We start from the raw sequence: 56,061 nt of genomic DNA on the forward strand, positions 1-56,061 counted from the left end.
GCGCTGTGCGCTGGCGGCGATGACCGTCGCAGAACATTTCCGCGACCAAGGCAAGCATGTGCTGTTTCTGGCCGATAGCATCACCCGATTTGCCGAAGCCCATCGCGAGGTTGCCCTTGCCGGTGGCGAGGCCGCGACCCTACGCGGCTTTCCGCCCTCGACATCCCAACAGATCATGGGGCTGGCCGAGCGCTCCGGCCCGGGGCCGGAGGGGGCGGGCGATATTACCGCCGTCTTCTCGGTGCTGGTCCCCGGCTCTGATATGGAAGAACCGGTGGCGGATATCCTGCGCGGGACGCTGGACGGGCACGTTGTCATGGACCGCAAGATTGCCGAACGCGGCCGGTTCCCCGCCATCGATCTTCTCCGCTCGGTCTCGCGCTCCCTGCCGGATGCCGCGACAGCGCAGGAAAATGAACTGATCAAACAGGCACGACGGTTGCTTGGTGCCTATGACAAAGCCGAGATGATGATTCAGGCAGGGCTTTATGCCGCAGGCTCCGATCCTGTCGTGGATAAGGCCATCAAGGTCTGGCCGGCATTGGATGGTTTTATCGCCGAAGCCGAAACCAAAAACACTCAAGCCAGCTTCGAGCGGCTCAAGGCAGCACTGGCCAAGGCCTGACACCGTGCAGCATTAAGGAATAAAGGGGCCAAACGGCCCCTTATTCTTCTTCCTCATCCTCGTCATCATCTTCGTCGTCACGGGCATGGCGCAGCTCTGCCTCCTGCAACTCCGCCAGCTTGAACTCGGCGGTCAGACGATAGCGGCCATTTTCCTGCGAGGATTGCAAATCCCCGTTGAGCTGCTGCACGAAGGCCTGTGCAAGCTGCGATCCCAGCCCCGAGCTGGTATCCGGCGAGGCCGGCGGCGCATTTTCGTCCACGGAATTTTCCAGCGCCAGACAGGCATAGCCCTTCCGTGTCTTCCGCAGGGAAATCTGCAGATCGGGGCGCGACCCGTCCACCGTGCCCGCATATTTCATCGCATTGGTCATGGCTTCTGTCAGCAAGAGCGACAACGGCACGGCCTGATCGGGGGTCAGCCGGATCTCATCCACATGACAACCGATATCGATCCTGCGTTCCGGCCCTGTTGCCAGCGCGGAAATCTGGCGCACGATATCGGGAAGAAGCTCGTTGGCCGTGATATCGGTCAAGCCCGATGTCTGATACAACCCGCGGTGGATGGTTGCCAGACTGATCACGCGCTCCTGCAGCCCTTTCATCAGGTCTTTCGCCTCGGGCGAGCGGGCCTTGCGGATCTGCATCGAAATGATGGAGGCGATCAGCTGGAGGTTATTCTTCACACGGTGGTGGACCTCGCGCAGTAGCACCTCCTGATGGTGGATCATATCCTCCAGCTCGGCCTCGTCATGCAGGATGGTTTCTGTCATCTTTTCGTAAGACAGGGCCAGATCCTGAATTTCCTTCGGCGCACCGGCATAGTTCAGGTTCCCAACACGACGCGACCCCGAGGCAAAACCACGCAACGCACGCGACAGCCGCTTGATATGGCCGATCACCAGCTTTTGCATCGCGAAATACGCCACAAGCAGGCTGGCAAGCCACATCAGACCCGGCACCAGAATCGGAGACACATCGGCGATCGGGTTCATCGAGATCGAGGCTTTTGCAGGCCAGCTTCCCATTGCATAAAGCTGCCCCGGAAGAAGCTCCAGAACCGAATAGACCCGTTCCTGCCCCGAATTCGCCCGCGCGGTAAAGGTGACAGCATTGGTTCCCGCCAGCGCCTTCAGCGCGCGATGGGCGGGCAGATAGTCTTTGGTCAGGGCGAGATCGCCCGACGAGGTGAGCACCGCGCCACTGGTATCGAATGTCAGGATCATCAACGAATTATCGACATCATATCCCAATGTGTCGTTCTCGTGATCACGGTGCAGCAATGAAGAATGCGGCAGGCTCAAGCTGACGAAGCCAAGCTTGTGCCCATCCTTGTCATAGACCGGATGGGTCGCGCCGATCACCGCCGTGCCGGAGACCGGCCCATGCGGATTGAGAATGAAATTCGGCGTGTCCAGTGGTAGAAGCTTCTGGAAATACTTGTTGTTCGAAAAATCATAGGACACGCTGCGGGACGAGCATTCCATCTGCCCGTCCTTATCCACGAAAGCAGCCAGAGAAAGCGCAGGATCGGCTTCCACGACTTTGCGCATCTGCGCGCTACAAGCATCCATATCCCCCAGCAAGGGCGGTAGGGTATAGGCCAGAAAACGCGCTTCGGCCTGCGCCTGCTGCAAAAGCCGCGTCTCGCCCGTGACCGCCTGCAGGGTTTCGCCCATAAGCGCGGCTTCCGACCGCGCCCGTGCCTCTTGCAGCAGCGAATTCGACTGGATGGCCGAGATCAGCAGCAGTGGGAACAGGGCCACTGCCAGAAAGATCGCCAGACGCACACCGAGACGGTCGATGAACGACCCCGTCGATCCTTCTTTCCTTATCATGCAGCGGCAGTCCCCGATTTACTCATTACAGCCAGCGAAGTCGCATCCATACCGGAGAGGATATCCTCGCCCTCCTCCAGCTTCAGCATCTCCGCCAGTCGTGCACGCGCACGATTGGCACGGCTCTTCACCGTTCCGACCGCGACCCCCATGGTCTCGGCTGCCTCTTCATAAGAGAAACCGGATGCCCCAACAAGAATAAGAACTTCGCGATGTTCGGGGGTCAGCTTGTCAAAAGCCACCATGAAGTCATTCATCGCCAGACGCCCGTCATGGGCGGGCCGTTCACACAGAGCTGCGGCGTGAACGCCATCAGGGTCGGCCACCTCGCGCTTGCGTTTGCGGCGATCCGAATAGAACGTGTTCCGCAGGATCGTAAACAGCCAGGCGCGCATATTCGTGCCAACCTGAAATTTCTCGATATTCGACCACGCCTTGACGATCGTATCCTGCACCAGATCATCCGCGGTCGCGGAATTGCGCGTCAAAGACATCGCAAAGGCACGCAGGGCCGGGAGATGTTCGGGCAGTTCGTCGCGAGGATCTTCGACCTTGTTCGTGTCAGAGGAGGGCGATGTCATTTGTCGCCCTCCTTTGCACGTAGTTGTGCCAGCAAATCTTTGAAGCGATCGGGAACATCTTCATTCAGGGCCTGCTCGTAAGCCTTCTTGAGGTTCCTGTTGATCTGTTCCTTTATGCTGGCTCGCGACTTGTCGTCAGCCATTTCGTTGGTCATACCTATGGTTCCGATCACAGCTATTTTGCATGGAACCAAACGCAGGACAATGGAGTTGGTTCCTTGGAAAACGAAAATTTGGGAGTTTTTACATGCCCACCGATATCGCCGGCGCCATCGCTGCGAACCTGCCCTACCTGCGCCGCTATGCCCGTGCGCTGACCGGGAGCCAAGACACGGGTGATCGCTATGCGGCGGCGACCCTTGAGGCGATCCTGGCCGAAGAAGCGATCTTCAAGAATGAAACGGATCCGAAGGTGGCTTTGTTCCATGCCTTCCATCTTGTCTGGGCCTCTGCCGGCGCGCCGCTGGGCGAAGCCGAGGGCAGCCTCGAGATGCGCGCGCAGGACCATATGGCAAGCCTGACGCCCAACACCCGCGAAGCCCTGCTTTTGCACACCATCGAGGGGTTCCGTTTTGAGGAGGTCGCCTCGATCATGCAGATCGAGACCGCCGAGGCCGAAGAGCTGGTGGAAATCGCCATGCGCGAGATGGAAAACTCGGTGGCCGGCAAAGTGATGATCATCGAGGATGAGGCGATCATCGCGATGGATATCCGCGCGATTGTCGAAGAACTCGGCCATCAGGTGACGGGCATCGCCCGCACCCGCACAGAGGCTGTCGAGCTTGCCGCCCGCGAGAAACCCGACCTGATCCTCGCCGACATCCAGCTGGCCGACAATTCCTCGGGGATTGATGCCGTTAATGACATTCTGGCCCAGTTCGACCAGTTGCCGGTCGTCTTCATCACCGCCTTCCCCGAGCGTCTGCTGACAGGCGAGCGCCCCGAACCGGCCTTCCTGATCACCAAACCCTATACCGAGACGCAGGTCCAATCGGCGGTCAGCCAGGCCATGTTCTTCAGCTCGACCGAAACCCTTCTGGCCTAACCGATACCAGACCGGCGCAAGTCCGGCGCGGAAAGACCCACCGAAAACCCCGAGCCCGTGCTCGGGGTTTTTTATTTTATTCCATAGGCATAAAACCGCCAAACCCGCCGGTTTCCCGCGCGGCCTCACAGCCGTTCAAGGAACCGTTCGCGTCAACATGCGTTCACTTTCCATAACAGCGGCGCTTATCGCAGCCCGCGCAGATGGAGAAACAAGATGAAACGCATCCTTGCTCTGACCAGTGTCATGGCCCTGTCGGCAGGCGCTGCTCTGGCCGCGTCCGGTCCGGTCACCAGCGTGACCGTGAATAACGAAATTCATGATCAGAACGGCCCCGCCGCGCAGGCGTTCTACACGAAAATGGCGGCAGATCTGCAGACACAGATCATCGCCGATCTCGGCCCCGCCTTCGACCCTGACAAAGCAGGTTCCAGCATCAAGGTGGATCTGGACGAGGCCGAAGTCGCAAGCACATGGGACACTCTTGCCAATATCGCGGATTCGAAGCTCGGCGCCCAGATCAACGTCTATTCCGCCACCGATAATGGCAAATTCGACCATTACGATCTTGATGTCGGCTTCCCCAATATCGCGGTTTCCCTGCCCGAGGGAACGGACGCCACCGCCCTCACGGTTGACGACCCGCTTTATTACAACGCCCTGATCGACCTCTTCTCGCAAGAAGTCGTCAAGCGCCTGAAATAAGAAAAAGCCCCGGCCAGACCGGGGCTTTTTTTCTGTGCGGCACCATCATTGCCGCCTGTCCGTGACCTTTCCCCGCATCAATGCGCATTACTCGGCCAAAACGGCGCGTTTCGCCCCCGTCTCATCCCTCAAGCCCTGAAGCCAAACCCCGAAAACGGCATCACGCCCCAGTCTCTGACCGGATCTTCATGCATAAAAAAGCCGGGCAAACGCCCGGCTTTTTTGCAGAGTAGACCTCTTACTTGGCCAGATGCGAACGCAGCATCCATGCCATTTTCTCATGCTGACCCGCAACGCCACCCAGCAGGTCATCGGTGGCGTGGTCATTATGCTCGCCTGCCAGTTCGATGACGTCCTGAATACGGGCGGCGATCGCCTCGTGATCCTTCACCAGATCGGCGATCATCTCTTCGGCGGTGGGCTTTGTATCAAGCTCTTCGATCTGCGAGAAGGCATTGAGCTGTTTGAGGTTCATCGGTGCCAGCTCGCCAAGCGCACGCACGCGCTCCGCAACCTCGTCTGCGGTTTCGAACATGATGCCATATTGCTCTTCGGTCAGCAGATGCAGCGGGCGGAACAGCGGGCCTTCCACGTTCCAATGGTAGAACTGCGTCTTGATCGCCAGCTTATACACATCCGCTGCGACCTGATTGACCGCCTTGGCGACAGCTTTCTTCCCCTCGACACCGGTGTTGACGGTTTCGGCTTTCGGTTTGACTTGAAGCACATTGTCCATGAGATCGGTCTCCTCTGATTGCGGACCGGGCACCTTAAATGCAGCGCCGCACGGTCCTTTCCATGTTTCACTCAGACAACGAAAAAGGCGCCGCACCGTTCCGTGCGACGCCTGTTTTTTTCGTCTGATCCACCAAAGGGTCCGGTCCTAGCGCATCAAAAGCACCGGAACCTTGCAGGCGCGGATCAGGGCCGTGGTGGTCGAGCCGATAATGAAGGACCGGATCCGCGAATGGCCGTAAGCCCCCATCACGATCAGGTCGATACCATCCGCATCGATATGCGAGCCCAGTGCTTTTTCCGGCTCGCCCGACAGTCCGACCGCACGCGGCTGCAACCCCGATTGTGCCAGAAGCTGGCAGCCCTCTTCGGCACGGGACCGAGCATTGTCTCCGACAGACACCACCTGCAGATCCAGATCGGTGAAAATCGGTGACTGGGCCAGCACCGCCATCGCACGCTTGGCCGAAACCCCGCCATCATACGCAATCGCCACACGCTCCACCGGTGCGAAAGCCCGATTGGCCACCAGCACCGGCACCTTGGTCGAGCGGATCGCACGCTCCAGATTGGAGCCAAGATGGTCATGGGCAATATCGGCCTCATCCCCGCGCTTGCCGATGATGATCAGCCGTGCATCCGCCTCGCGCTCGGTGACGGCCTCCAGAATATCCCCATTGCGCAACTGCGTCGCCACGTCCTGCGCACAGCCATCCCGCAGGCAGACTTCTTGCGTGCGGGCCTTGGCGTCTTCCAGAATTGCACGCCCGCGCTGCGACACCAGCTTCGCGCGTTGTTCGTCGATACTGGCAAGCTGCGCCATCAGCGCCGAGCGCGCCCCCAGCGCGATCGTTCCGGACAGATCCTCGCTTTGCTCGGGCGCGCGGCCCAGCACATGGATCAGCTCGGCAGGCACCCCCAGACGGGCCATCGCCCAAGCGGTATAGTCGCAGACGCTGGCCGAATAATGCGACCCGTCGACGAAAGAGATAATCTTCTTGTCCATGCGCTCCTCCTTAATGCCCGCCTGCCGCGACTTCGGCATCCGGCTTATCGGCCTGCCCCAAACGCCCGACCATCTGCCGCGACATCTCGTCCATACCGATCAACGTGACCTCCGCCCCGTCACGGCGGAATTTCAGCACCGCCATGTCCAGTGCAGAGACGGCAGAAAGATCCCAGATCTTGGCGTCTGTCACATCAATCACCACATGATCAAGCGCTTCGTGGAAATCGAAAGCTGCCATGAAATCTTCCGTAGCACCATAGAAGAGCTGCCCATGCACATAATAGGTGCGCGCGCGGCCATCGGGCGACAGCTTGGAGGTCAGATGGAACTGGCGCGCGATCTTGGCCGCAAAAAAACAGCCCGACAGCAGCACCCCCACCAGCACACCGATAGCAAGGTTATGGGTGGCCACCACCACGGCCACCACCGCCAGCATCACCGCACTCGAGGTTTTGGGATGCACCGTCAAGTCACGGATCGAGGACCAGCTGAACGTGCCGACGGACACCATGATCATGATCGCCACCAGCGCCCCCATCGGGATCTGGCTGACCCACGGCCCCAGCACCACACAGAAGATCAAGAGCATCACGCCCGCCACCAGCGTCGACAGACGCCCGCGCCCACCGGATTTGATGTTGATCATCGACTGGCCGATCATCGCACAGCCCGCCATACCGCCGATAAACCCGGTCAGACCATTGGCGATCCCCTGCCCCACACATTCCTGATTGCGCGAGGATTTGGTATCGGTGAGATCATTGATCAGGTTCTGCGTCATCAGGCTTTCCAAAAGCCCCACCACAGCCACGCCCAGCGAATAGGGGAAGATGATCTTCAGCGTCTCCAGAGTGAAGGGCACATCGGGGATCAGGAAGCTTGGCAGCGCATCGGGCAGCTTGCCCATATCCCCCACCGTGCGCACCTCCCAACCGAAACCGATGGAGCAGGCCGTCAGGATCACGATGGCCACCAAGGGCGAGGGCACCGCCTTGGTAAAGCGTGGCAGGATATAGATAATGGCCAGCGCCAGCGCGATCACGACAAAGGTGAACATCGGCACCCTCGCAGGGTCCATTTCGGGAAGCTGCGCCATGAAAATCAGGATCGCCAAGGCGTTCACAAAGCCGGTCATCACCGATTTCGAGACAAAGCGCATGACGAAGCTCACGCGGCTTACCCCGATCACGATCTGGATCACCCCCGCCAGCACGGTCGCGGCCAGCAGGTAGTCCAGAGAATGCTCGCGCACGAGACTGCCCATCAGAACGGCCGTCGCGGCCGTCGCGGCCGAAATCATGCCGGGACGTCCGCCCACGATGGCGGTGATCACCGCGATGGAAAAGCTGGCATATAGCCCCACTTTCGGGTCCACACCGGCAATGATGGAAAAGGCGATGGCTTCGGGAATGAGCGCAAGCGCCACAACAAGGCCCGACAGCACGTCTGCGCGCAAGCTGCCGACCCATGATTTGCGATAAGCATCAAGGTTCATGTCATATCCTGACCGTTTCGGCCCGCAATTTCAGGCAGGCGTCTCGGATTTGGGGTTTGTATTTAACGGGTTTCTCCGGCGGATCGGCGGCCGGAAGAGCCACCCGGGCATCTCACCCGGGTCCTGACGATTGCCCTTTGCATACGAAACCGTGACCAAAAGGGCAATCCGTCCGACACATTTTCCGCGCCCCATTGCTCCAAACCGTCCAACACGCTTAGGTATTTGGCAAAAGGAGATCACGTGTCGGTCACACCTGCTCATATCCTGCGTGTTTCGCTGAACTTTTCCCTTCAGCTTCTAGGGCGGCTTGCGGCCACGAATATCGGGCTGATCTCCGCCGGAGTGGCCTTCTATGCGATGCTGGCCATCTTCCCCGGCGTTTCGGCCACCATCGCGATCTGGACCGCCTTTGCCGACGCCAATACGATCCGGACCTATCTGGCCGTGGCCGATAATTTCATCCCGCCACAGGCGTGGAACCTGTTGTATTCGCAGATCCAGAGCTGGCTGATCTCGACCGATTCCACCATCGGCTGGGGCACGATCGCCTCGCTGGGCGTGACGCTTTTCTCCGCACGGGCAGGAGTCGGGGCACTGGTGCTGGGGCTGAATGTCATCCACGGCACCAAACCCCGCAACACGATCTGGAGCATCTTCTTTGCCTATTTCATGACCTTGGCGCTGGTGGCGGTCATGATCGGCGCATTGGCAACGATTGTCGCCGTGCCGGTCTTTCTCAACATCCTGCCCTTCCACAACACTCCCGCCCTGATCGCATTGACCAACCTCATGCTGTCATGGCTGCCTTGGGGGGCGATGTTTCTGCTGATGTTGACGGTGCTGGGGATCCTCTATCGTTACGGACCGCGCAAAATGGGCCGCCCGCGCGAGAAGATCTTCACCTTCGGGGCCGTGATCGCAACCCTCGTCTGGGGAGCAGCAAGCTTCGGACTAACTTTCTACCTGTCGCATTTTGCAAGCTACTCCAAGCTTTACGGCTCTATCGGCGCCGTGATCGCCCTTCTTCTATGGCTCTACCTGTCGGCCTTCGCCATTCTGTTCGGGGCCGCCTTCAATGCCGAATGGCGCAAGGAACGCACCGGCAGCACCAAGCCGCTGGATTGAAGAAGGGGCCCGAAGGCCCCTTGCTCAGTAGTCTTTCTCCAGGAACACCCCAAGCCCGCTATCTCCGTCCGACCCGACCGTGCCTTTTGCGGTGATCGTCTTGGTCAGATCCAGATTGAGATTGATCTCGGTCTGGCCGGACGATCCAAGCTCGACATCGGTATAGATCTTGTCCGAGATATATTTGCCCGCCGTCACGGTGGCATTCCCGTCACTATCGGTGCCGACATCCAGATCATCCAGCCCCGTGCTATTGCGCAGCTTGGACATGATGCCGTTGTCATTGCGGCCCGCAAGCGTCGCCACCGCAGATGCCAGCTCTGCCGCTTGCAAAGCCGAGATATTGCTCAGCCCCTGCCCGAAGAGAAGCTGGGCCAGCACCTCTTCCTGCGGCAATTCCGGCGAGGAGGTCACGCTGAGATCCGGCGCGGTCGCCTGCCCCGAGATACCAAGCGTGATGGCGTAATCGTTCTTGGTCGTCGTGGCCGAGAAATCGATATAGGGCGTAAACTCCCCCTGAAGCTGGATCGACCCCTGATCCAGCGTAAAGCGCTGGTTCAGCACATCCAGCCGCCCGCGCACCAGCTCGAAACTGCCGATTGGCACAACATCGGCCGTGGTGCCGGTGATCCGCAGCTGGCCGCCCAGCTCGGCATCAAGCCCGCGCCCGCGCACGAAAAGCTGGTTGGGCGCGGAAATGGTGATATCCAGCGGGAAGGCCACCGATGACCCGCCCGAGGTGCTCTCGCTCTCCGATTGCAGCACCCCTGCCCGCGCACGGGTCTGCCGCGAGGCCGCGCTTTCGGCGACATGGGTGATATCGGGGATGGACTCCACCCCGCCCAGTCCGGTCGAAGGCACGCGGATCTCGGTGTCCGACAGGCGCAACTTACCGGCGATCTTCGCCCCGCCCGTCAGCGCCCCGTTGATCCCCAGATCGCCCGAGATACGGGTATCATACAGATTGGGGTCCCGCAGCCGCGCACGGTCCAGCGCAATCGCCAGATCCGAGCTGTAAGGCGCGCTCAGCCCGATCGGACCAGTCACCTTGACCGTGCCGCCATCGCTGAAATTGGCGCTGGTCGTCAGATTGACCCGACCGCCGCCAAGCTGGGCGTTCACATTGATCGCCTCCAGCGCCAGCGAAAGGGTCGGCGCGCTAAAGCGCAGCCCCTGCCCCGTCACTTTGCCCGACACCGCGTTCAGTGCCAGCGGTCCGTTCAGCGCAAGGTCGAAATTCAGCGGCCCCTCGACAGAGCGCGGCGAGATGAACGCATTGGCCAGCGCCGATTGCGTCGCCCCTTTCACTGCCAGATTGGCCGTTTTGAAATCCGAAGCCAGCGTCCCCGACACTGTCGCATTGGTATTGCCCGGTCCGGTTGCGCTGATATTCACACCATAATGCTGACCGTTATCGGTGATATCGCCTTTCACCGTCAGCGGACCGGGGAAGCCCGGTGCCAGCAGAGCGGCATTGGCCAGACGTGCATTCAGGTCGATCTTGCGCGCCCCTGCGGTCACCGTGCCCTTGGCATCGGCACTCAGTTGCGGGTTCGACAGGGTGAATTTCTGTAGCTCGATATCATCGCCATTTTGCAAAACGGCCAGATCCAGCACAGAGTCCCCCGCCAGCAGCTTGTCGGCCTGCGACTGGCCCATCGCGACATTCTTGGCATTGGCCTTGAGCGTGATCAGGCGCCCTGCTGTCCCGTCGCTGACCGCCGCCTGCGCGGTGATCTTGCCACGATAGGGCGCGCCCAGACCCGACAGATCGCTCTCGAGAGAGACATTGATCTCGCCCTGACCGCCCTTCAGCGCCCCTGCCCCCGTGGCTTTCAGATTGGGGTTAGAGATGTTGAAGGTATCCAGCGAGATATCGCCGTCTTTCTCCAGCGCGTTCAGGTCGATAACCGTCTTGCCTTGCAGGAACTTGTTCACCTGCGGCTGGCCCACGGCCACGCCGTTTCCGGTGGCATTCAGTACCACACGACGCCCCTCTTCGCCCTCGGTGTAATGCGCGTTCAGATCGACCGCGCCGCCATAGCCCGCCCCGAGAACGTTCAGGTTGGCCTTGGCCGTCGCCGTCACATCCGCATTGCCGGTGGCCAGCGACCCCGATGCCTTGGCACTCAGGGCTTTCGCATCCGCCGAGAAATTGCGCAGCACAAGGCCGTTTTCATCCCGTTTGGCGGATAGGACGATCTTCGATTGCCCTGCCAGCGCGGCATCCGCCTGCGGCTGCCCGATCGCGATATCCTGACCCGTCACATCCACATCGGCATCAAAAGCACCGCTCAGCACGGTAAAGCTGCCTTTGACCGTGCCCAGAACCGACCCCGAAAGATCGCGCCCCGAAACCTGCGCCAGACGTGCAAGATTATCATGGCGCACCTGCGCATCCGTGGTGATGGTCAGGCCGCCGGTCGGATCCTCAAAGGCCACGTCGCCCTGCAATGCGTAATCACGGCCAGCCACCTGCAAACCGCTCAGCTTGATCGGGCTGCCTTTGACCCAGTTGAAATCGGTCTGTCCGGTCAGCGTCGGCCCCACGGCCTCGGCCAGAGCGGCCTCGCCCATCGCGATGCCCTGCGTGTCAAAACTGACATGCCCCGCCACAGCCGGCTGGTCGGGATCTTGCGTAATGGTGCCCGTCCCGTCCAGATTGACCTTCTCAAGCGACAGTGTGGGGCTTTTGAGCGCATCGACCAGACCGGTCAGCGTCCAGTTATCGCCCGCCGCCGCGTCATAACTGAGCTTCAGCGAGGCATCCTGCAATGTGGTATCGGCCCCCGTCACCGGTAGCACGACCGGTTCGCCGGTCTCCAGCCCCACATTCATATCCAGATCGAACCGTTCGGGCAGACCGCTTGCGGCCAGCGACATCGACCCTTTCACATCCACCGCCTGCGCATCCAGTGACAGCCGGTTGATATCGGTGCCGCCCTTCGCCTTGGACACCCCGTCCACTTCCAGCGCGATATTCTTGCCGAAAAAGTCGTGATAGGCGGGCTCCAGCATCGGGGTAATATCCCCCGCAAGCGTGGCCTTGAAGGTCTTGTCGGTGCCATCCTCGCCTTTGGTCTGGCCAAGGATCACCTTCCCCGTCAGGCGCTGCTGGCCATCGGTCGACAATGCCATATCGGCCGAGAAATCGCTCAGCGGCCCATCACCCGAGACAGCCAGCGTCACGGCAGGGGCCCCCGGAAGGCCCAGTTTCTTCGAGACCAGCCCGCCCTGACCTTCCTGCGTCAGCAGGTCCAGCGACAGGGTCTGGGTGTCATTGGCATAAGAGCCGTTCAGCGAGAACTGTCCCTGCACCTGATCCGTGCGGTCAATGGTCAGCTTGGCATCACCGCTGCCTCCGGCCAGTTTCAGCGACCCGTTCACCTTGAAAGTCAGCGGCTCCCCCAGAATGGACTCACCCAGCTTCACCTCGCCCACATCCAGCTTGTCGACATTAAGCGACAGGGGCAACTCGGGCAGCGAGAAGGGTTTGGCCTCGGCGTCGGGCACTTCCACCCCTTCCTGCGCGGCAGGAAGGCGGGTCAGTTCGATCGAGCTGGCCGAAAGCTCCTTGATGTCGATATTGCCGCGCAAAATTGCGGAGCGGTTCCAGGACAGGCCCGCATTGCGGATCACCAGCCACGGCCCCTGATCATCCGAAATCGTCAGGCTGTCAAAGGTCGCCCGCGAGGACAGCGCACCCTTGAACCCGTCAAGACGGATGGTGCGCCCCTCGCCGGACAGCTTGTCCTCGATCAGACCGGTCAGATAAGACCGGTCGCGCTTGGATTCGTCGCTGGCCGCCGTATCGGTACCGGTGGTCTGGACGGTGGTGCCATCCTCGGTCTGGGTCGTTGTGGTTTCCTGAGCGAAGCCCAGCATGGGCCATAGCGCCAAAAATGCGATTGCGAGTTTCGTCTTCATCAGAATGCCTGCCCCAATCCGACGTAAAGCTGCACGCCTTCGCCTGTATCGCCATCCACCGGTGCCGCGACATCCAGACGGATCGGGCCGATACCGGTTTTGTAACGCAGGCCGATCCCCGCGCCCGATTGCCAGTCGCCGGTGCCATCATCCCCGACCCAGCCCATGTCATAAAATGCCACCGCGCCGATACTCTCGGTGATGCCCGCGCGGAATTCCCCCGAGAAGCCCATGAATTCGGTGCCGCCGGTCTTGAGCGTGCCGTTTTCCAGCTTTTCGACGCCAAGCGACTGGTAAGGCTGACCGCGCACGGTGCCACCGCCGCCGGAATAGAAAAGATAATCCCGCGGTGTTTCCGCAAGAGACGCGCCAAGCACCGCCCCGTATTGCGCCCGCCCTGCCAGCACGAAACGGTCATCCGCACCAAAGCCGAAATACCCGCGCAGATCGCCCGTGGTCTGGATCCCCGTGCCGGTCGCACTGTTCAGCCCCACGAAAGGCCGCAGGCCGATCTTGGCATAATACCCTTTGGTCGCATCGGTCTCGCTGTTGCGTTTGTCCAGCGTCAGCGTGCCCGGAGCAGCGATCTCGCTGAAATAGGTATCGCCCACATCATCCGTCACCATCGACCAGCGATAGGCCAAGCCCAGTTCGCCGGTGATCTGCTCGTTGAAATAATGCGTCAGACCGCCGCCGATCTCGAAGGAATTCTCGTCGTAATCGTCGGTCGATTCCCGCGCCAGCGTGGTTTCGGCATAGGCAGAGGTATCCGCCGAGAAGGTGGCCGGACGGTCCATGCGCACGCCAAGACTGTAATCGGCCCCGCCATCCGAGCCGCCAATCCCCGACACTTCGGCATCCACGCGCAGCCTCTCCGCCCCGCCAAAAAGGTTACGGTGCAGCCAATAGCCCGAGAGCGTCAGACCATCGACCGTCTGGTATTCGACCCCTGCGCCCAGACGGCGGCGTTTTTCCTCGACCACGCCCAGCGTATAATCAAGGGAATCATCGGCATTCAGCTTGTCGGCCTCGGTCATGGTGATCGAGCTGAACACGCTGGCACGGCGCAGGCGGGTGCGCACCAGTTCCAGTTCGTCAGGGTCGAACACCTGCCCCTTGGGGAAGCCTGCAATGGCGCGAATCCGTTCTTCGCGCATACGCTTATAGCCCGAAATGGTGAGGTCCCCGAAGGTCACTTTCGGGCCGGGATCAAGCCGGATATCGGTGGCCAGCGTCTCGTTGCGATGATCGGCGGTGATCTTCTGGCTGGCCACATCGGCCTTGGCATGGCCCGCAGCCTCCCAGCCATCCACCGCCGTCTGCGCCGCCGAGCGGATGACACTGGTGCGCGCGGTCTGCCCCGCCCTGAAGCCATCGGGCAACTCGGTTTTTGGGGCCAAAGGTGCCACCTGCGCCTGCGAAAAGGTGAATTTCGGGCCAGGATCGACCGTGATCTGGATCGATGAAATCGTCGCGGGTGCGTCAAGCGGGGCGATACTTGCGGCTTCTTTGCCATTCACCAGAATGGAGATCGAAGGGGCATAATAGCCCTCGTCGTAAAGCGCGCCCAGAAGACGGGCGTAATCGGCACGGGCAGAGCCGAAAAGATCCTGCGCATCGGGCGCATCCTCTCCGGTCTTGGCCTCGGCACTGACCACCAAAGACGCGCTTTTCAGCGTTTCGGTCAGGTCCTTGTCCCCACCGGAAACCTGAAACTGTGCCATGTCCTGCGCAAATGCCGCACTTCCCCAAATGGAAAGCACTATCCCTGCCAGACCAATTTTCCTGCTGCGCACCTGATTGCCCCCAATCCGCATTATTTTCGGAAACAGTTGCAGCTATTGGCGGTTTTTTCCAGTGCAGCCGACACAATTTTGGGGGAAACTTGCCGAGATCGTCAAAAGTGATCCACTTGGCACACAGATCATCCCAAACTTTTGAAAATCCGGTCCTTATGCCCTGTCATATAGATCGAAAGCCAGCGCGAGAACCGTTCCGGATGGCGGGTCACCTCGGCGGCCAGATCATGCAGATCGACCCATTTCACCTGCACCACTTCCCCGGGATTGGGGGCAAGCGCCAGATCGCGCGGCGCATCGGCCAGAAACACGTCCACGACCTCGTGCTCGATCAGGCCATTGCCCACATCGGCACGGTATTCCAGACGGTCGGCATGGCTGGGATACAGCCCCGTAATGCCCAACTCCTCACGCATCCGGCGGATCGCGCAATCATGCTGCGCCTCGTCCCAATGCGGATGGGTGCAGCAGCTATTGGCCCAAAGCCCCGCCGAATGGTATTTCCCTTCGGCCCGCTTCTGGATCAGCACATCACGGCCCGCCATGACGAATACCGACACGGCCTTGTGACGCAGCCCCAGACGATGTGCATCGAGCTTATCGACTGGGGTCAGCTCTTCGCCAATCCAGGCCGGAATAAGATCGGTCATCGCACACACCTCCATAGCGAACGCCGCCGCAAGATTTGCTTGCAGCGGCGTCATTTGTCACGGGGGCAGATCGTCACAGGGGGGCGTTGTACCAGCACGCGCCCCCTGCCCGAACGCGACATTGGTCCGAACGCTTAGTTCGCCACCTCGCCCGAGGCCGCCTGCACTTCGGCGCGGCGCGCCAGCTCGGCACGGTAGAGCTGCACGAAATCGACCATTTCCAGATTGAAGGGCGGGAAGCCGCCATCGCGGGTGACATCCGACACGATCCGGCGCACAAAGGGGAACAGCTGGCGCGGGCATTCGATCAGCAGGAAGGGATGCAGCTGGTCGGCGGGCACGCCCTCGATGTGGAAAATCCCGCCATATTCAAGCTCCAGCAGATAGAGCGCGGTGTTGGTGGCCTTGTTGTTCGAGGTCACCTTGAACTTGCAGATCACCTCATACTGGTTATCCGCCTGACGCTTCTTGGCATCAAGGCTGACCTGCACCTGCATTTCGGGCTGCACATCCGCAGAGGTCAGACCTTTCTGCGCAACCATATTCTCGAAGGACATATCCCGCACGAATTGCGCAAGGATCTGCATCTTCAATGCCTGCTGGCCCTCATCAGCGCCCGGAGCGGTCGCGCCATTGGTTTCTTCGGTCATCTTGTTCTCCAAATCACTTTGACGAAATGTCTAGCACTGGCGTGCCGCTCTCTTCAATGCCGCGTCCAGCCGGAATTGCCCGGACGGGGCGGGTTTTCCGTATCAATTTCCTCAAATTCGCCGTCGATCACGCCCGGACCGTTTGCCGGACTGCGGCCCATACCCCGATTACGGCTGTCATAGCCCGCAGGGTCGTCAAAGCCCTGCGACGCCGCCCCGCCCATCTGGAAGCCCTGCACCCTGACACGCTTGGCAATCTGCCCCGTGACCCAATCGCGCACGGCGGGGATCAGCAGCAGAAGACCGCAGGTATCGGTGAAAAACCCCGGCGTCAGCAAAAGCGCCCCCGCCAGCAGGATCAGCGCCCCATGCGCCAGCGGGCGTGAAAGATCATTCAGCTCGGCCATCGACCGCCGCAGCTCGGCCATCGCCTGCGCCCCCTGCGAGCGCACCAGAGAGGTACCGATAATCGCCGTCAGCACCACAATCGCAAGCGTCGGCCACAGCCCGATCAGCCCGCCGACCTGAATGAACAGGCCGATTTCGATAATCGGAACCAGCAGAAAGGCCAGAAAGATCCACATGGGTTAGTCCTTGATCCAGTCTATAATATCGCACGCCAAATCCCTGATCTGCCGCTTTGATCACGGCATGGACTTGAACGACCTCGTGTCATACATATGTGCGCAGGAGCGAAATACCAAGTCGCCCACCAAAAGCCGTTCGCCCAAGGGACCCAGATGAACAACACAATCATCCAGCTTATCCTTCTTGCCGCCGTTGCGATCTTCTTGATCTTGCGGCTCAAAAGCGTCCTTGGAACCCGAGACGGCTTCGAACGTCCGCCACAGTCGCCCACCGCAGAGCCGGAGGCCGATCCCCAGAAATTCACGGTTATCGATGGCGGACCCGATCACGATATCATCGACCATGTGCCGGAAGGCTCCTCCTCGGCCAGCGCCTTGGCGGCGATGAAACGTCTCGAACCCAGCTTCGAGGTGGGCGGCTTCCTCAAGGGCGCACGTTCCGCCTACGAGATGATTCTCATGGCCTTCGAAAAGGGCGATCTGGACGAGGTCAGACCCTTCCTCTCGGCACAGGTCTATGACGCTTTCTCCGCCGCCATCGCGGATCGCAAAGCCCGTGGCCTGACCGTCGAGGCCGAATTCATGGGCCTGCGCGAGATGACCCTTGATGCCGCCACGATCGATGGCAGCAATGATGCCGAACTGACCGTGCGTTTCGTGGGCGAGCTGGTCTCGGTTTCGCGCGATGCACAGGGGAATGTGGTCGAGGGCGATCCGCGCATGCCGCGCAAACAGCGTGACATCTGGACCTTCGCCCGCAAAATGGGCGCCTCCGATCCGAACTGGCAGCTTGTGGCGACGGGCGGCTAAGGTGGCCCCCGCGACCATATATACGCGATGCGCCGCCGGAAGGGCGGCGTTTTGCATGGGGCTGCGGCCAGAAGCACGGGGCCGGTGATGGGGCGCAAACGCAAACTGACCGAGGAAGAGCGCGAGCTTTGGAACCGTGTGGCACGCACCACGCGGCTTTTTCACGGCCGCCCCTCCGAACCGGTTTCCATGCCACCCGATGACACGCCCCCTGCCAAACCGTCTTCTCCCGTTCAGCCCCCCCTGCCCGAACGCACCAAACCCGATCTGCCGAAAGCCGATCTGGGCAAGCTGCGGCTGGGGGGCGCGACCCCGCGTGCGGGATGGTCGCATGTGCCGCCCCATTCCATCCCCGAGACACTCAAGGCCCAGCCGCTGCGTATGGATCACAAGGCCCATAAGGCGATGACCCGTGGCAAGCTGGTACCCGATGCCAAGATCGACCTGCATGGCATGACACAGGCCGAAGCCCATCCCGAACTGATCCGCTTCATCCTGCGCGCCCAAGATCACGGGCACCGGCTGGTGCTGGTGATCACCGGCAAGGGCAAGGTGGTCGAGGATTGGGACCCCATTCCCACCCGTCGCGGCGTGCTTCGCCATCAGGTGCCGCAATGGCTGCGCCTGCCCCCGCTTGGTCCCGTGGTGATGCAGGTCTCGCAGGCGCATCAGCGCCACGGGGGCGAGGGGGCCTATTATGTCTATCTGCGCAGGCTGCGTGGCTAACCGCCGCGCCCCTTGGCCCCCCCTGTGAACGGCCCCATATCCGGCAGTCGCGCAGCAGCCCCCCATGCGTCCAGAGACAGCATCGTTTCGGGCGCCAGCATCACAAAAGAGGCAGGCCGGATTTCCCGCAGCAATTTTCGCGTCATTGCCTGCTGATAGTCCTGATAGCTTGCGGCAATCTCCAGAAAAGCGTTCGGGCCATGCAGCACCTGTGCTTCGAAATAGGGGATGGGCGAGGGCTGCTCGCCCTCGATCACCAGCGCATTCACCGTAATCCCCGACATATCGGTCGCGCCATAGGCGCTTCGGGGCGGAAAACCTGCGTTATTGATCCCATCGCCCGCGATGTCGATAATCTGCCGGACGCATGTCTCGGGCGCGCGCCTCAAGGTGATCACGGCCTGACCGAGCGCATAGACCAAAGCGGTGGGATAGTTGCTGACAGGTCTTTCCCCTGCCCCGATCCGCTCGGCAGCGCCCAGAATGGTCGTGCGCCCGTCCACAAAAACCCACGGCAGCGTTTCAAAAGTCTGGTCGGTGCCGCTCCATTCAAAGGCAGTCAGCCAGATACCGCCCCGTTCCTCGATGGCGGCCACCACCCGAGGATCGGCCAAAGCCCGTGCCATACCCTGTTTTTGCAACGCATATTCATGGCTGTCGATCGAGGCGGAAATATCAAGCGCCAGCACCAGAGCCAGATCACAGCGCGCCTGCGCCGAAAGGGGCACCATCCCCAGCGCCAAACCAATGGCAACCATCCATCGTTGGAGTCCCATGCGCTCTCCCCTCGATTTCCGGCCTCCCTTGCGGGGCCTGACCGAAAGGGTCGGCAAAAATAGTTAACGCACCAATAAGATTTGCCCCTGTCCCCGCGCCCCTCGCGCAAGCGGGGCATAAAAAGGGGCGCGAAACCCTGCTTCGCGCCCGCATTTTGTGCATATGTTACAGAACATACCGGCTGAGATCCGAGGATTTTGCCAAGGCCCCCACCTCTTTCTCGACAAAGGCCGCATCGATTTTCACCGTTTCGCCGCCACGATCGGGCGCGGTGAAGGACAGCTCCTCGAAGACCCGTTCCATCACGGTATACAAACGGCGCGCGCCGATATTCTCGACGGTGGCGTTTACCTCGGCGGCAATGCGGGCCAGTGCGGCAATTCCGTCTTCGGTAAACTCCACCACCACCTCTTCGGTGCCCATCAGCGCGGTATACTGGCGAGTCAGGGCGTTATCGGTTTCCGTCAGGATACGCATGAAATCGGCCTCGGTCAGCGCGCGCAGTTCCACGCGGATCGGCAGGCGGCCCTGAAGCTCGGGCAAAAGGTCCGACGGCTTGGCAATATGGAAAGCCCCCGAGGCGATGAACAGGATATGGTCGGTTTTCACCGGACCATGCTTGGTCGACACGGTCGTGCCCTCGATCAGCGGCAGCAGGTCGCGCTGCACCCCCTCGCGCGAGACATCGCCGCCACGGGTTTCCTGCCGCGCACAGACCTTGTCGATCTCGTCGATAAAGACGATCCCGCCATGCTGCACGGCCTCCAGAGCCGCCGCCTTGACCTTTTCATCATCCAGAAGTTTGTCGGCCTCTTCGGCGATCAGAAGGTCATAGCTTTCCTTCACGGTCACCTTGCGGCGCTGCTTGCGGCCCGAACCGAAGGCCTTGAACAGATCCTGCAGCCCCTGCATCTGTTGCTCCATGCCGGGCTGGCCACCCATCATGCCAATCGGCATACCGCCGGTGGGATCGGAGACCTCGATCTCGATCTCCTTGTCATCCAGCATCCCGTCGCGCAGCTTCTTGCGGAACATCTCGCGGGTCGACTCGCGGGCATCCGCTCCGGCAATCGCCTCGATCACGCGCTCTTCGGCAGCACTATGCGCGCGGGCCTTGACCTCTTCGCGCATATGCTCGCGGGTCTCGACCAAGGCCACATCGGTCAGGTCGCGGATGATCTGTTCCACATCGCGGCCCACATAGCCCACTTCGGTGAACTTGGTGGCCTCGACCTTCAGAAACGGCGCCTTCGCCAGCTTTGCCAGACGGCGCGAGATTTCCGTTTTACCGACGCCGGTCGGGCCGATCATCAGGATATTCTTGGGATAGACCTCGTCTTTCAGGTCATCGGACAGCTTCTGGCGACGCCAGCGGTTGCGCAGCGCCACGGCCACGGCCTTCTTGGCCTCGGACTGGCCGATGATAAAGCGGTCAAGCTCGGATACGATTTCACGCGGGGTGAGATTGGTCATGGATTACTCCGTTTTATAGGGCGGCAGATGCGCTTTTCCGGGGAAGTCGGGCAAGGCGCGCATCAGCGCGATGCGCAGGTCCGTCCAGAACGCGCCAAGCGCGGTCAGCACAATGCCGGTGAAGAAGAGAACCGTGGCAGAGACCTCGAACCAGCTACGGGTCGGGGTTTCGGCATCGGTCAGCCAGCTGACCAGAAAGATCAGATAGCCGATGCCCACGGTCAGGAAAGAACGACGGTCGATGACCAGCGCCAGCATGGCGATCAACCCCAAAGACAGGCCCAGAAGCGCGTAGCCCAGACCCGGCCCCATACCGATAAAGGTCATTGCCAAGGTATTGACCAGCGCAGGGGCGGCACATAGATGCAGCCAGAACCCGCTGGCCGAGGCCCGCCCCATACGGTAGGGGTCGCGCGTGTCAAACCACATCCCCCCTGCAAAGGCCACCAGCCCGAAGATCAGCGTGCCCAGAGCAAGGGTCGAATTGCGCAGATCCATCGTCTCGTTGAAGCTGGTGAAAGGCGCCGTGAACAGGTCATTGGTCGAGCCGAAGATCACAAAGCACCCCGCCAGCCCGCAAAGCGCGATCAGCACCATCGTGAAGGGCAGGCGGAAGCGGCGATACCACGCAGCCAGTGCCCCCGCCATCAGCACCGCCAGTGTCAGAACCACCGCTTTAGGGCTGGATTGCAGGTCATAGACATGGCCCAAAGCCCAGATCATCGGCGGCATCACCGAAGCCCCATAGGTCAGCACCAAGAGGATCGAGGGCAGCACCATCCGCCGTCTGCGGGTGAAATACTCCGCCAGACACCAGGCGATCACCGCCCAGACGGCATAGATGGCCACCACGCCCGTGGCGAAGACCGTCTGCGGGTCGGGCAATAGCACCCCTGCGGTCAGGGTCAGCCCGAAGGCCCCCGCAATCAGGATGCCCAAGCCCACCGTGACGAAAATCTCGGCAAAACCGCGAAACAGCTCGAAAGGCTCGTCTTCGGCGGCGCGGTGGCTGGCCCGTGCCGCCGCCAGCGCCTGCACCGAGGCCGCCTGTGCCTCGGTCAGATGGCCCGCAGCAACAGCCGCGCGCAGATCGGCCTGTGTCAGATCAGCCAATCGTTTCCACCGTCACGTTGCCATTGGTATAGACGCAGATATCGGCGGCAATCGCCATTGCACGACGCGCCACTGTTTCGGCATCCAGATCGGTCTCGATCAAGCCCCGGGCCGCCGCCAGCGCATAATTGCCCCCCGACCCGATGGCCGCGATATCATGTTCGGGCTCAAGCACATCACCCGCGCCCGTGATGACAAACAGATCGGTGCCGTCGGTCACGATCAACATGGCCTCGAGGTTTTTCAGATATTTATCCGTGCGCCAGTCCTTGGCGAGTTCGACACAGGCGCGCGCCAGCTGACCGGGGGCCGCCTCCAGCTTGATCTCCAGCCGCTCGAGCAGGGTGAACGCATCGGCGGTAGAGCCCGCAAAGCCCGCCACCACATCATGCCCGCCGGGGCTGAGCCTGCGCACCTTGCGCGCCGTGCCCTTGATCACTGTCTGACCAAGGCTGACCTGCCCGTCACCTGCCACCACAACCTTACCGCCTTTACGCACACCGATAATCGTGGTGCCGTGCCAGCCCGGGAATTTATCTTCCGACATATAGACCTCCGTTTGACCCTGATATGTAGGCGCAGGATTCCGCTTGCAACCCTGCCTTCGCTCTTGCCGAAACGGATAAGCGGTGGAAAGCTGCCGAAATGAGCCAGCCGCATCTTACACTTTACCTTGATCCCCCTGCCCTTGCCCGCCTGAAAGCGGGGCAGCACAATTTTTTCCAGCGTGTCACCGGCGCAATGGAATCAGTGGGGTGGACGGTCTCGGCGGAGGAAAGCACGCTGAATGCCCGCTTCGAAGCCCCCGAAAAGCCGGGCTATGCGCTTTATCATATGGAAGAGCCGCCCCATGACAGGGCGCTGACCTGCCGCCGCAGCTATACCGGCGCCTATTGGCATGTCGAGGCGCAGGCCGCGCGCTGGGAATGGCCGGTGGCCCATGCCAGATTTCCCCTGCGCCAGATTGACGGCCCCGAAGCCAAGCATTTCTATCGGGCGCTGCGCGAACGTGTTCTGGGCAATGCCCGCGTCACCGATGAAGGGTTCGCCCTGATGCCGCTGCAAGGACGGTTGAGCGAACATCGCAGTTTCCAGTCGATGAGCCCGCTGGAGATGATCGAGACGGTAATGGTGCGCGTCACACAGCCGGTGATCGCAACGCTGCATCCGAACGAGGACTACACCCCGCTGGAGCGGCAGACACTGGTGGCGCTGGCCAATCGCTACCCGCATTTCCGTGTGCAGGAGGGGGGCACGCCCGAACTCCTGCGCCGTTGCTCCTATGTGATCACACAGAATTCCTCTGTCGCCTTCGACGGCTATATCCTGCGTAAACCGGCATTGCTTTTTGCGCAGATCGACTTTCACCATATCGCGGGGTCGGTGCCGCATATGGGCTTGGATGCCGCGTTGGAAATGCTGCAAAAACGGCAGAATTTCGCCAAATATCTTACATGGTTCCTGCGCGATCAGGCGCTGAATGCCGGACGACCAGAGTTTGAAACCCGTCTGCTGACCCATCTACGGGAAAAGGGCTGGCCCGTACCCTCCATTGCCACGGCCTGACACGCGTCCTCTTGCCCCGAAAGCGCAAAACTGGAAACATCGCCCGATCACCGCCACAGCCGCGTGGCACAATGGCCGCAAAGGGGCTTCGCCGATGGTCTTCTCTCCCGTTCGCCAGATCGAGATCGACCCTTTCAGCCTGACCCTTATGCCGATGCAGCAAGAGCATCTCGGGGCGCTGCATGGCCTGTCCGTTGCGCTTGGATGGCCCCATCGACATGCGGATTGGGCGGCCAATCTGGATAGCGGCACCGGCATCGTGGCGGTGGACGAGGCAGGTCGGGTGCATGGCTCGGCCATGACCTTTTCCTATCACAGGGATCTCAGCGCCATCGGTATGGTGATCGCCCATCCCAAACTCGCTCGCACAGCGCTGTTCCGGACCCTTGCGACCGAGGCACTGGAGCAGAGCACGGGGGCCGCTTTCCTGAATGCCTGTCAGCAAGACGTGTCTTTTTACCGCGATCTCGGGGTGCGTTCTGCGGCGCCTGTTTTCAGATATGAGGGCTTTCTGCCTTGCGGGTTTTCCCTTGCGCGCAATGTCCGGCCCTTCCGCCCGCAAGACCGCCCGCGCCTCCATCAGCTTGATCAAAGCGGCTATTGTGCCGACAGATCCCGACTGGTTGCCACCCTTCTGGAACAGTCCGAAACCTATGTGATCGAGACATGCGGCCATGTCACAGGGTTTGCGATGCGCCGCCGTTTCGGTCGGGGGCATGTGATCGGGCCGGTCATTGCCGCCAACGAGACCGACGCCCTCAGCCTGACCACCTCGCTTATGGCGGGGCTGGCGGGGCAGTTCCTCCGGCTTGACACCCGCCAGACCGAAGGAAGCTTCGTCGGGTTTCTCGCGGCTCTGGGCTTCCGCGCCCGTCCGGATGTCACCACAATGACCACCACCAACCTGACCTTCAGCCCCGAAATCTATGCGATTTCCGGCCATTCTACGGGCTGAGCCACACACCATAGCAAAAAGGCGCCCCGAAAGACGCCTTTTCAAGCCTGACGGCCCCGTTTCAAACCCTAAGGGCCGTCTCCCTCAGCCGCGATCAGATCGCGCTGTTGATCCAGTTTTGCAGGGCCGCTTTCGGAGCAGCACCGATTTTATTCGAAACGACCTCGCCATCCTTGAACAGGAACAGCGCCGGAATACCGCGCACGCCAAGCGATGCGGGGCTTTCGGGGTTTTCGTCGACATTGACCTTTACGATCTTGACCTTACCGGCCATCTCGCCCGCGATCTCTTCCAGAGCGGGGCCGATCTGACGGCAGGGGCCACACCATTCGGCCCAGAAATCAACGACGACGGGAACGTCGGATTGGCGGACTTCGGCATCGAAGGTTGCGTCGGTAACAGCGACAGTTGCCATGGGATTTCTCCTGAATACTAAGTTGATGAGAACCTATGTATGCGACCCCGCCCCGTCAAGATGCAGGGTCACTGCACAAAGCCGCATCCATCTGTGCGTCAGTCAGCCAATCGATCCGTGCCTTTGCCGTCCATAACAGCCCGCAGTCGATCGCGCGGTCAGGGTAGATCTGGCGCAGCATCTCGCGGTAGGCGGCCAGCTGGCGCACCAGACCCAGCGGGGTTTGCGCCACATCCTCCGGCACGATCTGGTTGGATTTGTAATCCAGCACCCGCACACGGTCCGGCCCCACCAGCAGCCGGTCGATGATCCCATGCATCAGCTCGCCATTCATTCGCGCGGTCAGTTCCACCTCGGCCAAAGCCTCGGGCGCCAGGAAGGGCTGCATCTCGGGGGCGCGCAGCACCGCGCGCGCCTCGGACAGAAGCGCGGGAAGCTCATGCTCGAAGGCGGCATCCTCGCCGGTCAACAGCAGATCGCGCGCCCAATCCTCCCAGTCGTCCTCGGGCCAGTTGGGCAGATGTTCCAGCAAAAGGTGGATCTGCCGCCCGCGCCGCTTGGCGGCCTCTTCATCGAAGACACCGGGCAAATCCCCCGCCAGAGCCTTCGCCCCGCCCAGATCCGAGGGCGTCAGCACGCGCTTGGGCCGCTCGGGGCGCAAGGCGGGCATCTGCGCCCATTCGGGCAAAGCGGGATAGGTATCGACCACCCTGCCCGCCTTGAACCCGTTTTCCGGCCAGTCGCCATGCTGCACACGGCGGATCTCGCCCAAGGATTGCAACTCGGGCGACAGCCCCGTGGCAGGCCGGTCACCTGCCTGCAAAAGACCGTTGGAAATCATCGAATACCAGCTGTCATCGCCCTCTCCGACCTTCCCCTGAGCGCCCACAATCAGCCATTTCTCGGCCCGTGTCATCGCCACATACAGCAGCCGCATCCTCTCTTCGGTCTGGCGCGCGACATTGGCCGCCTGCGCATCCGCCTCTTCCGGCGGGCGGTCAGCCGAGGGCGCGGCCCAAGCCGCCGTGCCATCCTCAAGCCGGTAGATATTCAACGGACGCGCCTTGATATGCGGCTTGCCGGTATCGGGCAGAATGACCACCGGCGCCTCAAGCCCCTTGGACCCATGCACCGTCATCACCCGAATGGACCGCCCCGCGCCCTCAAGCTGGCGCTTCACCTCGACATCATCGGCATCCAGCCACACAAGGAACCCCGTCAGGCTGGGCACCTCGGCGCGTTCAAAGGCCAGCGCCTGCGAGATCAGCTCGTCGATGCCATCCTCGGCCTCGACCCCGAGCCGCGCGATCAGCTTCTCGCGCCCGCCATGGCGGGTCAGCAGCCGTTCGATCAGATCATGCGGACGCAGGAAATCGGCCTGATCGCGCAGATCCTGCAGGATTTTAAGCGTTTCGGGGTGGCTTTCGGATTTACGCAGGGCTTCCCACAGATATCCCTTCCGTGGTTGGGCCAGCGTGTAAAGATCCTGCTCGGACCAACCGAAAAGCGGCGATTTCAGCGCCTCGGCCAAGGCCAGATCATCTTCCGCCGTCGCCAGAAACGCCAGAGTGGAGCGGATGTCCTTCACCGCCAGTTCGGCCCCCAGCTTCAGCCGGTCCGCGCCCGCAATCGCCAATCCGGCGGCCTTGCACGAGCGGATGATCTCGGAAAACAGCGCCCCGCGCCGCTGCACCAGAATGAGGATATCGCCCTCATGCAGCGGGCGGCTGTCCGCGCCATCGGGCAGGCGCACGCCTTGGTCGATCATCGCGCGGATCTCGGCGGCGACAGTTCGCGCCAGAACCACGGTCGGGTCGGTATCGGTCAAGAGGTCAACGGGGTTGTCCCATGCCTCTTCCTGCTCGGTCTCGACCTTTTCAACCAGCGGCCACAGATCCACCCGACCGGGCATTTTGTCAAAGAAAGCAATATGTTCAGGCGCACCACCCAAGCCCTCATTGGCTTCGCCCGAGAAGGTCATATCGGTCAGCCCCAGCACCGCCCGAGACGAGCGGAAACTATGCAAAAGCTGCGCCTCCTGCAGGGGCCGCCCGACGGCTGCGAATTTCTGCGCGAAATGCCGCTGCATCGCTTCAAAAGCCCGCAGATCGGCACCTTGGAAGGAATAGATCGACTGTTTGCGGTCGCCCACCACGAAGATCGTGCGGGTCTCGTCGCGCGCGCCCTCGCCTGCGGTAAACTCATCGGCCAGACGCTCGATCACGCGCCACTGGCTGGGCGAGGTATCCTGCGCCTCATCCACCAGAATATGATCGATCCCGCCATCCAGCCGGAACAGCACCCATTGCGCCATGGTGCTATCCGACAAAAGCCGCCCCGCCCGTTCGATCAGATCGTCGAAATCCAGCCAGCCGCGTGCCGCCTTCGCGGCCTCAAGCTTCGGCAGGAAGACCCGCGCGAAATTCTGCAACGCCTCGGTACGATCAGCAGCCTGCAACCCAAGCCGCATCGGGCGGGCCTGTTCGACCCGCTCCATCAGCTCGTTGAACGGGTCCATCAAAGCGCCTGCGGCCTTCTGCGTAGCCTTGGTGGGCAGCGACCCGATCTTGGCGCTAAAGGGCACCTTGGCCGATGCACCCGTCAGGCAGACATCCTCCAGAATGGCCAGTGCGCTGAGGTCCGCCCCCGAGATCAGCCCCAGCTTCAGCGCGTTCTTGGCATCACTCGAGGACCCTTTGCCCATAAGTGCCACCATATCGCGCAGGATCTTCAGGTCATGCGTATCAAAGACCTCATCCACCAGCGCCTGCCCGTCAAACCCGGCCGGCAGACCGTAAAGCGCCAAGACCTGGTCGCGGGTCAGATCCTGGGCAAAACCATCCTTATTACCCGCGATATTGGCCAGCAGCCCGCCCAGATCATCGGTTGAATAATACCGAACCAAGCCGTCCAGCACGGGGCAGTCCTCGCCCGTGGCGATATCCTCCAAAATCGCCTGACGCAGCAGATCACCCGAGCGGTCATCCATTTCGGAAAACCCATGCGGCACGCCAGCCTCCAGCGGAAACCGCCGCAGAAGCGCCGCACAGAAGGAGTGGATCGTCTGGATCTTCAGCCCGCCCGGCGTCTCGATCGCCTTGGCAAAGAGCCTGCGCGCTTCGGCCAGACGGTCGGCGTCAATGGTAATTTCCTCACCCAGATCAAGCAGTTGCTGACGCAGTGCCGCATCGGACAGCATCGCCCATTCGCCCAGACGTTTCAGAAGACGGTTCTGCATCTCGGTCGCGGCGGCCTTGGTGTAGGTCAGGCACAGCACCTTCTGCGGCTCGGTCCCGTTCAGCAACAGCCGCGCCACGCGGTCTGTCAGAACCCGCGTCTTGCCCGAGCCCGCATTGGCCGAAAGCCATGTCGAGGCGGTCGGAGAGGCCGCGCGGATCTGGCGGATCGTCGCATCATTGGGGGCGCTCATGTCAGATCCTCCCCATCGGGTGTCTCGCTCAGCTCCCATTCGCCGTAGCGCGAAAGCTGGTCATAATCGCTGCGGTCCTGCGCCCCATGCATTGCACGCCGCGCAGTAAAGCCTTGGGCGGGCTTCATATAGGTCGCCACCAGCTTGCAGAATTTGGCCCAGGCCTCTTCCGCCGTCTCGGTCTGGGTCTCGCCGCCGCGGGGCTTGAATTCGACGGTCGTGCTGTGATGGGCCGTCTCGCCCTCGCCGCCCAGACGGATATAGGTCATGCCCTCAACCTCACGCGGGCCGATCTGCTTGAAGGCGCCACGGGTGACCATCGCGGCCTCTAAAAGCATCTGCTTGTCAAAGTGGATCATCTCGCCCGCCGAGGGCGGAGAGCCTGATTTATAATCATAAATCCGGCTCAGCCCGTTTTCCAGAATATCGATCCGGTCAGGTTTGGCGGTCAGCTTGAAGTCCAGATTTGGCAAGGGCAGCCCGGTCTTTTCTTCGATAATCGCGGGCGTGCCCAGTTTGGCCCGCGCGGCTTCGTCCACGGCAAAGCGCCGCGCGATCTTGGTGATCCGCGCCAGCCAGAGCCGCTGCACCGAGGGCCATGGCACCTCCTCGCGCAGGACATCCTCGGCAATCGCGATCAGCCGCGCCGCGCCCAAGGCGGGGTCCTCCCCCTCGGGACGCTGGCGCACGAAACGCTCGACGATCTCATGCAGCACATTGCCGCGCAAAAGCGGGTCCGGTTCGGGCCGCAAAGGGTTGAGAGGATAGAGTTTTAGCACCTTGCGGGCGTAAATCGCGTAAGGGTCGCGGATCAGCGTCTTGACCTGCGTGACCGACAGATCCTTCGGGCGCGCCTCGACCGGAGGACGCGGCGAAGGGCGACGCGCGGGCTTGGTCTCGCCCTGCGGGCGGTCAAGGCTCGACGCCAGCCCCAGCCATTTCGCGCCGCGCTCGCGCATCTGAGCCAGCGCCTCGGGGCCGCGTTTATCGGGCAGGCCGGACATCAGGTTTACCATCCGGTTCACCCAGCGCGAGGGCACGGTCTCGGCCTCGGCATCGCGCCGCGCACGGGTCAGGACAACACGCGGCGCGCCCACCGCCTGCTGGAAGTCATGCGCCGAAAGCCCCGTCTGGCGCTCGGGCAGCAACAGCCCCGCCTGAAGCCGCATCTGCCGCGACAACCACGGGTCGGGATCGGGCGCCTCGGGCCACGAGCCTTCGTTCAGCCCCGCCAGAATCACCAGCTCAGCCCCCTGCACCCGCGCCTCGAGCGCGCCAAAAATCGTGATGTCGCGATGGGCCGCCAGCCCCGCCCGCGTCATCGAGCCCTGCAGCAAATGGTTGACCAGATCGGCATAGGAGGCGCGGGTGTAGGCGCCGCCATGCACCGCCTCGCGGGCCAGTTCGGAAAAGACGCGGAAGGCCTCGCGCCCGCCATCCTGCAGCCAAAGCTCGCTGGCCTCGACCGTGCCATCCGGCCCCGTCGCCAGATGCGCCGCAAGCGCCAGATGATGGGTCACACATTCGCCCAAGGGCATCTCGTAAGGCGCTTCCAGCAAAGGGAAAAACGCGCCCAGCCAATTGGCCCAGGTCAGCTTGTCCAGATAATCGGGCTTGTCATCATAGCGTTTCGCCCAAGCCACCAAAGCCGCGTGGTCGGGAAAAGCAGGGCCCCTTTTGCGCAGGTCCAGTTCCAGCTCGCGGGTATAGCGCAGATGGGTGCCGCGCATGGTCGAGCCCGTGGCGGTCAGCGGGTGTTTCAGCAAGATCAGCAGCCCGTCCAGCGTCAGAGCCTCGCCGCGCATCGCCGCCAGATGGCGCAAGAGCCGCCCCGGAGCCGTCTGTTGCAGCGGTTGCCCTGCCGAATCGTCAGGAATGATCCCCCAGCGGTCCAGCGCCACCGCCACCCGCCGCGTCAGCATACGATCCGGCGTGATCAGCGCGGTCGAGGTGCCGTTTTCCGCCGCCTCCCGCAGGATCAGCGCGATAGCATTGGCCTCGGCGCGGGGATCTCGGGCCTCGATCAGGGTCAGATCTTCGCAAGCCGCAACCAGATCCGGCAGATGCGCGCCCTCCTGCATCCATTGGTCGGTCACAGGCGCAGGCCGAAGAGCCAACGAAATCAGCGCGTTACGCTCGGGCGAGGGTTCAGGGCGGTGGTGCCAGCGGGCCACATCGGCGGGCGTGGCCTCTAGCGCATCCAGCATCGCGCGGTAGCGGTATTGCGGGTGATCCTCGATCGGAAATGTACCGGATTTCAGACTGTTCCACGCATGCGCCGGCATGGAAAAATCGAACCCCGGCAGCACAAGCGCCCCCTGCGGCAGCCGCGCCACCGCCTGCATGAACAGCCCCGTCGCCCCGCGTGACCCCGTCGACCCCGCCACAATAATCGGGTCCGTCGGCCCCGCCTCGGCCCAATCCGCGATGATCTGTTCGACCACGCGACGCTGGCGGGCCTCGGCATCGGGGGTAGCGTCAGCCTCGAAGTAGCGCGCAACAATCCGAATGAAATCAAGACTTAAGCGCCAGTGCTGCGCATGGGTATCGGCAATTTCCAGCGCCTCGAGGTCATCGGGGGTGACGCCTTCGCTTTGCATCTCGGCCATCAAAGTCGCCAGACTGTCGGCCAGCCCGAAGATCCCATGCCCCGCCTCGAACCCCGGAAGCCGGTCGACCAGCCCCGCCACCAGCTGCGCCAGTTCCAGCCGCCGCCGCAAAGCAGGTTCGGCAGGCGGAAGCCCCCGCACCGGAGCCCGCCCGAGGTCGGTCACCAGCTTCAGTTGCGGCAGAAACCGCGCGCCATGCAGGTCGAACTCCTCGCGCACACGCCGCAGCATCCGCCCCGAGTTCAGGTACAGCCGCACCCGCGCCATCGCCTCGGGGGGCTGGTCCTGCATCCGCGCAATCAGCCCCGCAACCAGCTCGCGCGGGAAATCCACCCCACAGGGCAGAGCGTAAATGCCCCGCTCAATCATCGCCGCGATCCAGAAGCGCCTCGGCCAACGGGATGCTTTCGGGACGCCCGACATCACACCAGCCGCCATCATGGACAACCCCGTAAACCCTGCCCTTAGTTAGAAGACGGTCCCATAAGAGGTTCAACGAAAACGCCCCTTCTGGAATATCTGAAAGTTCAGCAGGATCGATAAGCTGTGCACCTGTATAGACAAATCCCGGGCCACGCGACAGGCGCCCCTCTGACAGAGTGAAATCTCCCGCGCCCTTGTGACCCGTCGCGCGTTCAGGCGGAACCAGCATCAACAGCGCCGACATCTTCGCCGGATCCCAAGCCGCCCGCAGCGCGGCCAAAGGATTCGGCCCCGTCCAGATCGCATCCGTATTCAACGTAAAGACCGGCCCCTGCCCCAGAAGCGGCAGCGCCTTGCGCAGCCCGCCGCCGGTCTCCAGAATCTCATCCGTTTCATCCGAAATCTCGACCGAGCGCCCCGCCAGATGCTGGACGATCTGATCACCTCGGTAATGGATATTGGCGACGACCTTCGAAATCCCTGCCTCTTCAACCAGTTCCAGAGCATGATCCAGCAAGGGGCGGCCTGCCACCTCGACCAGAGGCTTGGGGCGATCCGCTGTCAGCGCACCCATCCGAGTGCCGAAACCGGCAGCAAACAGCATCAGGCTATCGGGCGTGTCGCACATTGGAGGCGTATCTCCTCGATCAAGGGGGCGTCGGGGGCGGGCATGGTCCGCAGAACCTCGTCGCGCAGTTCAGACAGGGCCGGATGGGTCAAATTGTGCTGCAGATGCGCCCAGACGCGCGGCATGAATTCCAGATAGCGCGGCTTTCCCGCCCCAAGGCAAAGCCGGACAAAAATGCCCAGAATACGCAAAGCGCGCTGCGCGCCCAGACAGGCATAGATGGCAGAAAATACGTCCGCATTTTGTGCTGTCTTCCGGCAGTAAAATGCAATCTGCGCCGTTTCTGTCTCTCGCGAGACCTCCCGCCGCGCATCCTGTAAAGCCGAGACCAGATCATAGGCCGGATGGGCCAGAACCGCATCCTGATAATCCAGCAATCCCAGCCGCGCGACCCCTTCACGCTCCGCCAGAAGCAGCGCATTTTCGGCATGGAAATCGCGCAGGGACACAACGCGTTGGCCGTCATCCACCCGCGCGAAAGCCCGCCGGACGGCGGTGGACAGCTCGGGCCGAGCGGCACAGGGATACCATTCTTCGGTCAGCGCGGTCAGATCGGCCAATCCTTTGGCATCCAGCTCTGCCAACCCCTCCGGCGGGGCACAATCGCGCAGGCCGACCAGCACCTCGGTAATCAGACCGTACAGCTCGGCCTCGCGCGCGGGATCTTGCGCCACAAGCCGGGCGATCAGGTCATCCCCCAGATCTTCCAGCAGCAAAAGCCCCTGCGAAAGATCCTGCGCGTAGATTTGCGGAACAGAAAACCCCTGGCTCGCCAACCAGTTGGTCATGTGGAGAAAACGGTCAAGCTCCTCTCCCGGGCAGGTAAGCATCAAGACCGCAGGCGGCGTTCCTGTGATACGTTCATAGCGGCGCGCGGAGGCATCTCCGGCAAGCGGCAGGCGCTTGCCCCCCGCCCAGCCAGCCCGTTCCAAAAAGGCGTCGACCCTATCCATCAGAATGCCCCCAACATCTCGGGCAGACGTGCGGCCCACGCGGCATCGCCCGAAAACACCACCTGACGCGACGCGCCCTCTTCGGTCAGGGAAAACGCCAGCGTCAGGGCCGAAGCCGGAGCCAGATCCCCCAGACGGTCAGGCCATTCCACCAGACAGATCGCCTCCTGAAAGGCCTCGTCCAGCCCGAGTTCCAGCACATCATCAGGGTGGGACAGGCGATAAAGATCGCTATGCCAGATTTCCGGATCCGCCTCATAGACCTGCACAAGCGTAAAGGTCGGGGATGGCACATCCTCATATAGCCCAAGCATCTCGAGACGATGCTGGATCAGGGCCCGCGAAAAATGGGTTTTGCCGGCACCGATCTGCCCGCCCAGCAACAGCACATCGCCCGCCTTGAGAAAGGGGGCGATGGTCCGGCCAAGCCGGGCAGTGGCATCGGGGTCGACAAGAGGAAGGGTCAGGATATCTGCGCTCATGGCGCCCGTTCTACCCTGCCTGCCTGCCCGTGCAAAGGATCATTGCGCGGCAATCTTGCGCAAAGGTTCCAATGTCGACAGCGCCTCTTTTTCTGCAAAGCTGGCCATCAGCGCCCCTCCGGCCAGCGGCACGAACCTACACCCCACCACGCGCCCGTCGCGCAGGGTCACCTCGCCTGTCAGAGGTTCGCGCTCGGCCATTGCCCCCAGACGCAAGCGGGCGCGGCTCCATATCTCGGTCGGAACACAGGCGTCGGCCCAAGACCGCAGAGAGTCATGCAGCGACATGCCAGCGGATTGCACCGGCCAGAGCGCCCGATAGACGGCATTGGCGCTGGTCAGCTCGCCCGAGGGCAGGAAAACGGCGACAGCCTCGGAGATATTGTCCAGCACAGAGCGGTCCAGATCCCGCTCGGAACGGAATTTGCGGGTCAGGGTCATCTCCGAGGTGATATCCTCGAACAGGAAAGCGATGGCCCCGTCAGGATGCGGACGGCCGGTGACACGGTAGGTCTGGCCATTGGGCAGGTTCCACGTCTCCGAATGATAGCCCGCTGCCGCCTGCTTTTCGAGCGTGGTCATCTGCTCGCGCCAGCTGCGGTAATCCTTTGGCTCTGCCATCATGCGGGTCTCGCGCAGACGATCCAGAAACGCGTAAAGTGTGGGACGTTTGGACAGGAAATCCACACCAAGCGCCGTCAGATCGCTCAGCGCAGGGTTGAATAGCTGCAACTGGCGTTGGCGATTGAAGATCGCCAGACCGATCGGCAGGTCGGCAAAGGTTTTGGTCAGGGTCTGCACGAAATCACGCAGAGCCTTTTCCGCATAGACCGTCGCGTCGGCAGATTGCGCGAAATGCATCCAGTTATCGCCCAGACGGTAGCTGTAGCAATCGAACCACGTATCAATGCCATCCTCGTCCTGCAGCATCAGCCGACGCGGCGCATATTCGGTCTGTTCGCGCTCGAACTGGAAAATCTGCGGCAAGGGCCAACTGAGCGTGACCTCTTCCTCTTCAAAGGTGCCGGCCCGCAGCAGATAGGCGCGGTTCGCCCAGATCGTTTCGCCTGCCGCGCTCTCCTGCCACACCAGCGATGGCGACAGATCCAGCGCATGGCGCAGGTTCTCCAGCTCGTCCTCGAGCGCGCGCTGGGAGAGACCATCGACCAAAAGTCCCTGCCCTTCGGCTTCGGGATCAATCAGGGTCACGCGGGTCAGGCCATTCACATCCTCGGCCAGCAAGCGCAGCGGTGCCCCGCCATTGGGTCCGGGAAAGCCGGTGAGTTCAAGCCGCCCCACCGTCCGCAGATCGGCAAGGCTTTCGCGCACGGTTTCGAAACGCGGCATCAGAAACGCAACCAGACGCCCCCAGTCGCTAGAGGCAAGCGGCGAGGCTTCAAGCAGGGTCCGCGCAGGCGCGGTCGCGTCGATCAGCTCTTCATCATCAAACAGAAGAACCGTCTGCTCGATCATGGGCTGAAGCGCGCTAGCGTCCTTCTTGCGCAAGCTGCGCTGCAATCGGGTCAGCACCAAAATCGCCACGACCGCCGCAACGGTTGATGCAATCGCAACCAGACCCGTGATGACCAAAACCTCTGACATATCCATGCCCCATGCCACAAACTGAAGTCAAAGATGCAACACAATGGTTAATGCGCCGTTAAGCTTAACAATTCCTTTTCGATCAGCTCTCTATCGGCACATTCTCCCCCAGAGCCTCGCGCTCGGGAGCCAGCAGCCGCTCGATCGGCCAAGCCAGCTCGACAATCGCCCCCGAACGCTCGGGCTTGCGATCTGCGGGCACAAAGGGGGTTGTTCCATTGCGAAAGGTGATCCGCGCGCCGGTGCGTTCCAACAGCGTCTTGGCGATAAACAGCCCCAGCCCCATCCCCTCATATTCCTTACGCGCGGTCGAATTCCGCCCGTGCAGGAAGGGGTCACCGATACGCCCGATCACATCGGGCGCATAACCGCGCCCGTCATCACACACACGCACCACGATGGTCGAGCCACTCCACAGCGCGTCGACCCAGACCCTGCTGGCCGCAAAATCCACCGCATTCTGCACCAGATTACGCAGCGCATGGATCAGCTCGGGGTAACGATAGATGGCGGGCTGCTTATCGCTGCCATCGCCAATCGGTTCTGTCGTAAAGATAATTTCTTTTCCGCGATCCATATGCGGCTCGGCCGCCTCCCGCAGGACAGAAATCAGCGGCGCGGTCCGCAGATGCAGGTCATCCTTGCCCGCACGCCCCATCGAACGCAGGATATCGCGACAACGGTCCGCTTGAGCACGGATCAACAGCGCGTCCTCCCGAAGTTCCTCGTTATCGGAAAGCTCGTCAGCCAGCTCGCTCGACACCAGCTTGATCGTGGCCAGAGGCGTGCCCAGCTCATGTGCCGCCGCCGCCACAACCCCGCCCAGATCGGTCAGTTTCTGCTCGCGCGACAGGGCCAGTTGCGCCGCCAGAAGCGCCTCTGACATGACACGGCTGTCATTCGAGATCCGCTGCGCATAGGCGCCAAGGAAGACGACCCCTATGACAATCGCCGTCCAATACCCAAACTCGAACAGCGCCGGTAGCTGGATGACTTCGCCTTCGGTCGAGACCAGAGGCACATAAAGCCCTGCCACGAAGGTCGTCAGAACCACGGTCACTACCCCGATCAACATCGTCGCGCGCCATTCAAGCGTCGTTGCCGCGATGGTTGTCGGAACCAGAATCAACAGGGCAAAAGGGTTGTTCAGCCCGCCCGTCAGCAGCAACAGCACCGCCAGCTGCGCGGTGTCGAACAAAAGCAACGCCAGCACCGCGTTATGTGACAATCTGCGGCTTTCCGGCGTCAGGAACAAAGCCAGCAGATTCACCAGAACCGAAGCCCCGACCGTCGCCAGACACCAGACAAGATTAAGCCCGATCTCCAGCAAAAACCACGCCACGAGGATGGCCATCAACTGGCCGATAATCGCCATCCAGCGCAGAAAGGTCAGCGTGCGCAGCCGCACCCATTCATGCGATGTCGTCCCGCGCACGGGGAGCGCCGTTTCAAACCCCGACATGACCGCGTCCTTCCCTTCCGTCAAAATGCCTTTAGGACATTCTGTCCGCTTCAAAACCAGCATCAATATTGATAACACTGCTGCAAAATCCGATCTGCTTCACAAATTCAACAGATGACCGGATCCGCATGGGAGAAAATTGATGAGCCTTTCCCCGAAAGTCTATGCCATTCTAGGGGCTGTTATCGTGGTCGGCGGCATCGCTATCGGCATCGGCATGACCCGCAACCAGCCTGCGGATGCATTTGCTCAATGTCGCGCCAAACCTGCTGCGGGCCATGTCAAACTGGGAGGGCCCTTCACGCTGACCTCGGAGACGGGCGAAACTGTCACGGATCAGCAGGTCTTCACAAAGCCGAGCCTGCTCTATTTCGGCTATACCTACTGCCCGGATGTCTGCCCGCTGGATTCCATGCGAAATGCGCAAGCAACTGATATCCTTGACGAACAAGGCTATGATGTGCAGCCGGTTTTCGTGTCGGTGGACAGCGCCCGTGACACCCCCGCTTCGGTGGCAGCCTTCACCGATGTCATGAGCCCCAAAATGCTGGGGCTTGTGGGCACACCAGAGCAGATCAAGATGGCTGCCAAAGCCTATCGCGTGCTGTTTTCGGTGCAAAACCCGGACGACCCCTATACGCTGATCAGCCACTCCACCCAGACATATCTGGTGCTGCCCAAGCTTGGCTATGTCGATTACTTCGATCGCGACACGACGCCGGAAGAGATGGCCGAGCGCGTCAGTTGCTATATCGACCACGCGAACGCAGAGTAACTTGCAAGCGAGAACGTATGGCGGCATTTGACCCTGTGCCATTCGCCGCCTAAAAGATGTCTGGTGCTTGGATTTTTTTGCGGACGACCCAATGGTTGATGATCTTTCTTCCGAAATCGGCTCTGATCGTAGCCTGTTGCTGGTCGATGACGATCAGGCTTTCCTGACACGCCTCGCGCGGGCCATGGAAAAACGTGGTTTCGAAGTCCAGATGGCTGGCTCTGTGGCCGAGGGGAAAACGCTGGTCGGCCAATCTGCCCCCGCCTATGCCGTCATCGATTTACGGCTGGAGGACGGCAACGGGCTGGACGTCGTGGAAGCTCTGCGTGAAAGCCGCGAGGATGCGCGTATCGTGGTGTTGACCGGCTATGGTGCGATTGCCACCGCCGTTGCCGCAGTCAAAATGGGGGCCACCGACTATCTGTCCAAACCGGCGGATGCGACCGATATCACCAATGCGCTTTTGGCGCGCAGCGACACGCAGCCCGCACCGCCGGAAAATCCGATGAGCGCGGACCGCGTCCGTTGGGAACATATCCAGCGGGTCTATGAACTTTGTGATCGGAACGTGTCGGAAACGGCGCGGCGCCTCCATATGCACCGCCGCACCCTGCAACGTATTCTGGCCAAACGCAGCCCGAAATAGCGGGCCAATCACCCTGCCTTGGGCGACATCACCTGTCCGTCAAAGCTGTCATCGGCAAGATTTTGGCGGAACACCAACATTGTTTGCTCCAGGCGCCCTGCCATCTCGTTCAGCGCATTATGTGCAGCAGTCGTTTCTTCGAGCATGGCGACATTCTGCTGCGTCGTCCGGTCCAACTGCTCCACAGAGCTATTCACCTCATTGACGGATCGCGATTGCTCGGCCGCGCTTTCAGCCAGTTCACGGATCTGGGTCGCAATCGTCCCGACATGCCGGATAATCCTATCGAGTTCGGACACGGTGCGGCTGACCAGTTCGGCACCGGTTTTCACCTGCCGGCCCGAAGCCTCGATCAATTTGCTGATTTCCTGCGCCGAAGACGAAGAACGCTGCGCCAGTTCGCGCACCTCCGATGCGACCACCGCAAACCCGCGCCCAGCCTCTCCCGCTCGCGCAGCTTCTACACCTGCATTCAGCGCCAAAAGATTGGTCTGGAAGGCGATATCGTCAATCACAGAGGAAATCCGCGCAATCTGTGTCGAGCTTTCCTCGATAGCGGCCATCGCTTCGATCGATTCGGCCACCACGGTCGAGCTTTCCCCCGCCGCCTTACGCGCCTTTTCTGCCGATCCGGCAGTTTCACGGCTCACCAGAGCCGCCTGTTCGATCGCCACCGTAAGCTCGTTGATCGCAGCGGCGGCATCACCAAGTGCGCTTGCCTGCCGTTCGGACCGGGACGAAAGGTTGTCGGCGGCGGATGTGATTTCGGAAATCTGCGCCCGAATATCGACGGCGCATTCCAGAGCAGTGGTCACGGTGGCAGCAAGCTGCTCGACCGAAAGATTGAAATTCTGCGCCAGATCCGCATAGCCCGGATCGTCGGGCCGCACCATCCGCACCGACAGATCCCCCTGCGCAAGCTGCTCCAAAGCGCATTTCAAGGCCGCCACAAACTGCTCCTGCCGCTTGGCCGTCTCGGCGCGCTCCATACTTTGCTGACGTTCGGCCTCCAGCACCGCCATATCGGCAGCATGTTTTTCATCGGCCTGACGCGCGGCCAAGGCGCTGGCCTCCTGCGCGGACTGCGCGGATTTCTCGGCCACGGCACGATGCGCCTCGGCCTCGCGCGACATGGCCTCTGCCGTTTCCCGTGCCTGCGCGGATTGCGCCGAAATGGCCTCAAGTTCGGACATACGGTCCAGCGCATCACGGAACAGCTTCTGCCGTCGCCGGACCACCTCGATCAGCACGCCCGCCTCAAGGGCAAAGAGACCGCCATGTAACGCAATCCTTTCAAGATTCTCGTAAATATCCGTGCTGGGATAGACCAGAACCGGATAGATGATCCCGAGCCCTGCGTGATGCAGAACCGTACTGACGGTCATCACGATCAAACAGCGCGTATCCACAAGTGCCGTCACCATCGCGCACATCACAAAAAAGGCCATATGGGTGTCGATGATCCAGGGATGGCCTGCAAACGCGGCTGTAAAGGCGAAGCATTGGCCGATCATTCCCTGCGCCAGAAGCGAACGTCCCTTTTTCGTGTCCCCGATACGCCACCCCAAAAGGGCCAAAGCCGCAAAGACACCTGCCGCCCCTGTCGCGATCCAGAATGCGGTCCCGATGATCCAGGCCACAAGCGACACACCAAGCGCCGCAACCACCATCCCGAATGCCAGATATTTCATCGCCATATCACGGCCCGCAAAAGGCAGATCGCTATCGTCGCTGAAAAAGGCCCCTACTTTATTCATCCGCAGATCCATTCCACTTTTCTGGCATCCAGAAAAAACCACGCCCCCGCCCTCTCGAGACGGTCGAGCTGAGCTAAATCGTCAATCTCGATCAAAAGTCCGAAGGGCGCACGGGTTGGTCCGATCAGCCGCGCCTGTGCGACATCGGCCACCTGCACGGCATCTTCCCACGGTGGCACAACCATGAGCGTCAATCCCGCATGATCAGGCCGTGCCCCTGTCAGATGTGCGATCGGCGCGACCAAGAGCGAGAAGAAAAGAATCAACGCCTCCAGCTTCATCCGAACCTCTTTCACAAGTCTCGGAATCTACCTAAGGAAGAACATTTAAGCTGCGATTAAATTATATCGGAAGCGCCGTGGTATTCTGTACCTCATGCAGCGAAAAGCTGGACTGAAGCTGCGCCACCCCCGGCAAAGAGGCAAGCCGCGCACGGTGTAATTGTGCGAAATCATCGGTATCCTGCGCCACGACTTTCAGCAGGAAATCGGCCTTGCCTGCCATCAGATGGCATTCCAGCACCTCGGGCACCTTGCGCACCTCGCTCTCGAAGGCACGCAGAACCTCGTCCTTCTGGCTCGACAGGGTAATCTCGACAAAAACCGTGGTGTTCCGCCCCAGACGGCGACGATCCAGAAGGGCTACGTAATCGCGGATAAAGCCTTCTTCTTCAAGCCGTTGCACCCGCCTATGACACGCGGACGCCGAAAGGTTCACACGCTCGCTGAGATCGGCGTTGGAAATACGGCCCTGCTGCTGCAGCACCATCAAAATCCGGCGATCCGTCGCATCAAGTGACATACAGTTTCCTTCGGCCCAAAACGGTCTGGGCCGAAGAATCTTCTAATTTTGAAACTTGTTCAAGAAACTTTCCCCTTCTCGCAGGAAAGAGTTCAGCTTTTTTTCAACGCGTCCCGAATATCGATCAGAACATCCAGCTCGCTCGGGCCGGTGGGCACCGCCGGTGCCACCTCATCGGGCTTCTCTGCGGCGGCGCGAATGCGGTTCACCATCCGCACCAGCATGAACACAACAAAGGCGATGATCAGAAAGTTGATGACAGCGGTCGCGAAGGCCCCATAGGCAAAGATCGCAGCCCCCGACTCGCGCGCAGCCTCAAGGCTGGACCCCGCTGCGACATCGCCGGACAGCACCAGATACATATTGCTGAAATCCAGCCCGCCGATGACCAGCCCGATAATCGGATTCAGAAGATCGGAAACCATCGATTTCACAATCGCCGTAAATGCCGCACCAACGATAATCCCCACGGCCATGTCCATCACATTGCCCTTGGCAATGAAATCCTTGAATTCCTGCAGCATAACGTTTCCCTCGTTCTAATCGAATTGCACATGCTTATCGTTAATCACATGCATATCCCGCGCGGGGCTTCAACAGAAACTTAGTGCCGCAGGAAGCTCATCGGCAGCGTGAATGTCAGGCTGGCATTGCCCAGACCCGCCGGTGCTTTGGGGAAACGGCCCGCATTGCGCACCGCAGAAAGAGCCGCCGCATCAATGGCCGCATTGCCCGAAGACCGTGCCAGCGAAGCGGAAACCAGCTGTCCGGAGGCCGCAACCGTCAACCGCACGACCGCCTGCCCCTTGGCCCCATTGGCCCCCGAGGGATAGCGTTTGCGCCGTTCAACCCGCTGACGGATCTGCGCGCCCCAACGCCCGCGCAGGCTTTCGCTTTGCGCATTGGACAGGGTCGCCGCATTCGAATGGCCATCATTGCCCCGCGCCCCGCGATTGCCCGACCCCGCCGCATGGCGCGCTGCGCGCCCTGCCGTATCGCGGTCCGATTTCCGGCCCTTGCGCTGGTCATCCCGCGCCTGACGATGCGGTTTGACCGGCTTTTCGGGCTTGGCCTCCGGACGCTCCGACGTTTCGGGCGCAAGCTCCGTAGGTTTTTCTTCCTGCACCACCTTCTCTTCAACCGGTGGCGTCTCGGGGGTCACTTCCGCTTCCTCGGTCACCTCCGGCACTGGCGGAGCCTCCGCAACCGTTGGCAAGGTCACTTTGGGCATATCGATCTTGGGCGGGGCAGCCGCAAGCTTTAGCTCCGGCTCGGGCATTTTGGGGTTTTCCCAAGCCTCGACCAATTCGGCGACCTGCGCATCCGCCGCCTCGATACTGACCAGCGCATCGCCTCCGGACCCTGCCGAAACCGCGCCTTCCGAACGGGAAACGAACCCGAACGCCATGACATGCAGCGCCGCAGCCACGGTCGCGAACCCCGCAAGCTCTATAAGAACACGCCCGCTTTTCATTCCGCCCCTCCCCGGGTCGTCACCAGTTCAACTTTGGCAAAACCGGCCTGCCCGAGCTTGGGCAGCAATCCCGCAAGATAGGTCGCTTTCACATGCTGATCCCCGCGAAGCAGAAGATGGGCGGGATCGGTCTCGCAATCGGTTGTCGCGCAATATTCTTCCCGCGCCTGAACCAACGCCCCGACCAGCGGCTCCACATCTTCGCCCTGCGCCACGATCATGTCACGGAACCCAAGCTGCCCCTCGGCCCCGAGAAACACCGAGAATTCCCCCTCGGCTTCGGCCGCGGCCTCGGAGTGTGGCGGCTCTGTCGGGAAAGGTTCGGGCGGGGACAGTTTGGCTGAAATAAGAAAGAAAATCAGCAGAAGAAAAACGACATTGATCATGGGCAGAAGCGAAGAATTTCCGCCCCGACGCTTGGGCGCATCGAATTGCATAGCTCACTCCACCAAAATCAGATGGCTGAACCCGGCGGCGGTCAGACGGTCCATCACCGTCACCAGAGCCTGCAGCTCGGCCTCTTTGGCCCTCAAGATCACCGGATCGCTGCGCTCTTCGGTCAGACGGTCCAGCTCGGTGACAAGATCATCAAAGTCGCGCGGTGTCCCGTTCAGCATCAGCGTGCCGTCTTCCGCGATATCAACCAGTCGCGGGGCCCCTTTCCACTCGGAGGCGGCCCCGCTGGCTGCGGCCAGAGGCAGGCTGACATCTTGCGTAAAGCGCGATGCCAGCATGAAAAAGACCAGCAGCAGAAAGACGACATCGATCATCGGCGTCAGATCGGGGCGTCGGCGCACGCGCTCCGGAGCGAAGTTGAACATGACGTTTACTCCGCCGCCAGCGCCCGGATCGTATCTTGTTTGGCGTCACGCGAAACGAAGACCTGCGTTGCGGTATCTTCCATATCCTCGCGAAGACCGTCCACGATGCTTTCGAACCATGTCAAAGCCACCTGTGCCGGAATTGCAACGGCCATACCGGCTGCGGTGGTCAGCAGCGCCTCCCAGATCCCGCCGGCCAGTGTTGACGGGTCCGCACGAGCGCCCGCCTCCTGCAAAGCCTGGAAGGCCGAAATCATACCGGTCACCGTGCCCAGCAGACCGATCAACGGGCCGATCGTGGCCGCCAGTTCCAGACCGCGCAAGCCACCGCGCGCCTTGGACAGCAAGAGCCGTGCCACCCGCCCGGTTTCTTCGCGCGCTTCGCTATCGGTCAGGTTCGAATCCGCCGCCAGCATCGCTGCGCGGGTCAGACGGGCGCGCAGGCTGCGGCGTTTCTTGAGGCTGTCAATCGCGGCGGCGCGCTGTCCGGCCTTCCATTGCACCAAGGCGCGGCGCGAATGGCTGCCCCCCGACCATGCACCGAAACAGGCAAAGCGGTAAAGCTTCCACAAGATCAGGGCCACGGTCAGCACCGAAAGAAGAGCGATCGCCCAAATCGCAGGGCCGCCCATCTGGAGAAAATCTGTCAAACGGCTCAAGCCGGTTGCAGGATCGACTGCAATTGATTCGGGTTCCATCACGTCCTCAAATACCAGAGTGTTTCTATCAGAAATACAAACTGAGCCAGCTTGTCAACGAAGAGCCACCGGCAAAAGCGGAGCGGATTCAGTAAACACCTGAATCTTATAGATTAAAAAATTAATGCCGAAGCAAAGCTCCGGCACGGGTCAGGGAAAGATCTCGGATAAGCCTTATGGCCACTGCGGCGCGACAGCCCCGACGCCCACAGTGGCCATTGGTCACGCAGCGGCAAAGCCTTGCGTGTCCCCACCCGGGCGGACAAGACGCATTGCCTGCCACGCCGACCAGCCTTCCGGCTGGGTCATGTGAAATTCTTCAAGCGCCGGATCGGGCAGAGGTGCCCCTGCAAGCCGTGCCCGCGCCTCTTCACGCGCTTGCCGGATAATCTCGTCGGAGCGGCGCGACATCGCACCATCCACCAGATCATGCAACATCTGCCGCAGGTCCTGCTTGCTGGCAGGGCGACATTCGTCGATCAGATCCATCAGCCTCTGAAGACGCTGACGCGCGCTCTCGAGACGGTCGATAGCACGGTCGCGCTGATCCGCACGGAACGCGAGTTCCAGCGGCAGGCTGTCCTGATAGCTTTGCAATTCCGCCCAGAGCGCCGCAGAAGCGGCTTCCAACGACGCATCGACCATATTCAACTGGGCAATCCGGTCTTCGACCCGCGCGATCCCGTCACGGATACGTGCCACGCGGTGATGCAGCATGGCCTCTGCCGCCTCGCAAGTTGCAATGTCACGCGCAGCGCGCCCGATCTCGATCAGGCCCATCGCCACGGCGACCACCTGATGGTCCACGACAACACGCCGGGCGGTCAGCCCCGCCAGAATCCAGTCCTGTTCCTGCTGCATGATGCACCTCGCTTTCTGCGTTGTTCAGAACATCGCAGAGCAAGGTGAACAAGTAGTGAACGGATTTACTCCGGCTTGCGCAAAATTTTCGTCAAAGGCTCGAACATCTCGGCATTGGTCGCCACAACCGAGCCGCTTTCGAAGATCTCGCGGTCCTCACGCACGGCCGAGACGAAGCCACCGGCTTCCTTCACGATGACCAGACCTGCGGCCATATCCCACGGCTGCAGCTCGCGCTCCCAATAGCCTTCGTAGCGGCCCGCGGCCACATAGGCCAGATCCAGCGAGGCCGCCCCCCAGCGGCGCACACCGGCACAGGCGGGCATAAGACGCGCCAGATCGCGCAGGGTCGCCGGTAGGGTATTCTTGGCCCCGAACGGCACGCCGGTTGCAAACACGGCCTCGGTCATCGAACGACGGCCCGAAACGCGCAGGCGGGTTTCGTTCATGAAGGCGCCAAAGCCCTTTTCGGCGAAGAACATCTCGTCTTTGGCGGCGTCGAAGATCACACCGGCTACAACCTCGCCCTTATGTTCCAGCGCGATCGACACGGCCCAATGCGGCATACCGTGCAGGAAATTGGTCGTGCCATCCAGCGGGTCGACGATCCAGCGGCGGGTCGGGTCCTTGCCCTCTTCCTCACCGGTTTCCTCGCCCAGCCAGCCATAGGTCGGGCGTGCGTTCAGCAGCTCTTCCTTGATCAGCTTCTCGGCCTCGCGGTCGGCACGCGACACGAAATCCCCCGGCCCTTTGGCGGAGACCTGCAGGTTTTCGACTTCGCGGAAGTCCTTCACCAGCGACCGGCCTGCCTTACGGGCGGCTTTGATCATGAGGTTAAGATTTGCGCTGCCTTGCATGGGAGATCTCCTTGGGGGGTTCGAGGCGTTCGCTTATACCGTCGGGCACGCGATTCCAAGCGTTATATACGCTTCCGGCACAGCGTGATGCGAAAGCCCTTCTCCCCGATGGCGGCCCATACGCGTCAGAGCGCCACATCTCCGGAGACAGCGCCTGTCGTCATGGCCGCCGCGCCGCGCTGCAATTTGACAGGCTCGGTCCGCGCCAGCCGCAGGAAATAGGCCATATAGGGCTGCACGGCATCCTCCGTGCGGGTGGCGGCATACAGGCGCTTTTGCAACCCGTGCTCTGTCACAGGTTTCGTTATGTAATCAGGGCGATAGCGCACTTCGCGCAGCACCCAGTCAGGCAGGACGGCCACCCCGCGCCCGGCGGCTACAAGCATCAGGATCACAGCGGTCAACTCGACCTGACGGTGGGTTTTAGGCTCGATCCGTGCCGGCGTCAGCAAGCCCGAAAAAATATCCGAGCGCGCCCGGTCCACCGGATAGGTGATCAATGTCTGGTCCAGAAAGTCCTCGGCCTCGACATATGCCTTCTGCGCCAGCGGGCTATTGGCCGCTGCAATGAATGTCGGGGAATAGTCGAACAGCGGGTTGAACACGACACCGTCAAGCTTTTCCGGATCGGACGAGATCACCAGATCGACCTCTTCGTTCTGTAGAGCCGGCAGGGCACGGAATGCCAGACCGGGGCGGATATCGATATCGACATCCGGCCACGCCCTGCGGAACTGCTCGAGCACCGGAAAAAGCCAGTCATAGCAGGCGTGACACTCGATCGCGATATGCAACCGCCCCGCCCGCCCCTGCCGCAGGGCCAGAAACTCGTCCTCGACCGCGCGCACCTCGGGCAGGACCCGCTGGGCCAGACGCAGCAGCCGTTGCCCCGCCGCCGAAAGCCGCATAGGCCGCGAGCGGCGCACAAACAGTTCGGTCCCGACCTGTTCCTCCAGCCCCTTGATCTGATGCGACAGCGCGCTTTGTGTAATATTGAGCGCCTCCGCAGCCCGCGCCAGCCCGCCCGTGTCTTCAATCGCTTTGATGGTTCGCAGGTGACGCAGCTCGAGATACATCAAATCTGACTCATGTTGTTGTTGAGTAATATGAGTTTGTCTCACATTACGGAATCTGGCACAAGATCTTCAATCAGTAAGGATAGCGCCATGACCACGCCCCGTTTGAGTTTTGAATTCTTTCCCCCGCAAACGCTGGAAGCATCGTTCCGCCTGTGGGAAACGGTAAAGACTCTGGCCCCGATGCAACCGAATTTCGTCTCGGTGACCTATGGCGCAGGTGGCACGACCCGCAAGCTGACCCATGAGGCGGTGACCACGATCGGCAAGAATTACGGGCTGGATGTGGCCGCTCACCTGACCTGCGTCAATGCGACCCGCGCCGAGACGATGGAAATCGTCAACGCCTATGCCGAGGCAGGGGTCAACCAGCTTGTCGCACTGCGCGGCGATGCGCCAAAGGGGCAGGACCGCTTCACGCCCCATCCCGAGGGCTTCGCCTCTTCGGTCGAGCTGATCGAGGCGCTGGCCGCCGACGGGCGCTTCACCATCCGCTGTGGCGCCTATCCCGAGCCGCATCCCGATGCCGCCGACGATCTGGCCGATGTCCGCTGGCTCAAACGCAAATGCGAAGCCGGAGCCACCTCGGCGCTGACCCAGTTCTTCTTCGAGGCAGAGACCTTCTTCCGCTTCCGCGACCGCTGCGAGAAAGAGGGCGTGAAGGCCAAGATCATTCCGGGCATCCTGCCGATCCAGTCGTGGAAGGGCGTGCAGCGTTTTGCGGCAAATTGCGGCGCCAATATCCCCGAGCATCTGGGACCGGCCTTCGAGAAAGCCATTGCCGAAGACCGCGAGGAAGACCTCTCGATCGAACTTTGCACCAAGCTATGTGAAGAGCTGATCGCGGGCGGCGTGGAAGACCTGCATTTCTACACCGTCAACCGCCCCGTGCTGACGGGCCGCGTCTGCCAGAATCTGGGCCTTGCACAAGGGCTTGATCTGGGCGCGGTTGCCTGAGACGGCAGCGCCTGACACTATAGACGAAACGGGGGCCGCGCGGCCCCTTTTCCATGCAGGAGCCACGGATGACAGACACCGCCCTCTTTGCCGAAAGCGCCAAAGATTTTCTCTCGCGCGACGAGGTGACCTCGATCAGCGGTCTCGACTATATGCAACGGATCATTGACGGCAGCGCGCCACATCCGACGGTTGCCAAGCTCATGAATTTCCGCGTGATTGCCGCTGAATACGGCAAGGTGACCTTCCGCGCCTTTCCCGAACATGCCCAGACCAATGCCTTCGGATCGACCCAAGGCGGCTGGTACGGAATGGTGCTGGATAGCTGCATGTCGATGGCGGTGATCTCGGGCCTCAGGAAAGGCCAGTTCCAATCCACCATCGAATACAAGATCAATCTGATCCGCGCGATCCCGCCCGGAGCAGAGCTGACCATCACCGGCGAACTGACCCATATCGGGCGGTCAACCGGCGTCGCGGTGGGCGAGATCCGTGGCACGCAGGACGGCAAGCTTTACGGCCAAGGCTCCTGCACATGTTTCATTCAGGGCAGCCCGCAGGACGATGCCGGAAGATCGTAATAGACATAGGCCTTACCGATCACCCGCTGCCAGCGCCGCTCCCCCCATGCCGCGAACAGAGACTGGTCAAACCCCTCCGGCGTGAAAAGACCGCTTCCAATCATCCGGCCCTGCGCCAGAAACCGGTAGCGGATCGTGGGCTGGATATTCAGTTCGGGCACCTCATCGGCCGTCAGAATGCGCAACCGGTTTTTCTGTACGGCCCGGGCAACAGCCGGATCCTCTGCCTCTGTCACAAGGCGGGCCATAATGCCTGCCTTGTAACGTGCCTTGTCGCGCGGGATCAGAAAGCTGGAAATCATCACCTCGTCCACACCGGTCAGCCCGCCGACAAGCCGCGCCATCGACGCCCGCCCCCCAAGCGCCGTCATGGCCTCTTCCACGCCCAGCCGGAGGGTCAGCACATCCGCTGAGGCCTGCCGTGGCCATTGCCCCCGACGTTTTTCCGGCAAAGGCTGGCCCGCCAGAAGACGCAGCACAAAATGGTTCAGACGGAACTGGCGTTGGGTCAGGACAGCCATGCACACCTCCACAAGAGACACCCTTACCTTGGGGCAACGGCATGAATGCGAGATTAATCCTGACAAAAAAGGGGCCGACCGGCCCCTTTTCGCTTACATATTGGGATAGTTCGGGCCGTCGCCGCCCTGAGGCGTGGTCCAGTCGATATTCTGGGACGGGTCCTTGATATCGCAGGTCTTGCAATGGACGCAGTTCTGGAAGTTGATCTGGAAGCGCGGGCCCTCCTCGCCTTCCAGCACCTCATAGACGCCTGCGGGGCAGTAACGCTGCGCGGGTTCCGCATATTTCGGCAGGTTGACCGAGATCGGCACCGAAGGATCGCGCAGCTTCAGGTGGCAGGGCTGGCTTTCCTCGTGGTTGGTGAAGGAAAAGCTCACATTGGTCAGCCGGTCGAAGGACAGTTTGCCATCGGGTTTGGGATAGTCGATGGGCTGGAAATCCTTGGCCTCGCCGGTGGCCTGCGCATCGGTCTTGCCATGTTTCAGCGTGCCGAAGACCGAGAAGCCGAAGAGCTCGTTCGTCCACATATCGAACCCGCCCAGCACGGTCGAGGCATACATCCCCCATTTCGCCCACATCGGTTTGACATTGCGCACCTTTTTCAGGTCGCGGCCAATCGCGCCATAACGGACCTCGGCCTCGTAGGCGGTCAGTTCATCGCCCGAACGGCCCGCCTTGATCGCTTCGGCCGCAGCCTCTGCCGCTGCGATCCCCGACAGCATCGCATTATGGTTGCCCTTGATGCGCGGCACATTGACCATGCCCGCCGAACAGCCCAGCAGAACACCGCCCGGGAAGCTCATCTTGGGCAGCGACTGGTAGCCACCTTCGGAGATCGCCCGCGCGCCGTAAGCCACGCGCTTGCCGCCCTCCAGAAGCTTGGCTACCTCGGGGTGATGCTTGAAGCGCTGGAATTCCATATAGGGGAAGACATAGGGGTTCTCGTAGTTCAGATGGACCACGAAACCGACATAGACCTGATTGTTCTCGAGGTGGTAGATGAAGGACCCGCCGCCCGCATTATTACCCAGAGGCCAGCCCATCGTATGGGTCACAGTGCCTTCTCGGTGCTTGGCAGGGTCGATCTCCCAGATCTCTTTCATGCCAAGGCCGAATTTCTGCGGGCAATGGCCTTCGGACAGGTTGTAACGGTCGATCACGATCTTGGCCAAAGACCCGCGCACGCCCTCGCTGAGGAAGACATATTTGCCGCGCAGCTCCATGCCCGGTTCATAGGCAGGCCCCGGCGTGCCATCGGCCTCGCGGCCAAATTCGCCCGCAACGACCCCCGCCACGCGGTCGCCCTCCATCACCAGCTCGGACGCCGCCATACCGGGGAAAATCTCGACGCCCAGCTCCTCCGCCTGCTCGGCCAGCCAGCGGCAAACATTGCCCATCGACACGATATAATTGCCGTCATTCGACATCAGCTTGGGCATCGGCCAATGCGGGATCTTGGTGGCCTTGGTCTCGGTCAGCAGCAGGAAGTTATCTTCCGTCACCGGCGTATTCAGCGGCGCGCCCTTTTCCTTCCAGTCGGGGATCAGCTTGTTCAGCCCTACAGGGTCCAGCACCGCACCCGACAGGATATGCGCCCCCACTTCCGAACCTTTTTCCAAAACGACCACTTCAAGATCAGGGTCGATCTGCTTCAGACGGATGGCAGCCGACAGGCCAGAGGGGCCAGCGCCGACGATGACAACGTCATAATCCATCGATTCGCGGGTGATTTCGGTCATAAAATTAGGGCTCCCTGGCTGGCCTTCGCGCGTGCTTTTACGTTTTCAATAGCTTACCTTCAGTCTCAAGGCAATCTGGGCCTAAGTCTAGAGGCTTGTTCTGCACGGTGGAAATGCGAAACCGACACTTTACTTCTGGAGAGCGAAATTTCGCATCTGCCTCGGGCTGGCCCTTGACACCACGGCGTCATCCCCGATTTACACTTCTTCGACCGCCCAAGGAAAAACAAAACGGCAAAGGGCCTTGTTTATGGAAAAGATACCGCTGACCCGCGCGGGATTTAATCGGCTGGATGCCGAGTTGAAGAAACTGAAATCTGTCGAGCGTCCTGCTGTCATTCAGGCGATCTCGGAAGCACGCGAACTGGGCGACCTTTCGGAAAACGCCGAATACCACTCGGCGCGCGAAAAGCAGAGCTTCATCGAGGGCCGCATCAAGGAAATCGAGAGCATCCTCGGCCTCGCACAGGTGATCGAACCGAAAACGATGTCGGGCGCGGTGAAATTCAGCGCCACCGTCACGATTGTCGATGTCGATACCGACGAAGAGAAGACCTACCAGATCGTCGGCGAACATGAAGCCGATCTGGAAAAGGGGCTTTTGAACATGAAATCCCCTCTGGCCCGTGCGCTGATCGGCAAGGATGAAGGCGATACCGTCGAAGTCCGCACCCCCGGTGGCACGCGCAGCTACGAGATCCTCGAGATCCTCTTCGTCTGACGGAGCCTGAAGATGACACCCGAAAGATCCGACCCGCTGAACCGGCAGCCCGATCAGCCCCGACCCGCTACGGATACGGGCTTTGGCCGCACGGAAATGATCGCTGCGGCGCTCAGTGTCCTCTGGCTTGTTCTGGTGATCGGGGTCTGGGTCTTCATTCCCTCCGGAACTGACGGGCAAACGACATCTGTCATCTTCACTGTGGTGGGTATTTTCCTGCCTTTCGCCATGATCTGGGTGGCGGCCCTGACGGCCAAAGCCTCACGGGAAATGCGCGCCGAGGCGCAGTCGCTGCGCGCCTCGGTGGATGCGATGCGGCAGGCATGGGTCACCGAGGCCCGCGCCCGCCGCGACGGCTCTGTGGAGAAGAAGCTTGACGAGATCGTGCTGGCCACCCGCCAGACCGAAACCGCCTTGCTGAATCTTGCGACGCAGGGCAGCGGCCATGCTCTGGAGGCCACCGCCGACACCAAGATGGCCCTTGTCAGCCCGCCACCGGCCCACCCTCTGCACGAGGAACAGGCCACGTTCGAACTTGGCGCACCGGCAGAGCCGCTGGGCACGCCGGTCACTGTGGGCGATTTCGTGCGTGCGCTGAACTTCCCCGATACGGCAGATGACCGCGAGGGGTTCCGTGCGCTACGCCGCGCGCTGGAAGACCGGATGATGGCCAAGCTGATCCGTGCCGCGCAGGATGTGCTGAACCTGCTGTCGCAGGACGGTATCTACATGGATGACCTCAAACCCGACCGCGCCCGCCCCGAGCTCTGGCGCCGCTTCGCCAAGGGCGAACGCGGACGCGAGGTGGCGGCCCTGGGCGGGGTGCGGGACCGTTCGTCACTGGCGCTTTCGGCGGCGCGGATGCGCAATGACACCGTGTTCCGCGATGCGGCCCATCATTTCCTGCGCCAGTTCGACAAAACTTTCGCCGGTTTCGAGCCCAATGCGACCGATATGGAGATCGTCGAACTCTCCGACACCCGCTCGGCACGGGCTTTCATGCTGCTGGGGCGCGTGGCTGGCACCTTCGACTAGGGAGCCATGCCCTGCGCCCGACGCAAAAGCCGCGCCTTAATCGCTGCGGCTTGAGCCACGGGGGGCCTCGGAGGCACCCCAAGGCCGTAGCGGGCAGACCATCACAAAGGCCGTGCGATAGGCGAAGAGCAGCTCTGTCAGGCGGCTCTCCCGCGCACGGATCACCCGAAAGCCCAGACGCTCGTATAATGCGCGGGCCCGCATGTTCTCTTTGACCACATCCAGACGCAGTTGCACGTAGCCACGGCGTCTGGCCTCGGTGCAGACCGCCGTGATCAAGGCCGCACCAATCCCGCGCGAGCGCTGGTCGGCCCGCACCGAAAGCCCGTCCACCACCATCGCCCTATGTTCCTGATCACGGGCCAACACCCACAGGCAGGCCCAGCGCCAGACGGCCCCGCCCAGCCCGTAAATGGCCCTCAGATCGCGGTGATCACCGCCCACAAAGGCCCCCTGCGCGGTGCGGAAGCCCGCAACGGCCAGTAGGGTTCCGCTGTCATCCTCCACGGCGCAATATCCGTGTGTTCCGTCCATCACCCGCGCAATGAAGGCCAGCGCCTGCGGCTCGGGGCCCAGAACACGGCCCAGCTTGCCGCCGAAGGCCTGCCAGTAAAGCTGCGCGGCAGCCTTGCGGTGATGCTCGGGAACCCCGCGACGGATATGATAGCTCATTTCCCTGTCCCCAACGCGTCATGGCGTGCTTGCGCCAGTTGCAGGTCTTCGGGCGTATTGATGTTGAAAAACGGGTCCGGCAGGTCGGCAAACTCCACGCGCCGCGCCCGTGCAAGCCGCGCCCCAAGACGCCGCTCCCCTGCTGCCAGCGCCTGCGCCACCTGCCCGCGCCACGCACAGGGCCAATAGGCAAGGGTCGGATGCCCCCGCCCCTGCGAGACCGCCTGCGCGGGCTCTGCCTGCGCGCCTGCGCCTGCGGGCACAAGCCGCGCCACAAGATCGGCGGGAATAAAGGGCGTATCCACGGCCACAGTCACCAGCCCCGCCGCGCCAGCAAGACTTGCCCAGTCAAGCCCTGCCAGAATGCCCGCCAGAGGCCCGTCATGCAGATGCGCGGGCGGATCGGGCAGAACGGGCAGATCCTTGCACCAGGCGGTGAAACGCTCGGGCGTGCCATTGGCCGAAACCGCAAGCCGCGCGACCTGTGGCGCAAGCCGGTTATGGACATGCGCAAGCAGGGGCTGGCCGCCCAGCGAGAGCCATGCCTTATCGACGCCCCCCATACGGCGCCCCTCTCCTCCGGCAAGGATCAGGCCGAAAATCTCCAAATTGCCTCCAATACAATTCTGCGCTTGTCGCCCTTGAGAGCGTGCTTATGACTGCCTGCATGAACACCGACTTACAAGAGCAAAGCATGCACGCGCGTCACGCCTTTCTTCGCGGTATTGTGGCCACCCTGCCCTTTACGCTGGTCATCGCCCCTTTCGGCCTGCTCTTTGGCGTGGCCGCAACCGAGGCGGGCCTCGATCTTGGCGAGGTGATGGGATTCACCATTCTGGTCATCGCCGGTGCCTCGCAGTTTTCCGCCATCCATTTGATGGAAGAACATGCGCCCGTGATCCTCGTCATTCTGACCTCGCTCGCCATCAATCTGCGGATGGCCATGTATTCCGCCGCGCTGGCGCCCCATCTCGGGGAGGCAAAGCGCTGGCAGCACGCGCTGGTTGCCTATTTCATGGTCGACCAAACATTTGTGACCGCCGAAACCGAATATCGCCTGCGCCCCGAGATGTCGCTGCCCGCAAAACTCGCCTTCTATGCGGGCTGTTCCACGGTATTGCCACCGCTATGGTATCTGTCAACGCTTCTGGGAGCCGTCGCGGGCGCGGCCATCCCGCCGGAATTCGCGCTGGATTTCGCGCTGCCCATCACGTTTCTGGCGATGATTGCCCCCGCACTACGGTCGCTGCCGCATATCGCGGCCACTTTGATGTCGGTCTGTGCGGCTCTGCTGCTGGCTTTCCTGCCCGCAGGTATGGGCCTGCTGATCGCCGCGGTCTGCGCGATGGTGACCGGCGCACAGGTTGAACTGTTTCTGGCACGGAGACGCGCAGCATGACCGGCTATTCCCCGTTCGAAATCTGGACCATCATCATCGTGCTGGGCATCGGCACCTTTGCCCTGCGCTATGTGTTTCTGGGACTGGCGGCGCGCAAACCGATGCCCGAATGGCTCTTGCGCTATCTGCGCTACACCCCCGTGGCCGTGCTGCCCGGCATGGTCGCCCCGCTTGTCCTGTGGCCCGAAGCGACAGGTGGCATGCCCGAACCCGCACGCATGCTGGCCGCCCTCCTGACCCTTGGGGCAGGCATTGTGACACGCAATGTGCTGCTGGCCATTCTGGCAGGCTTTATCTCGCTTTATCTGGGCCTGTTCCTGATCTTTTAGGCGCCCTGTCAGGCCAAAGCCTCCCCCCTTTGTGCCAACAGCCAGCCTGCCGCACAAACCCACGCAGCAAAAAGGGCCCCGAAGGGCCCTGTCCGCTGGAGGGGAACGGCGTATTATTTGCCGTCCTGTTCTTCAAAAGCCTTTTCGCGGATCTCGGCGGCCCGCGGGTCCGATTGCTGGATCATCAGCACGCCCGAGTTATTTTCGGGATCGTTATCATGATACACGCGGTAGGTCGCGCCCGGCAGCTGTGCGAAATACCGCGACAGTTTCTTGGGCGACCATGTGTGATGGATCGCCTCGAACCCGGGAACATCCTTGAGCACGGTCGAAATCGCATTGGCACAATAGGATTTCTTCGCGGCACCGTATTTTTCGGCATTGGCACGGATCATCTGCGCCTGCGCCATAGTCACCGGCACCTTCTGCTCGATCACGTCCCACCGCTCGCGGGCATGGTAATCGATGTAGAATTTCCGCATCCGCTCGGTGATCCCGAAATGCAGGTCGTTCCGCTCGGGCGCGTAGGGGTGATACCACGTCCCCGCCGGATCATAGAGCACCCGCTCGGGACCATCGATCATCAGCCCCGAATGGCCACCGGCACCGGTTTCACGGCTGACAACCGTGTAAAGCGTGATCGAGGGCGGATCGCCCGACACATAATGCGCCTTTGCCACAGCATCATCCGGTGCCCAATGCGGTTCGGCAGCACAGGCGACAAGGCCAAGCAGCATGCCCAAACAAATAAGTAGTCGGCGCATCAGCCAGACCCCCTTGTAACTTTTTCACGTATAAAGAGCGGCAACCGCCCTCACTCGACCTGGCTTTTGAAACACGGAAATCCAGCGCAAGACAACCGCCGCAGAAGTCAGGCTCCAGATAAAACCCGAAGCTGTTCCGCCAAGGGCACGGTTTCAAAAATCCGCCCGCCTGCAAGACGGTCCCTATATGGCCCCGATACCGCGCCGCTGCGCGCGGCTAAAGCAGATGCCAGAGCCACGCCCCGTCAGCCCGCGCGACCCGCCCGACCTCGCCGCGGTGGTGGAGATGGTTGAGATGCGCCACCGCCTCGACCATCGCCAGCCCGTAGACCGCCTCGGTGATCTCGCGCTTGAACAGGGGCGGAAAACAGTCGCAGGCCGTCTTCGGCCCTCCACCCGGATGGGCACCTAGATGGGCGCGCAGACGTTTCAGCGCCCCCTCGTGGTTCTGGATCATCTGATCAAGCCGTGTCGGCAGCCCATAGAAAGGCAGCTTATGCCCCGGCAAGACCAGCTGGCGTTCCGTGGCATAGGGCCGGAAGCCGCGCGTGCTGTCCATCCAGCCCGCCACCGGATCGGCCTCGGGTTCCGTGGCATAGACCCCGAGATTGGCCGAGATCGACGGTAGTATCTGATCCCCGCCCAGCACCAGATCCTCGCTCCAGAATGTGGCATGTTCGGGCGCGTGGCCATGCCCCATCCGCACGGTCCAGTCGCGCCCCGCCATGCGCAGTACCTCGCCCTCAACCAGCCGCCGGTAGCCCAGCGGCAGGGGGGCCGTGCAATCGGCGAAGTTGAACGGGCGCTCCGCCAGCCGTTTGGCCAGAATATCGGCCCGCATTCCGGCGGCCTTCCAGAAAGCCACCGTCTGCGCGTCGGGGCGCTCCTGCACATCCAGTTGCAGCATCCGTGCCATCAGCCAAGCGGTGCGCGTGGTCCAAAGCTCGGCCCCCTGCGCCTGCAACCAGCCCGCCAGCCCGATATGGTCCGGATGATGATGGGTCACCACCACGCGGCCAACCGGCTTGGACGAAAGCGGCCCCTCCAGCAGCGCCTGCAGGGCCGCGCGACAGGCAGGGCGGTCGATGCCCGTATCGACCAGCGTCCAGCTGTCCCCCTCGTCCAGCGCATAGCCGTTCATATGGTCCAGTGCCATCGGCAGGGGCAGGCGGAACCAGTAGACATCAGGCGCCACCTCGCACAGCGCGCCCTGTTCGGGGGGCGTGGTCCAAGGGTAGCGCAGCGAGCGGGGGCGGGTCTCGGTGTCGTTCATAGCCCCAAATCTGAAAGCGAAAGCGCCCGAAGTCCAGAGGCCGCCCGCATCGCGGCCAGAGCCGCCGCATGGCGCGGCAGCACCCGCCCGATATGGATCGCGGCCA

General features: G+C 61.6%; 57 protein-coding genes and 1 other annotated feature (2 of these 58 running past the window's edge). Of the genes, 16 read left to right on the forward strand and 41 right to left on the reverse strand.

Going from position 1 to position 56,061, the window contains the following annotated elements; translation table 11 throughout:
* Positions 1-625, forward strand: partial view of a FliI/YscN family ATPase gene (locus WDB86_RS08410; protein WP_406735674.1) — the 3' end only. 695 nt of this gene lie to the left of the window's left edge; only the last 625 of its 1,320 coding nucleotides appear in the window; the start codon falls outside the window, past its left edge; the stop codon is at positions 623-625.
* Between the two features lie 40 nt (positions 626-665).
* Here the strand turns inward: WDB86_RS08410 and WDB86_RS08415 are convergent, their stop codons facing one another.
* From WDB86_RS08415 to WDB86_RS08425, 3 genes are read right to left on the reverse strand one after another with little or no spacing between them, the layout of a single operon-like run.
* Positions 666-2,462: a sensor histidine kinase gene (locus WDB86_RS08415; RefSeq protein WP_406735675.1), complete on the reverse strand. Its 1,797-nt coding sequence runs from the start codon at positions 2,460-2,462 to the stop codon at positions 666-668.
* Positions 2,459-3,043 carry an RNA polymerase sigma factor gene (locus tag WDB86_RS08420; protein WP_339108920.1) on the reverse strand — a complete coding sequence of 195 codons (585 nt, stop codon included), beginning with the start codon at positions 3,041-3,043 and terminating at the stop codon, positions 2,459-2,461. The genes WDB86_RS08415 and WDB86_RS08420 overlap by 4 nt, the downstream gene beginning before the upstream one ends.
* Positions 3,040-3,198 (reverse strand): NepR family anti-sigma factor, encoded by a 159-nt coding sequence (locus tag WDB86_RS08425; RefSeq protein ID WP_339108919.1) that lies wholly within the window; start codon positions 3,196-3,198, stop codon positions 3,040-3,042. Before WDB86_RS08425 ends, WDB86_RS08420 begins: the two co-directional genes overlap by 4 nt.
* Before the next feature lie 92 nt (positions 3,199-3,290).
* Here WDB86_RS08425 and WDB86_RS08430 point away from each other — a divergent pair, with 92 nt between their 5' ends.
* Both WDB86_RS08430 and WDB86_RS08435 read left to right on the forward strand, forming a co-directional pair.
* Positions 3,291-4,088 carry a response regulator gene (locus WDB86_RS08430; protein WP_339108918.1) on the forward strand — a complete coding sequence of 266 codons (798 nt, stop codon included), beginning with the start codon at positions 3,291-3,293 and terminating at the stop codon, positions 4,086-4,088.
* Between the two features lie 216 nt (positions 4,089-4,304).
* Complete coding sequence (locus WDB86_RS08435; RefSeq protein ID WP_339108916.1) at positions 4,305-4,793, forward strand: hypothetical protein; 489 nt, start codon at positions 4,305-4,307, stop codon at positions 4,791-4,793.
* 238 nt (positions 4,794-5,031) lie between these two features.
* Here the strand turns inward: WDB86_RS08435 and WDB86_RS08440 are convergent, their stop codons facing one another.
* From WDB86_RS08440 to WDB86_RS08450, 3 genes are all read right to left on the reverse strand, one after another.
* Entirely contained in the window at positions 5,032-5,529 is a 498-nt protein-coding gene (locus tag WDB86_RS08440; RefSeq protein WP_406735676.1) for a Dps family protein, read from the reverse strand.
* A 147-nt stretch (positions 5,530-5,676) separates the two neighbouring features.
* Positions 5,677-6,534 (reverse strand): universal stress protein, encoded by an 858-nt coding sequence (locus tag WDB86_RS08445; protein ID WP_339108914.1) that lies wholly within the window; start codon positions 6,532-6,534, stop codon positions 5,677-5,679.
* Between the two features lie 10 nt (positions 6,535-6,544).
* Positions 6,545-8,032 carry a SulP family inorganic anion transporter gene (locus tag WDB86_RS08450; RefSeq protein ID WP_339108913.1) on the reverse strand — a complete coding sequence of 496 codons (1,488 nt, stop codon included), beginning with the start codon at positions 8,030-8,032 and terminating at the stop codon, positions 6,545-6,547.
* Positions 8,033-8,101: 69 nt separating this feature from the next.
* Positions 8,102-8,159: a sequence feature (sul1 is cis-regulatory element that is thought to sense ions involved in sulfur or methionine metabolism; They are found in Alphaproteobacteria), on the reverse strand.
* A gap of 116 nt (positions 8,160-8,275) precedes the next feature.
* On the opposite strand from WDB86_RS08450, the gene WDB86_RS08455 reads away from it, so the two are divergent.
* Positions 8,276-9,160: a YihY/virulence factor BrkB family protein gene (locus tag WDB86_RS08455; protein ID WP_339108912.1), complete on the forward strand. Its 885-nt coding sequence runs from the start codon at positions 8,276-8,278 to the stop codon at positions 9,158-9,160.
* 24 nt (positions 9,161-9,184) lie between these two features.
* Here the strand turns inward: WDB86_RS08455 and WDB86_RS08460 are convergent, their stop codons facing one another.
* The 5 genes from WDB86_RS08460 to WDB86_RS08480 all read right to left on the reverse strand — a co-directional run bounded on the left by WDB86_RS08460 (position 9,185) and on the right by WDB86_RS08480 (position 16,770).
* Positions 9,185-13,087 (reverse strand): translocation/assembly module TamB domain-containing protein, encoded by a 3,903-nt coding sequence (locus tag WDB86_RS08460; RefSeq protein ID WP_406735677.1) that lies wholly within the window; start codon positions 13,085-13,087, stop codon positions 9,185-9,187.
* Positions 13,087-14,811, reverse strand: a complete 1,725-nt coding sequence (locus tag WDB86_RS08465; RefSeq protein WP_339108909.1) for an autotransporter assembly complex family protein — start codon at positions 14,809-14,811, stop codon at positions 13,087-13,089. The genes WDB86_RS08460 and WDB86_RS08465 overlap by 1 nt, the downstream gene beginning before the upstream one ends.
* A 200-nt stretch (positions 14,812-15,011) precedes the next feature.
* Positions 15,012-15,536 carry an isopentenyl-diphosphate Delta-isomerase gene (locus tag WDB86_RS08470; protein WP_406735678.1) on the reverse strand — a complete coding sequence of 175 codons (525 nt, stop codon included), beginning with the start codon at positions 15,534-15,536 and terminating at the stop codon, positions 15,012-15,014.
* Between the two features lie 134 nt (positions 15,537-15,670).
* A complete protein-coding gene (gene secB / locus WDB86_RS08475) occupies positions 15,671-16,186 on the reverse strand; it encodes a protein-export chaperone SecB (RefSeq protein WP_406720219.1) in 516 nt (171 codons plus the stop codon).
* 53 nt (positions 16,187-16,239) lie between these two features.
* A complete protein-coding gene (locus tag WDB86_RS08480; protein ID WP_406735679.1) occupies positions 16,240-16,770 on the reverse strand; it encodes an FxsA family protein in 531 nt (176 codons plus the stop codon).
* Between the two features lie 156 nt (positions 16,771-16,926).
* On the opposite strand from WDB86_RS08480, the gene WDB86_RS08485 reads away from it, so the two are divergent.
* Both WDB86_RS08485 and WDB86_RS08490 read left to right on the forward strand, forming a co-directional pair.
* The gene (locus tag WDB86_RS08485; RefSeq protein WP_339108905.1) at positions 16,927-17,583 is read left to right on the forward strand and encodes a Tim44/TimA family putative adaptor protein; all 657 of its coding nucleotides are present in this window, start codon (positions 16,927-16,929) and stop codon (positions 17,581-17,583) included.
* A gap of 87 nt (positions 17,584-17,670) precedes the next feature.
* On the forward strand, positions 17,671-18,309 hold the full coding sequence (locus tag WDB86_RS08490) for a Smr/MutS family protein (RefSeq protein ID WP_406720218.1): 639 nt from the start codon (positions 17,671-17,673) through the stop codon (positions 18,307-18,309).
* On the opposite strand, the gene WDB86_RS08495 is transcribed toward WDB86_RS08490, so the two are convergent.
* From WDB86_RS08495 to hslV, 4 genes are all read right to left on the reverse strand, one after another.
* Complete coding sequence (locus WDB86_RS08495) at positions 18,306-19,085, reverse strand: DUF1194 domain-containing protein (RefSeq protein ID WP_406735680.1); 780 nt, start codon at positions 19,083-19,085, stop codon at positions 18,306-18,308. The genes WDB86_RS08490 and WDB86_RS08495 overlap by 4 nt on opposite strands.
* 166 nt (positions 19,086-19,251) lie before the next feature.
* Positions 19,252-20,559, reverse strand: coding sequence for an ATP-dependent protease ATPase subunit HslU (gene hslU, locus WDB86_RS08500; protein WP_406720216.1), 1,308 nt, complete (start codon positions 20,557-20,559; stop codon positions 19,252-19,254).
* A gap of 3 nt (positions 20,560-20,562) precedes the next feature.
* A complete protein-coding gene (locus WDB86_RS08505) occupies positions 20,563-21,672 on the reverse strand; it encodes a hypothetical protein (protein WP_406735681.1) in 1,110 nt (369 codons plus the stop codon).
* Entirely contained in the window at positions 21,665-22,219 is a 555-nt protein-coding gene (hslV, locus tag WDB86_RS08510) for an ATP-dependent protease subunit HslV (protein WP_339108900.1), read from the reverse strand. Before hslV ends, WDB86_RS08505 begins: the two co-directional genes overlap by 8 nt.
* A 98-nt stretch (positions 22,220-22,317) precedes the next feature.
* Between hslV and WDB86_RS08515 the strand changes: the two genes are divergently transcribed.
* Entirely contained in the window at positions 22,318-23,238 is a 921-nt protein-coding gene (locus WDB86_RS08515; RefSeq protein WP_406735682.1) for a hypothetical protein, read from the forward strand.
* 94 nt (positions 23,239-23,332) lie between these two features.
* Positions 23,333-24,193: a hypothetical protein gene (locus tag WDB86_RS08520; protein WP_339108898.1), complete on the forward strand. Its 861-nt coding sequence runs from the start codon at positions 23,333-23,335 to the stop codon at positions 24,191-24,193.
* Positions 24,194-24,287: 94 nt separating this feature from the next.
* Here WDB86_RS08520 and trxA read toward each other — a convergent pair whose 3' ends face one another.
* From trxA to regB, 8 genes are all read right to left on the reverse strand, one after another.
* Positions 24,288-24,608, reverse strand: a complete 321-nt coding sequence (gene trxA, locus WDB86_RS08525) for a thioredoxin (protein WP_339108897.1) — start codon at positions 24,606-24,608, stop codon at positions 24,288-24,290.
* Between the two features lie 55 nt (positions 24,609-24,663).
* Positions 24,664-28,038, reverse strand: coding sequence for a double-strand break repair helicase AddA (gene addA, locus WDB86_RS08530; RefSeq protein ID WP_406735683.1), 3,375 nt, complete (start codon positions 28,036-28,038; stop codon positions 24,664-24,666).
* On the reverse strand, positions 28,035-31,016 hold the full coding sequence (gene addB / locus WDB86_RS08535) for a double-strand break repair protein AddB (protein WP_406735684.1): 2,982 nt from the start codon (positions 31,014-31,016) through the stop codon (positions 28,035-28,037). The genes addA and addB overlap by 4 nt, the downstream gene beginning before the upstream one ends.
* Positions 31,009-31,698 carry a nucleotidyltransferase family protein gene (locus WDB86_RS08540; RefSeq protein WP_406735685.1) on the reverse strand — a complete coding sequence of 230 codons (690 nt, stop codon included), beginning with the start codon at positions 31,696-31,698 and terminating at the stop codon, positions 31,009-31,011. The genes addB and WDB86_RS08540 overlap by 8 nt, the downstream gene beginning before the upstream one ends.
* Positions 31,674-32,651 (reverse strand): aminoglycoside phosphotransferase family protein, encoded by a 978-nt coding sequence (locus WDB86_RS08545; protein WP_406735686.1) that lies wholly within the window; start codon positions 32,649-32,651, stop codon positions 31,674-31,676. The genes WDB86_RS08540 and WDB86_RS08545 overlap by 25 nt, the downstream gene beginning before the upstream one ends.
* A complete protein-coding gene (tsaE, locus tag WDB86_RS08550) occupies positions 32,651-33,133 on the reverse strand; it encodes a tRNA (adenosine(37)-N6)-threonylcarbamoyltransferase complex ATPase subunit type 1 TsaE (RefSeq protein WP_406735687.1) in 483 nt (160 codons plus the stop codon). The genes WDB86_RS08545 and tsaE overlap by 1 nt, the downstream gene beginning before the upstream one ends.
* A 39-nt stretch (positions 33,134-33,172) precedes the next feature.
* A complete protein-coding gene (locus WDB86_RS08555; protein ID WP_406735688.1) occupies positions 33,173-34,735 on the reverse strand; it encodes a PAS-domain containing protein in 1,563 nt (520 codons plus the stop codon).
* Positions 34,736-34,817: 82 nt separating this feature from the next.
* Positions 34,818-36,197: a sensor histidine kinase RegB gene (regB, locus tag WDB86_RS08560; RefSeq protein WP_339108890.1), complete on the reverse strand. Its 1,380-nt coding sequence runs from the start codon at positions 36,195-36,197 to the stop codon at positions 34,818-34,820.
* Positions 36,198-36,339: 142 nt separating this feature from the next.
* Between regB and WDB86_RS08565 the strand changes: the two genes are divergently transcribed.
* Entirely contained in the window at positions 36,340-36,972 is a 633-nt protein-coding gene (locus tag WDB86_RS08565; protein ID WP_406735689.1) for an SCO family protein, read from the forward strand.
* A 91-nt stretch (positions 36,973-37,063) separates the two neighbouring features.
* A complete protein-coding gene (locus WDB86_RS08570; RefSeq protein ID WP_339108888.1) occupies positions 37,064-37,618 on the forward strand; it encodes an ActR/PrrA/RegA family redox response regulator transcription factor in 555 nt (184 codons plus the stop codon).
* 8 nt (positions 37,619-37,626) lie between these two features.
* Here the strand turns inward: WDB86_RS08570 and WDB86_RS08575 are convergent, their stop codons facing one another.
* The 11 genes from WDB86_RS08575 to WDB86_RS08625 form a co-directional block, all read right to left on the reverse strand.
* The gene (locus tag WDB86_RS08575; RefSeq protein WP_339108887.1) at positions 37,627-39,375 is read right to left on the reverse strand and encodes a methyl-accepting chemotaxis protein; all 1,749 of its coding nucleotides are present in this window, start codon (positions 39,373-39,375) and stop codon (positions 37,627-37,629) included.
* A complete protein-coding gene (locus WDB86_RS08580; RefSeq protein ID WP_406735690.1) occupies positions 39,372-39,656 on the reverse strand; it encodes a hypothetical protein in 285 nt (94 codons plus the stop codon). The genes WDB86_RS08575 and WDB86_RS08580 overlap by 4 nt, the downstream gene beginning before the upstream one ends.
* A 61-nt stretch (positions 39,657-39,717) precedes the next feature.
* The gene (locus tag WDB86_RS08585) at positions 39,718-40,176 is read right to left on the reverse strand and encodes an Lrp/AsnC family transcriptional regulator (protein ID WP_339108885.1); all 459 of its coding nucleotides are present in this window, start codon (positions 40,174-40,176) and stop codon (positions 39,718-39,720) included.
* Between the two features lie 92 nt (positions 40,177-40,268).
* A complete protein-coding gene (gene mscL, locus WDB86_RS08590; protein ID WP_339108884.1) occupies positions 40,269-40,700 on the reverse strand; it encodes a large conductance mechanosensitive channel protein MscL in 432 nt (143 codons plus the stop codon).
* Positions 40,701-40,780: 80 nt separating this feature from the next.
* On the reverse strand, positions 40,781-41,650 hold the full coding sequence (locus WDB86_RS08595) for a TonB family protein (RefSeq protein WP_406720204.1): 870 nt from the start codon (positions 41,648-41,650) through the stop codon (positions 40,781-40,783).
* Positions 41,647-42,087 (reverse strand): ExbD/TolR family protein, encoded by a 441-nt coding sequence (locus tag WDB86_RS08600; RefSeq protein WP_406735691.1) that lies wholly within the window; start codon positions 42,085-42,087, stop codon positions 41,647-41,649. Before WDB86_RS08600 ends, WDB86_RS08595 begins: the two co-directional genes overlap by 4 nt.
* 3 nt (positions 42,088-42,090) lie before the next feature.
* Positions 42,091-42,471, reverse strand: coding sequence for a biopolymer transporter ExbD (locus WDB86_RS08605; RefSeq protein WP_339108881.1), 381 nt, complete (start codon positions 42,469-42,471; stop codon positions 42,091-42,093).
* Between the two features lie 5 nt (positions 42,472-42,476).
* Positions 42,477-43,121 carry a MotA/TolQ/ExbB proton channel family protein gene (locus WDB86_RS08610; RefSeq protein WP_339108880.1) on the reverse strand — a complete coding sequence of 215 codons (645 nt, stop codon included), beginning with the start codon at positions 43,119-43,121 and terminating at the stop codon, positions 42,477-42,479.
* Positions 43,122-43,391: 270 nt separating this feature from the next.
* Positions 43,392-44,030 carry a hypothetical protein gene (locus WDB86_RS08615; protein WP_406735692.1) on the reverse strand — a complete coding sequence of 213 codons (639 nt, stop codon included), beginning with the start codon at positions 44,028-44,030 and terminating at the stop codon, positions 43,392-43,394.
* Positions 44,031-44,095: 65 nt separating this feature from the next.
* On the reverse strand, positions 44,096-44,887 hold the full coding sequence (locus WDB86_RS08620; protein ID WP_339108878.1) for an inositol monophosphatase family protein: 792 nt from the start codon (positions 44,885-44,887) through the stop codon (positions 44,096-44,098).
* Positions 44,888-45,012: 125 nt separating this feature from the next.
* Positions 45,013-45,963 (reverse strand): LysR family transcriptional regulator, encoded by a 951-nt coding sequence (locus WDB86_RS08625; RefSeq protein WP_406721631.1) that lies wholly within the window; start codon positions 45,961-45,963, stop codon positions 45,013-45,015.
* Between the two features lie 90 nt (positions 45,964-46,053).
* Between WDB86_RS08625 and metF the strand changes: the two genes are divergently transcribed.
* On the forward strand, positions 46,054-46,920 hold the full coding sequence (metF, locus tag WDB86_RS08630) for a methylenetetrahydrofolate reductase [NAD(P)H] (RefSeq protein ID WP_339108877.1): 867 nt from the start codon (positions 46,054-46,056) through the stop codon (positions 46,918-46,920).
* A gap of 68 nt (positions 46,921-46,988) precedes the next feature.
* Positions 46,989-47,501, forward strand: coding sequence for a PaaI family thioesterase (locus WDB86_RS08635; RefSeq protein ID WP_339108876.1), 513 nt, complete (start codon positions 46,989-46,991; stop codon positions 47,499-47,501).
* On the opposite strand, the gene WDB86_RS08640 is transcribed toward WDB86_RS08635, so the two are convergent.
* Together WDB86_RS08640 and WDB86_RS08645 are read right to left on the reverse strand one after the other, a co-directional pair.
* A complete protein-coding gene (locus tag WDB86_RS08640; protein ID WP_406735693.1) occupies positions 47,465-48,022 on the reverse strand; it encodes a hypothetical protein in 558 nt (185 codons plus the stop codon). The two genes, WDB86_RS08635 and WDB86_RS08640, sit on opposite strands and share 37 nt — an antisense overlap.
* A gap of 93 nt (positions 48,023-48,115) precedes the next feature.
* Complete coding sequence (locus tag WDB86_RS08645; protein WP_406735694.1) at positions 48,116-49,762, reverse strand: 4Fe-4S dicluster domain-containing protein; 1,647 nt, start codon at positions 49,760-49,762, stop codon at positions 48,116-48,118.
* 250 nt (positions 49,763-50,012) lie between these two features.
* Here WDB86_RS08645 and greA point away from each other — a divergent pair, with 250 nt between their 5' ends.
* Positions 50,013-50,483, forward strand: coding sequence for a transcription elongation factor GreA (greA, locus tag WDB86_RS08650; protein WP_339108873.1), 471 nt, complete (start codon positions 50,013-50,015; stop codon positions 50,481-50,483).
* Between the two features lie 12 nt (positions 50,484-50,495).
* Positions 50,496-51,518, forward strand: a complete 1,023-nt coding sequence (locus tag WDB86_RS08655) for a hypothetical protein (RefSeq protein WP_406720200.1) — start codon at positions 50,496-50,498, stop codon at positions 51,516-51,518.
* A gap of 36 nt (positions 51,519-51,554) precedes the next feature.
* On the opposite strand, the gene WDB86_RS08660 is transcribed toward WDB86_RS08655, so the two are convergent.
* Positions 51,555-52,190, reverse strand: coding sequence for a GNAT family N-acetyltransferase (locus WDB86_RS08660; protein ID WP_406735695.1), 636 nt, complete (start codon positions 52,188-52,190; stop codon positions 51,555-51,557).
* Entirely contained in the window at positions 52,187-52,798 is a 612-nt protein-coding gene (mobA, locus tag WDB86_RS08665) for a molybdenum cofactor guanylyltransferase MobA (protein ID WP_406735696.1), read from the reverse strand. Before mobA ends, WDB86_RS08660 begins: the two co-directional genes overlap by 4 nt.
* An 86-nt stretch (positions 52,799-52,884) precedes the next feature.
* On the opposite strand from mobA, the gene WDB86_RS08670 reads away from it, so the two are divergent.
* Both WDB86_RS08670 and WDB86_RS08675 read left to right on the forward strand, forming a co-directional pair.
* The gene (locus tag WDB86_RS08670) at positions 52,885-53,589 is read left to right on the forward strand and encodes an AzlC family ABC transporter permease (RefSeq protein ID WP_406735697.1); all 705 of its coding nucleotides are present in this window, start codon (positions 52,885-52,887) and stop codon (positions 53,587-53,589) included.
* A complete protein-coding gene (locus WDB86_RS08675; RefSeq protein WP_339108868.1) occupies positions 53,586-53,918 on the forward strand; it encodes an AzlD domain-containing protein in 333 nt (110 codons plus the stop codon). The genes WDB86_RS08670 and WDB86_RS08675 overlap by 4 nt, the downstream gene beginning before the upstream one ends.
* Before the next feature lie 113 nt (positions 53,919-54,031).
* Here WDB86_RS08675 and WDB86_RS08680 read toward each other — a convergent pair whose 3' ends face one another.
* The 3 genes from WDB86_RS08680 to WDB86_RS08690 form a co-directional block, all read right to left on the reverse strand.
* Complete coding sequence (locus WDB86_RS08680; RefSeq protein ID WP_339108867.1) at positions 54,032-54,682, reverse strand: hypothetical protein; 651 nt, start codon at positions 54,680-54,682, stop codon at positions 54,032-54,034.
* Between the two features lie 217 nt (positions 54,683-54,899).
* Complete coding sequence (locus tag WDB86_RS08685) at positions 54,900-55,955, reverse strand: MBL fold metallo-hydrolase (protein WP_406720198.1); 1,056 nt, start codon at positions 55,953-55,955, stop codon at positions 54,900-54,902.
* Positions 55,952-56,061, reverse strand: the final stretch of a protein-coding gene (locus WDB86_RS08690) for an acyl-CoA dehydrogenase family protein (RefSeq protein WP_406737033.1). It continues 1,615 nt past the right edge of the window; 110 of the gene's 1,725 nt are visible here — the last part of the coding sequence; its start codon lies off the right edge, out of view; its stop codon occupies positions 55,952-55,954. The genes WDB86_RS08685 and WDB86_RS08690 overlap by 4 nt, the downstream gene beginning before the upstream one ends.

Origin of the sequence: Thioclava sp. GXIMD4215 (assembly GCF_045291555.1) — a bacterium.
GTDB classification, from domain to species: Bacteria; Pseudomonadota; Alphaproteobacteria; order Rhodobacterales; family Rhodobacteraceae; genus Thioclava; species Thioclava litoralis.

Bases quoted from the DNA above. Each gene is read 5' to 3' on its own strand.
- WDB86_RS08415 (WP_406735675.1), bottom strand. From the start codon at position 2,462: ATGATAAGGAAAGAAGGATCGACGGGGTCGTTCATCGACCGTCTCGGT.
- WDB86_RS08420 (WP_339108920.1), bottom strand. From the start codon at position 3,043: ATGACATCGCCCTCCTCTGACACGAACAAGGTCGAAGATCCTCGCGAC.
- WDB86_RS08425 (WP_339108919.1), bottom strand. From the start codon at position 3,198: ATGACCAACGAAATGGCTGACGACAAGTCGCGAGCCAGCATAAAGGAA.
- WDB86_RS08430 (WP_339108918.1), top strand. From the start codon at position 3,291: ATGCCCACCGATATCGCCGGCGCCATCGCTGCGAACCTGCCCTACCTG.
- WDB86_RS08435 (WP_339108916.1), top strand. From the start codon at position 4,305: ATGAAACGCATCCTTGCTCTGACCAGTGTCATGGCCCTGTCGGCAGGC.
- WDB86_RS08440 (WP_406735676.1), bottom strand. From the start codon at position 5,529: ATGGACAATGTGCTTCAAGTCAAACCGAAAGCCGAAACCGTCAACACC.
- WDB86_RS08445 (WP_339108914.1), bottom strand. From the start codon at position 6,534: ATGGACAAGAAGATTATCTCTTTCGTCGACGGGTCGCATTATTCGGCC.
- WDB86_RS08450 (WP_339108913.1), bottom strand. From the start codon at position 8,032: ATGAACCTTGATGCTTATCGCAAATCATGGGTCGGCAGCTTGCGCGCA.
- WDB86_RS08460 (WP_406735677.1), bottom strand. From the start codon at position 13,087: ATGAAGACGAAACTCGCAATCGCATTTTTGGCGCTATGGCCCATGCTG.
- WDB86_RS08465 (WP_339108909.1), bottom strand. From the start codon at position 14,811: ATGGCACAGTTTCAGGTTTCCGGTGGGGACAAGGACCTGACCGAAACG.
- WDB86_RS08470 (WP_406735678.1), bottom strand. From the start codon at position 15,536: ATGACCGATCTTATTCCGGCCTGGATTGGCGAAGAGCTGACCCCAGTC.
- secB (WP_406720219.1), bottom strand. From the start codon at position 16,186: ATGACCGAAGAAACCAATGGCGCGACCGCTCCGGGCGCTGATGAGGGC.
- WDB86_RS08480 (WP_406735679.1), bottom strand. From the start codon at position 16,770: ATGTGGATCTTTCTGGCCTTTCTGCTGGTTCCGATTATCGAAATCGGC.
- WDB86_RS08485 (WP_339108905.1), top strand. From the start codon at position 16,927: ATGAACAACACAATCATCCAGCTTATCCTTCTTGCCGCCGTTGCGATC.
- WDB86_RS08490 (WP_406720218.1), top strand. From the start codon at position 17,671: ATGGGGCGCAAACGCAAACTGACCGAGGAAGAGCGCGAGCTTTGGAAC.
- WDB86_RS08495 (WP_406735680.1), bottom strand. From the start codon at position 19,085: ATGGGACTCCAACGATGGATGGTTGCCATTGGTTTGGCGCTGGGGATG.
- hslU (WP_406720216.1), bottom strand. From the start codon at position 20,559: ATGACCAATCTCACCCCGCGTGAAATCGTATCCGAGCTTGACCGCTTT.
- hslV (WP_339108900.1), bottom strand. From the start codon at position 22,219: ATGTCGGAAGATAAATTCCCGGGCTGGCACGGCACCACGATTATCGGT.
- WDB86_RS08515 (WP_406735682.1), top strand. From the start codon at position 22,318: ATGAGCCAGCCGCATCTTACACTTTACCTTGATCCCCCTGCCCTTGCC.
- WDB86_RS08520 (WP_339108898.1), top strand. From the start codon at position 23,333: ATGGTCTTCTCTCCCGTTCGCCAGATCGAGATCGACCCTTTCAGCCTG.
- trxA (WP_339108897.1), bottom strand. From the start codon at position 24,608: ATGGCAACTGTCGCTGTTACCGACGCAACCTTCGATGCCGAAGTCCGC.
- addA (WP_406735683.1), bottom strand. From the start codon at position 28,038: ATGAGCGCCCCCAATGATGCGACGATCCGCCAGATCCGCGCGGCCTCT.
- addB (WP_406735684.1), bottom strand. From the start codon at position 31,016: ATGATTGAGCGGGGCATTTACGCTCTGCCCTGTGGGGTGGATTTCCCG.
- WDB86_RS08540 (WP_406735685.1), bottom strand. From the start codon at position 31,698: ATGTGCGACACGCCCGATAGCCTGATGCTGTTTGCTGCCGGTTTCGGC.
- WDB86_RS08545 (WP_406735686.1), bottom strand. From the start codon at position 32,651: ATGGATAGGGTCGACGCCTTTTTGGAACGGGCTGGCTGGGCGGGGGGC.
- tsaE (WP_406735687.1), bottom strand. From the start codon at position 33,133: ATGAGCGCAGATATCCTGACCCTTCCTCTTGTCGACCCCGATGCCACT.
- WDB86_RS08555 (WP_406735688.1), bottom strand. From the start codon at position 34,735: ATGTCAGAGGTTTTGGTCATCACGGGTCTGGTTGCGATTGCATCAACC.
- regB (WP_339108890.1), bottom strand. From the start codon at position 36,197: ATGTCGGGGTTTGAAACGGCGCTCCCCGTGCGCGGGACGACATCGCAT.
- WDB86_RS08565 (WP_406735689.1), top strand. From the start codon at position 36,340: ATGAGCCTTTCCCCGAAAGTCTATGCCATTCTAGGGGCTGTTATCGTG.
- WDB86_RS08570 (WP_339108888.1), top strand. From the start codon at position 37,064: ATGGTTGATGATCTTTCTTCCGAAATCGGCTCTGATCGTAGCCTGTTG.
- WDB86_RS08575 (WP_339108887.1), bottom strand. From the start codon at position 39,375: ATGAATAAAGTAGGGGCCTTTTTCAGCGACGATAGCGATCTGCCTTTT.
- WDB86_RS08580 (WP_406735690.1), bottom strand. From the start codon at position 39,656: ATGAAGCTGGAGGCGTTGATTCTTTTCTTCTCGCTCTTGGTCGCGCCG.
- WDB86_RS08585 (WP_339108885.1), bottom strand. From the start codon at position 40,176: ATGTCACTTGATGCGACGGATCGCCGGATTTTGATGGTGCTGCAGCAG.
- mscL (WP_339108884.1), bottom strand. From the start codon at position 40,700: ATGCTGCAGGAATTCAAGGATTTCATTGCCAAGGGCAATGTGATGGAC.
- WDB86_RS08595 (WP_406720204.1), bottom strand. From the start codon at position 41,650: ATGAAAAGCGGGCGTGTTCTTATAGAGCTTGCGGGGTTCGCGACCGTG.
- WDB86_RS08600 (WP_406735691.1), bottom strand. From the start codon at position 42,087: ATGCAATTCGATGCGCCCAAGCGTCGGGGCGGAAATTCTTCGCTTCTG.
- WDB86_RS08605 (WP_339108881.1), bottom strand. From the start codon at position 42,471: ATGTTCAACTTCGCTCCGGAGCGCGTGCGCCGACGCCCCGATCTGACG.
- WDB86_RS08615 (WP_406735692.1), bottom strand. From the start codon at position 44,030: ATGCAGCAGGAACAGGACTGGATTCTGGCGGGGCTGACCGCCCGGCGT.
- WDB86_RS08620 (WP_339108878.1), bottom strand. From the start codon at position 44,887: ATGCAAGGCAGCGCAAATCTTAACCTCATGATCAAAGCCGCCCGTAAG.
- WDB86_RS08625 (WP_406721631.1), bottom strand. From the start codon at position 45,963: ATGTATCTCGAGCTGCGTCACCTGCGAACCATCAAAGCGATTGAAGAC.
- metF (WP_339108877.1), top strand. From the start codon at position 46,054: ATGACCACGCCCCGTTTGAGTTTTGAATTCTTTCCCCCGCAAACGCTG.
- WDB86_RS08635 (WP_339108876.1), top strand. From the start codon at position 46,989: ATGACAGACACCGCCCTCTTTGCCGAAAGCGCCAAAGATTTTCTCTCG.
- WDB86_RS08640 (WP_406735693.1), bottom strand. From the start codon at position 48,022: ATGGCTGTCCTGACCCAACGCCAGTTCCGTCTGAACCATTTTGTGCTG.
- WDB86_RS08645 (WP_406735694.1), bottom strand. From the start codon at position 49,762: ATGACCGAAATCACCCGCGAATCGATGGATTATGACGTTGTCATCGTC.
- greA (WP_339108873.1), top strand. From the start codon at position 50,013: ATGGAAAAGATACCGCTGACCCGCGCGGGATTTAATCGGCTGGATGCC.
- WDB86_RS08655 (WP_406720200.1), top strand. From the start codon at position 50,496: ATGACACCCGAAAGATCCGACCCGCTGAACCGGCAGCCCGATCAGCCC.
- WDB86_RS08660 (WP_406735695.1), bottom strand. From the start codon at position 52,190: ATGAGCTATCATATCCGTCGCGGGGTTCCCGAGCATCACCGCAAGGCT.
- WDB86_RS08670 (WP_406735697.1), top strand. From the start codon at position 52,885: ATGCACGCGCGTCACGCCTTTCTTCGCGGTATTGTGGCCACCCTGCCC.
- WDB86_RS08675 (WP_339108868.1), top strand. From the start codon at position 53,586: ATGACCGGCTATTCCCCGTTCGAAATCTGGACCATCATCATCGTGCTG.
- WDB86_RS08680 (WP_339108867.1), bottom strand. From the start codon at position 54,682: ATGCGCCGACTACTTATTTGTTTGGGCATGCTGCTTGGCCTTGTCGCC.
- WDB86_RS08685 (WP_406720198.1), bottom strand. From the start codon at position 55,955: ATGAACGACACCGAGACCCGCCCCCGCTCGCTGCGCTACCCTTGGACC.